General features: G+C 58.0%; 50 protein-coding genes and 1 riboswitch (1 of these 51 running past the window's edge). Of the genes, 7 read left to right on the top strand and 43 right to left on the bottom strand.

What is annotated here, in order from left to right:
• From ACFSR7_RS24650 to urtA, 14 genes are all read right to left on the bottom strand, one after another.
• Nucleotides 1-4,535: the 5' portion of an S-layer homology domain-containing protein gene (locus ACFSR7_RS24650; protein ID WP_378166194.1), read on the bottom strand. 3,094 nt of this gene lie to the left of the window's left edge; only the first 4,535 of its 7,629 coding nucleotides appear in the window; its start codon is at nucleotides 4,533-4,535; its stop codon lies beyond the left edge, outside the window.
• A gap of 99 nt (nucleotides 4,536-4,634) precedes the next feature.
• Nucleotides 4,635-9,989 carry a hypothetical protein gene (locus ACFSR7_RS24645; RefSeq protein WP_378166192.1) on the bottom strand — a complete coding sequence of 1,785 codons (5,355 nt, stop codon included), beginning with the start codon at nucleotides 9,987-9,989 and terminating at the stop codon, nucleotides 4,635-4,637.
• A gap of 510 nt (nucleotides 9,990-10,499) precedes the next feature.
• Nucleotides 10,500-11,360: an urease accessory protein UreD gene (locus ACFSR7_RS24640; RefSeq protein ID WP_378166190.1), complete on the bottom strand. Its 861-nt coding sequence runs from the start codon at nucleotides 11,358-11,360 to the stop codon at nucleotides 10,500-10,502.
• Complete coding sequence (ureG, locus tag ACFSR7_RS24635; RefSeq protein ID WP_378166188.1) at nucleotides 11,335-12,021, bottom strand: urease accessory protein UreG; 687 nt, start codon at nucleotides 12,019-12,021, stop codon at nucleotides 11,335-11,337. The genes ACFSR7_RS24640 and ureG overlap by 26 nt, the downstream gene beginning before the upstream one ends.
• A gap of 41 nt (nucleotides 12,022-12,062) precedes the next feature.
• Nucleotides 12,063-12,746, bottom strand: coding sequence for an urease accessory protein UreF (locus ACFSR7_RS24630; protein WP_378166186.1), 684 nt, complete (start codon nucleotides 12,744-12,746; stop codon nucleotides 12,063-12,065).
• 22 nt (nucleotides 12,747-12,768) lie between these two features.
• Nucleotides 12,769-14,481, bottom strand: coding sequence for an urease subunit alpha (ureC, locus tag ACFSR7_RS24625; RefSeq protein ID WP_378166184.1), 1,713 nt, complete (start codon nucleotides 14,479-14,481; stop codon nucleotides 12,769-12,771).
• Entirely contained in the window at nucleotides 14,474-14,851 is a 378-nt protein-coding gene (gene ureB / locus ACFSR7_RS24620; protein ID WP_378166182.1) for an urease subunit beta, read from the bottom strand. Before ureB ends, ureC begins: the two co-directional genes overlap by 8 nt.
• A 61-nt stretch (nucleotides 14,852-14,912) precedes the next feature.
• Nucleotides 14,913-15,215 (bottom strand): urease subunit gamma, encoded by a 303-nt coding sequence (locus ACFSR7_RS24615; RefSeq protein ID WP_217597025.1) that lies wholly within the window; start codon nucleotides 15,213-15,215, stop codon nucleotides 14,913-14,915.
• On the bottom strand, nucleotides 15,196-16,176 hold the full coding sequence (locus ACFSR7_RS24610; RefSeq protein WP_378166180.1) for a HoxN/HupN/NixA family nickel/cobalt transporter: 981 nt from the start codon (nucleotides 16,174-16,176) through the stop codon (nucleotides 15,196-15,198). Before ACFSR7_RS24610 ends, ACFSR7_RS24615 begins: the two co-directional genes overlap by 20 nt.
• Nucleotides 16,177-16,194: 18 nt before the next feature.
• Nucleotides 16,195-16,902, bottom strand: a complete 708-nt coding sequence (gene urtE / locus ACFSR7_RS24605; RefSeq protein ID WP_378166178.1) for an urea ABC transporter ATP-binding subunit UrtE — start codon at nucleotides 16,900-16,902, stop codon at nucleotides 16,195-16,197.
• Nucleotides 16,889-17,665, bottom strand: a complete 777-nt coding sequence (urtD, locus tag ACFSR7_RS24600) for an urea ABC transporter ATP-binding protein UrtD (protein ID WP_378166176.1) — start codon at nucleotides 17,663-17,665, stop codon at nucleotides 16,889-16,891. The genes urtE and urtD overlap by 14 nt, the downstream gene beginning before the upstream one ends.
• Entirely contained in the window at nucleotides 17,616-18,728 is a 1,113-nt protein-coding gene (gene urtC, locus ACFSR7_RS24595) for an urea ABC transporter permease subunit UrtC (protein ID WP_378166174.1), read from the bottom strand. The genes urtD and urtC overlap by 50 nt, the downstream gene beginning before the upstream one ends.
• Before the next feature lie 51 nt (nucleotides 18,729-18,779).
• A complete protein-coding gene (gene urtB, locus ACFSR7_RS24590) occupies nucleotides 18,780-19,685 on the bottom strand; it encodes an urea ABC transporter permease subunit UrtB (RefSeq protein WP_378166172.1) in 906 nt (301 codons plus the stop codon).
• A 110-nt stretch (nucleotides 19,686-19,795) separates the two neighbouring features.
• The gene (gene urtA, locus ACFSR7_RS24585) at nucleotides 19,796-21,064 is read right to left on the bottom strand and encodes an urea ABC transporter substrate-binding protein (protein ID WP_378166170.1); all 1,269 of its coding nucleotides are present in this window, start codon (nucleotides 21,062-21,064) and stop codon (nucleotides 19,796-19,798) included.
• A 458-nt stretch (nucleotides 21,065-21,522) separates the two neighbouring features.
• Here urtA and ACFSR7_RS24580 point away from each other — a divergent pair, with 458 nt between their 5' ends.
• The 4 genes from ACFSR7_RS24580 (at nucleotide 21,523) to ACFSR7_RS24565 (ending at nucleotide 25,496) form a co-directional block, all read left to right on the top strand.
• Nucleotides 21,523-23,154: a plastocyanin/azurin family copper-binding protein gene (locus tag ACFSR7_RS24580; RefSeq protein WP_378166168.1), complete on the top strand. Its 1,632-nt coding sequence runs from the start codon at nucleotides 21,523-21,525 to the stop codon at nucleotides 23,152-23,154.
• Nucleotides 23,155-23,167: 13 nt separating this feature from the next.
• Nucleotides 23,168-23,998 (top strand): plastocyanin/azurin family copper-binding protein, encoded by an 831-nt coding sequence (locus ACFSR7_RS24575; protein WP_378166167.1) that lies wholly within the window; start codon nucleotides 23,168-23,170, stop codon nucleotides 23,996-23,998.
• Between the two features lie 140 nt (nucleotides 23,999-24,138).
• Nucleotides 24,139-24,705: an RNA polymerase sigma factor gene (locus tag ACFSR7_RS24570; protein WP_378166165.1), complete on the top strand. Its 567-nt coding sequence runs from the start codon at nucleotides 24,139-24,141 to the stop codon at nucleotides 24,703-24,705.
• Between the two features lie 5 nt (nucleotides 24,706-24,710).
• Nucleotides 24,711-25,496, top strand: coding sequence for an anti-sigma factor domain-containing protein (locus ACFSR7_RS24565; protein ID WP_378166163.1), 786 nt, complete (start codon nucleotides 24,711-24,713; stop codon nucleotides 25,494-25,496).
• 440 nt (nucleotides 25,497-25,936) lie between these two features.
• On the opposite strand, the gene ACFSR7_RS24560 is transcribed toward ACFSR7_RS24565, so the two are convergent.
• From ACFSR7_RS24560 to pth, 4 genes are all read right to left on the bottom strand, one after another.
• The gene (locus ACFSR7_RS24560; RefSeq protein ID WP_378166161.1) at nucleotides 25,937-27,103 is read right to left on the bottom strand and encodes a peptidylprolyl isomerase; all 1,167 of its coding nucleotides are present in this window, start codon (nucleotides 27,101-27,103) and stop codon (nucleotides 25,937-25,939) included.
• A complete protein-coding gene (mfd, locus tag ACFSR7_RS24555; protein WP_378166159.1) occupies nucleotides 27,090-30,614 on the bottom strand; it encodes a transcription-repair coupling factor in 3,525 nt (1,174 codons plus the stop codon). Before mfd ends, ACFSR7_RS24560 begins: the two co-directional genes overlap by 14 nt.
• A gap of 108 nt (nucleotides 30,615-30,722) precedes the next feature.
• Complete coding sequence (locus ACFSR7_RS24550; protein ID WP_090117844.1) at nucleotides 30,723-30,953, bottom strand: anti-sigma-F factor Fin family protein; 231 nt, start codon at nucleotides 30,951-30,953, stop codon at nucleotides 30,723-30,725.
• A 181-nt stretch (nucleotides 30,954-31,134) separates the two neighbouring features.
• Complete coding sequence (pth, locus tag ACFSR7_RS24545) at nucleotides 31,135-31,701, bottom strand: aminoacyl-tRNA hydrolase (protein ID WP_378166157.1); 567 nt, start codon at nucleotides 31,699-31,701, stop codon at nucleotides 31,135-31,137.
• Between the two features lie 108 nt (nucleotides 31,702-31,809).
• Between pth and ACFSR7_RS24540 the strand changes: the two genes are divergently transcribed.
• On the top strand, nucleotides 31,810-32,013 hold the full coding sequence (locus ACFSR7_RS24540; RefSeq protein WP_378121809.1) for a hypothetical protein: 204 nt from the start codon (nucleotides 31,810-31,812) through the stop codon (nucleotides 32,011-32,013).
• A 709-nt stretch (nucleotides 32,014-32,722) separates the two neighbouring features.
• On the opposite strand, the gene ACFSR7_RS24535 is transcribed toward ACFSR7_RS24540, so the two are convergent.
• The 14 genes from ACFSR7_RS24535 to ACFSR7_RS24470 form a co-directional block, all read right to left on the bottom strand.
• Nucleotides 32,723-33,370: a 50S ribosomal protein L25 gene (locus ACFSR7_RS24535; protein WP_378166156.1), complete on the bottom strand. Its 648-nt coding sequence runs from the start codon at nucleotides 33,368-33,370 to the stop codon at nucleotides 32,723-32,725.
• 171 nt (nucleotides 33,371-33,541) lie between these two features.
• Nucleotides 33,542-34,498 (bottom strand): ribose-phosphate diphosphokinase, encoded by a 957-nt coding sequence (locus tag ACFSR7_RS24530; protein ID WP_378166154.1) that lies wholly within the window; start codon nucleotides 34,496-34,498, stop codon nucleotides 33,542-33,544.
• An 85-nt stretch (nucleotides 34,499-34,583) separates the two neighbouring features.
• Nucleotides 34,584-36,008 (bottom strand): bifunctional UDP-N-acetylglucosamine diphosphorylase/glucosamine-1-phosphate N-acetyltransferase GlmU, encoded by a 1,425-nt coding sequence (gene glmU / locus ACFSR7_RS24525; RefSeq protein ID WP_378166153.1) that lies wholly within the window; start codon nucleotides 36,006-36,008, stop codon nucleotides 34,584-34,586.
• Between the two features lie 160 nt (nucleotides 36,009-36,168).
• On the bottom strand, nucleotides 36,169-36,456 hold the full coding sequence (spoVG, locus tag ACFSR7_RS24520) for a septation regulator SpoVG (RefSeq protein WP_067781204.1): 288 nt from the start codon (nucleotides 36,454-36,456) through the stop codon (nucleotides 36,169-36,171).
• A gap of 330 nt (nucleotides 36,457-36,786) precedes the next feature.
• Nucleotides 36,787-37,614: a pur operon repressor gene (gene purR, locus ACFSR7_RS24515; RefSeq protein ID WP_378166151.1), complete on the bottom strand. Its 828-nt coding sequence runs from the start codon at nucleotides 37,612-37,614 to the stop codon at nucleotides 36,787-36,789.
• Nucleotides 37,615-37,740: 126 nt separating this feature from the next.
• Nucleotides 37,741-38,598, bottom strand: a complete 858-nt coding sequence (ispE, locus tag ACFSR7_RS24510; protein WP_378166150.1) for a 4-(cytidine 5'-diphospho)-2-C-methyl-D-erythritol kinase — start codon at nucleotides 38,596-38,598, stop codon at nucleotides 37,741-37,743.
• 199 nt (nucleotides 38,599-38,797) lie between these two features.
• Entirely contained in the window at nucleotides 38,798-38,980 is a 183-nt protein-coding gene (locus ACFSR7_RS24505) for a small, acid-soluble spore protein, alpha/beta type (protein ID WP_378121794.1), read from the bottom strand.
• Between the two features lie 144 nt (nucleotides 38,981-39,124).
• A complete protein-coding gene (gene veg, locus ACFSR7_RS24500) occupies nucleotides 39,125-39,397 on the bottom strand; it encodes a biofilm formation stimulator Veg (RefSeq protein WP_277529852.1) in 273 nt (90 codons plus the stop codon).
• 152 nt (nucleotides 39,398-39,549) lie between these two features.
• Nucleotides 39,550-40,434 (bottom strand): sporulation peptidase YabG, encoded by an 885-nt coding sequence (gene yabG, locus ACFSR7_RS24495; RefSeq protein ID WP_378166148.1) that lies wholly within the window; start codon nucleotides 40,432-40,434, stop codon nucleotides 39,550-39,552.
• 104 nt (nucleotides 40,435-40,538) lie between these two features.
• Nucleotides 40,539-41,423 carry a 16S rRNA (adenine(1518)-N(6)/adenine(1519)-N(6))-dimethyltransferase RsmA gene (gene rsmA / locus ACFSR7_RS24490; RefSeq protein ID WP_378166282.1) on the bottom strand — a complete coding sequence of 295 codons (885 nt, stop codon included), beginning with the start codon at nucleotides 41,421-41,423 and terminating at the stop codon, nucleotides 40,539-40,541.
• A 26-nt stretch (nucleotides 41,424-41,449) separates the two neighbouring features.
• Nucleotides 41,450-42,169, bottom strand: coding sequence for a ribonuclease M5 (gene rnmV, locus ACFSR7_RS24485; protein WP_378166146.1), 720 nt, complete (start codon nucleotides 42,167-42,169; stop codon nucleotides 41,450-41,452).
• 207 nt (nucleotides 42,170-42,376) lie between these two features.
• Entirely contained in the window at nucleotides 42,377-43,528 is a 1,152-nt protein-coding gene (locus tag ACFSR7_RS24480) for a resuscitation-promoting factor (protein WP_378166144.1), read from the bottom strand.
• Nucleotides 43,529-43,839: 311 nt separating this feature from the next.
• A riboswitch (cyclic di-AMP (ydaO/yuaA leader) is annotated at nucleotides 43,840-44,052 on the bottom strand.
• A gap of 154 nt (nucleotides 44,053-44,206) precedes the next feature.
• On the bottom strand, nucleotides 44,207-45,004 hold the full coding sequence (locus ACFSR7_RS24475) for a TatD family hydrolase (protein ID WP_378166142.1): 798 nt from the start codon (nucleotides 45,002-45,004) through the stop codon (nucleotides 44,207-44,209).
• A 42-nt stretch (nucleotides 45,005-45,046) separates the two neighbouring features.
• A complete protein-coding gene (locus ACFSR7_RS24470; RefSeq protein WP_378166140.1) occupies nucleotides 45,047-46,339 on the bottom strand; it encodes an HD domain-containing protein in 1,293 nt (430 codons plus the stop codon).
• 318 nt (nucleotides 46,340-46,657) lie between these two features.
• On the opposite strand from ACFSR7_RS24470, the gene ACFSR7_RS24465 reads away from it, so the two are divergent.
• Nucleotides 46,658-46,906: an AbrB/MazE/SpoVT family DNA-binding domain-containing protein gene (locus tag ACFSR7_RS24465; protein ID WP_067781230.1), complete on the top strand. Its 249-nt coding sequence runs from the start codon at nucleotides 46,658-46,660 to the stop codon at nucleotides 46,904-46,906.
• 91 nt (nucleotides 46,907-46,997) lie between these two features.
• Here the strand turns inward: ACFSR7_RS24465 and rsmI are convergent, their stop codons facing one another.
• The 11 genes from rsmI to ACFSR7_RS24410 all read right to left on the bottom strand — a co-directional run bounded on the left by rsmI (nucleotide 46,998) and on the right by ACFSR7_RS24410 (nucleotide 56,428).
• Nucleotides 46,998-48,059, bottom strand: a complete 1,062-nt coding sequence (rsmI, locus tag ACFSR7_RS24460; RefSeq protein WP_378166138.1) for a 16S rRNA (cytidine(1402)-2'-O)-methyltransferase — start codon at nucleotides 48,057-48,059, stop codon at nucleotides 46,998-47,000.
• A 3-nt stretch (nucleotides 48,060-48,062) separates the two neighbouring features.
• Entirely contained in the window at nucleotides 48,063-48,854 is a 792-nt protein-coding gene (locus tag ACFSR7_RS24455; protein ID WP_378166280.1) for a tRNA1(Val) (adenine(37)-N6)-methyltransferase, read from the bottom strand.
• 237 nt (nucleotides 48,855-49,091) lie between these two features.
• A complete protein-coding gene (locus ACFSR7_RS24450) occupies nucleotides 49,092-49,475 on the bottom strand; it encodes an initiation-control protein YabA (RefSeq protein WP_378166136.1) in 384 nt (127 codons plus the stop codon).
• Between the two features lie 55 nt (nucleotides 49,476-49,530).
• The gene (locus ACFSR7_RS24445) at nucleotides 49,531-50,331 is read right to left on the bottom strand and encodes a PSP1 domain-containing protein (protein WP_282912072.1); all 801 of its coding nucleotides are present in this window, start codon (nucleotides 50,329-50,331) and stop codon (nucleotides 49,531-49,533) included.
• A 41-nt stretch (nucleotides 50,332-50,372) separates the two neighbouring features.
• Nucleotides 50,373-51,356: a DNA polymerase III subunit delta' gene (holB, locus tag ACFSR7_RS24440; protein WP_378166135.1), complete on the bottom strand. Its 984-nt coding sequence runs from the start codon at nucleotides 51,354-51,356 to the stop codon at nucleotides 50,373-50,375.
• A 56-nt stretch (nucleotides 51,357-51,412) separates the two neighbouring features.
• Nucleotides 51,413-51,856 carry a YaaR family protein gene (locus ACFSR7_RS24435; RefSeq protein WP_378166133.1) on the bottom strand — a complete coding sequence of 148 codons (444 nt, stop codon included), beginning with the start codon at nucleotides 51,854-51,856 and terminating at the stop codon, nucleotides 51,413-51,415.
• 24 nt (nucleotides 51,857-51,880) lie between these two features.
• Nucleotides 51,881-52,210, bottom strand: a complete 330-nt coding sequence (locus ACFSR7_RS24430) for a cyclic-di-AMP receptor (protein WP_067781248.1) — start codon at nucleotides 52,208-52,210, stop codon at nucleotides 51,881-51,883.
• A 142-nt stretch (nucleotides 52,211-52,352) separates the two neighbouring features.
• Entirely contained in the window at nucleotides 52,353-52,991 is a 639-nt protein-coding gene (gene tmk, locus ACFSR7_RS24425; RefSeq protein WP_378166131.1) for a dTMP kinase, read from the bottom strand.
• A 47-nt stretch (nucleotides 52,992-53,038) separates the two neighbouring features.
• Nucleotides 53,039-54,634, bottom strand: a complete 1,596-nt coding sequence (wsfD, locus tag ACFSR7_RS24420; RefSeq protein ID WP_378166129.1) for a glycan biosynthesis hexose transferase WsfD — start codon at nucleotides 54,632-54,634, stop codon at nucleotides 53,039-53,041.
• Nucleotides 54,631-56,094: an aminotransferase class I/II-fold pyridoxal phosphate-dependent enzyme gene (locus ACFSR7_RS24415; RefSeq protein WP_378166127.1), complete on the bottom strand. Its 1,464-nt coding sequence runs from the start codon at nucleotides 56,092-56,094 to the stop codon at nucleotides 54,631-54,633. Before ACFSR7_RS24415 ends, wsfD begins: the two co-directional genes overlap by 4 nt.
• A 148-nt stretch (nucleotides 56,095-56,242) precedes the next feature.
• Nucleotides 56,243-56,428, bottom strand: a complete 186-nt coding sequence (locus ACFSR7_RS24410; RefSeq protein WP_378166125.1) for a sigma factor G inhibitor Gin — start codon at nucleotides 56,426-56,428, stop codon at nucleotides 56,243-56,245.
• A gap of 156 nt (nucleotides 56,429-56,584) precedes the next feature.
• Here ACFSR7_RS24410 and ACFSR7_RS24405 point away from each other — a divergent pair, with 156 nt between their 5' ends.
• A complete protein-coding gene (locus ACFSR7_RS24405) occupies nucleotides 56,585-57,112 on the top strand; it encodes a transposase (RefSeq protein ID WP_378166123.1) in 528 nt (175 codons plus the stop codon).
• The last annotated feature ends 559 nt before the right edge of the window (nucleotides 57,113-57,671 follow it).

Genomic DNA, 57,671 nt, shown 5'->3' with positions numbered 1-57,671 from the left:
GGCAGGTCCTTAGCAATTAATAGACCCGGGTCGCCTGCTGCCAGCACTTGCTTGCCTTCTACCTCGACAGTACCGCTGCCGACTGCGTCCTGCGTCAGATACAGGTTGACCGTATCGCCTGCCTTGGCGTTCGATACGTTCCACGTGGCGTTGAACTTGTTCGGGTCGCTGTTGCTCACAGCCAGGTTAACCTGATTCAGCTGCGGCAGTACAGGTACGTTCAGCAGTTTGGTATCGACACCCGATTCGGCTGTCAGCGTCCATGTGCCGCCCTTCTTGGCTTCCGCCTCCGGCACGATGATATACGCTCTGCGGATATCGACTTTTTCTGTGTTGCCTTCGTCGTTTGCCAGAATGATCTGCGAGAAGGCGTTGGCTTTCGGATTGGTATTCGAGTTGTCGAATACGATCGGATAATCCTTTTTGCTTGCATCCTTCAAGACGAGCTTCGGCAGCGTCTTGTAGTCGTAATCGACTTCGATGATGGCGTTGCCCGAAATATCATTCATCGGGATAGAATGCTCGCGGCCGTTGTTCTTGGTCACGATACCGCCTACGCCGAGATTCATCGCGTCGCTTTCCATCAATTGCACGCCTTTGGCTACATCGCGATAAACGATTTCTTGGCTGCCCTGCTCCGTGTCCTTCCACGAAGTGGCGACCGTCTCCACGCCTTGGCCGATGACCAGCATGCGCGGTCCCTTTTCGGGATCGTTGACGACCATATGAATGAGACCGTCCGGCAGCTCCTCGCTGGAGGTACCGAATTCCACGCCGCCGCCCCAGTAGTAGGTTACGCCGAGCGTGATGAGCAGAATGCCTACGCTGCCCCAGATTTTGTCGTTGTTGACGCCGAAGAACACGCTGGCGAGCGGCATGCCCCCGACGACCGGTACGCTGTTCGGGATTTGCAGCCTGGATCCGATGTAGCCTTCAAAATCGATTCGGTTTTTCTCCAGGTTTTGCCCGACGAAAACGCCTGCCTTGCCGACGATGACATCCCATCCGCCGATGTCGACTTCCGTCTGAACACGCACGAACCAAGGCGTGACCCATTGCGCTTCCAGCAGCGCCTTGGTCAGCATCGGAAGCGTATCGTCTCCGTCCGGATCCGTCGAGAAGTCCAGCTTGCCCTCGATCTTGAGACCGGTACGCTTCACGGTCAGGTCGGCTTGGCCGAAGAAGTAAGCCGGCGCGATGCCGAAGCGCATGCCGACGCCCGCCTGCACGACGAGCGGGAACGGATCCTTGCCCGTGCCTGCGATCGTATCCGCCAGCTCGCGCACTGCGCCGCGGATATCGGTGAGGTAGGTCGCGCCGGTAATCAGAATGCCCGGCTTCGGAAGCCCTGCGCCGAAGCCGATGACATCGGGCAGAATACGTCCGTCCTGTACTTTCTTGAACGCCAGCTCGATCTGTACGCTCATCATGCCTTTCAGATCGGCTTCGAATTTCATGCCGTACTTGCTTGGCTTGTATTCGCCGTTGATCTGCTGGACATAATGGGAAATAAAGATTTCCCCGCTCGGGCCTTCGCTTTTCTTGTCTTCGCCGTCCATTGGACCGAACAAGCCGAGGTTCTTGTTCAGACCGAACTTCAGCGCTGCGTCGATGCCGACGAAGCCCTTGTTATTGAAAATAACGTTGTTGATCTCCGCGTCGATGATCTTCATCGAGATCATGCCGCCAAACGAGATTCCGCCTTCTCTCAAAATGAAGTCGTTGAAAGACAAGCCGAAACCGGAAATGTTGAACGACGGTACCGAGAACAACGATTGCCGGTTAAAGTAGACGTTCGACACCATCAGCTGGCGGAGCGGGTTAAGCCGGTCTCCGATGAGTCCCGATGCCCACTTCAGGCTGCCGTTAAGCGACGTGTCTTCCGGATTGTCGTCGTTGTCGGCTTGCTCCGCAGGAGACAGCGGACCGCTGCCGAGCCGCTTGTTGAAGCCGTTGAAAAAGTCCAGCGTCCACTCCCCGCTGTGGAATACGAATCCGCTGCCGGCCACGCTCAGCGTGCCGTCGCCCTTGACGAACGTCGAGGCGAACAGCGGATTGTTGGAGAAGCCCGGCACAAGCTTCTGGACACCGAATACGTCCAGCTGACCCCGGACGATGACGAGGTCCTTGCCCTTATAAGCAACCGCATCATTAATGATAGCGGGCTCGGTCTTGGTATCGACGATGACTTGGGCGTCCTTGCCCTTGCCCACCGTCTTGATCATCCCTTTAATGACGACAAGTACCGAGCGGCTCTTGTCTTCCTTTTGGAATTCCTGCAGCTCGGCTTCGGAGCTGAACGTCTTGTAGCTGTAGATCGGAACGGCTTCAAGGCTGTCGTCCTCGAGGAACGCATCGAGCTTGAAGGTCGGATCGACCGTCTTGCTCGCGATGCCGATCGCTTTTTTAGCCGATTTGAAGTTGTCGATCGTGCTCTTGAGCTGATCTTTGTTAGCGAACGGAGCGGTTGCGAACATCCCGTTCAGCTCGGCCATATCCTCCATCGTCTGACCGATCGAAGCGCCCTTCAGGTCGAAGGCCTGCTTGTAGACGGCCAGAATGTGCGCCTCGCGCACCCGGGTCTCGTCGTTGTCGGTCACCATGATCGTCTGAGGAGCGGTAATGTCGTACAGGGATGCTTCTTCTTCGTCCCCGCCCGTATCTCCCTTGTAGTCGATCTGGATCTGATACTCGCCCAAAGGCATTTCGGGACCGGTATCTGCCGTCAGCACGTTGCCGTTGGCGTCCACGCGATCACCGGTGTTGTAAGTGATGCGCATGTCGCCGGAAGCGCCGTCGTCGGTCGGCTGGAGCAGCACGGAGCTCTGCACCGGCACCTTGTATCGGTCTCCGGTCACCTTGTTGCGGAAATAAAGATCGAAGTTCGGCGCGGTGTTCGCGTCCCCGGTGTTGTAAGCTTCGATGTTGGACAGATTGACGGTGACGTACTTCGTATCGGTGCTGTACAGCTCCTTCGGCGATACGCCGTACACGTAAGTCGGCAGCGCTTCGCCGACGGCGGGCAGCAGGATGAAGTTCGCCTTGCTCGACTCGTATTGGGCTTTGATGCCCTCGTCGGTCACGCCGTCAAGCTTTGCCTGCGTTTCCGGGCTTTTAGCCGTCAACATATACTCGCGCGTGGTCGGCCAGGCTTTGCCTTTGGCCTTGACCTTAAACGAGACGGTGACGGTGTCGCCCGGCTTGTACTTCGGCTGAATGCCAAGCTCGGCTTCTGCGGGCGTTGCTTCCTTTTTATACGCAAGAATTTTACTTTGGAACGTTTCCGTTAGCGCTTTGCCGGAAGAATCGCGGATGATATTGCCCTGATCGTCCAGCTTAACGAAGCTCAATCCGCTCTGCAGCGTCAGCTCCAGATCGATTTTGGATTGCTCCATATTGTACTGCGCCAGATTTTCGACTTCCGCCGTGATATCGAAGATGCCTTCGTTCACATAATCGCTGTCGTCGGGCAAGGTTGCCAACGTCTGGATCGGATCCAGGTAGCGAATGGAGAAAACGTGGTCCGGTTGCGTCAGTTCGCCAAGGCCGTATACCGTTTCAAACGACTGGAAGCCCTTGGCCGGAATCTTGTCCGGATTCCAGTAGTAAGCCACGGCGGAGTCGGAAGAACCGTAATCGTTGGTGTCCCGGGTAAAGTCGAGGTTAGGGTTCGGGGTATAATCCCACTTCGTATTGGCCATGCCGGCCCAGTGTCCGACGATCATCTCGTCGACGATGTTGATGTTCTGCTCGGCATAGTTATTGAAGCCGTAAGCGACGACGTTCGTCGCAAGCGGGTTGTCGAAGTCGAGCTTGTCGCGCATGACCCAGTAAGCAGGCAGCTTGTAAAACGCAACGTCTGCCTTTGGAATGCCGATCGCCTCGGGATCGTGCACGAGCTTGCGCTCAACCGACAGCGGCGCCTTGTAGGCCGTGCCGATCTGGAACGCGGGGCCGTCGTTGGATCCGACCATCGTATCCAGCAGAATGCGGCTGCCTACGGCGACCGTGGCGTTGCCGAGGTTGTTCACTTCGTAACGGATATTGATATTGCCGGAGTTGATCTTGTCGGCGCTATCTCTGTAGAGCATCAGTATCTGCTTGATTTGTACGTTCTTGATGCTCCAGACCGTCTCGATCTGCTGCGTCCCGTTCGGATTGTCGACGACCTTGGCCGGTACGACCGAGGATTGCGTGCCGTCGTCCAGCTTGTAGCGATTGCCGAAAATGAAATCCGTGCCGTCGATTCTGAACGTCGTAAACGAGGTTTCAGGCTCGTCGCCGCCGTACAGCAGGTTGACGTTCTGGTCCTTTTTGCGAATCGGCTGGCCCTCTACCGTACGAATGCCGTAACGTCCGCTGTTTTTGTCGACGGTGACCTTGATGAAATCGTTCTGGATCGCGACCGAACTGGTGCTGTTCAGGGTCTCGGCGAGCGATCGCAAAATTTCTGAAGAAGATAAAAATATGAATATGAATGAGAGCAAAGCGGCTGTCGTTCTCTGCCAAAGCTTCACTTGCTTCCCCCCGATCATAATTAGCCCCTCTTGCCGCCGCCGTGGCGAAGAGCCTTCGCCCGTTTACGCCCGGGATCCGGTCTCTTCGCTTCACTACGGCGCGGTTTTTAGTGCGTATTAGTTCGTACTGCCGATGAAGAAGGATGCGAATTCGCGATCCCGCTCCTGCGTTCTGACGATAACGGTATACCAGCCCGCTTTCGGGAAAGTAACCTTGAACTCGCCCTTCACCAAATCATCGTAGGTGACCTTGGTGGCGATCGCCTTCATTTGACCTTCGCGGTACAGACCCGGCTGGTAATACAGATCGTAGGTCGCCCATTCGTTGGTCAGGTCCTTGCCGCCTACCTTGATCAGGTTGTAGCCCGAGATGCGGAAGGTCAGCTTATTCGTATCGAACAGCGCCGTCTCTCCGGAATTGGCCGAGATCAGGGTGTTGTTGCCGAAGATGAGCAGTCCGCCGTTCTTGACGACGATGACGCTCTGCGTCGCAACCGTCTTGTTGCCGACTTCGTCAACGGCCGTATAGGTCACTTGCTGGCGGCCGAGCTTGGTCAGATCCAACCCGCTGACGGACACCTTGATCTTGCCTACGGCGGATATATTGTCGCTCACGGTGTAGCCGCCCAGGTCCTTGGCAAAGTCGAAGTCCGCCTTGTTCTGCACGATGCCTACGGATGTCTGATTCAGCGTCAGCGCCGGTCCGGTGCTGTCGATGCCTTGAATCGTCACCGGCACGCGGGTCATATGGCCGAGCAGGTCGGACAAGCCGACTTGGGTAGCGCCGTTAGTCTCGTAGACGCGCGAGTAGATGAACTTGCCGGTAGCATCGCTGATCTTGTTAAGATAAGCGCCGGTCGTTTCGTCCACCGCAGGTGCCGTACCGGAAAATACTGCGTTAGCTGCCGGATTCTTGCCCGTAATCGTCACCTTGATTTTGCCGCTCGCATACTTCTTGCCGTCGATTGTGACGATCTTGTCGTCCGGTACGTCCTTGCCTTCGCTGTCCACGAAGGTATACGCGATCTTCTCGGCCGTCGGGCCGGAAGTGACCAGGTTGTCGACCGTCTCCTTGACGATCGTCGTGTTGCCGTATTCGTCCGCGACCGTGAAGGATACGGTGCCGTTATCGCTTACCGATCTTGGATTGCTGCCGTCGGTGACGAAGATCGGCTTGGCCGGGCTGTCTCCGCTTTGGACTTCCAACGCCACGCCAGCGGTGTAGAGTACGTTCCCGCTGCCATCCGTGATCGTCGGGAACGTCTTGTTGCCGTTCGCGTAGGAACGCACGATCTTGACGCTCGGGGCACTCTTGCGGATATTGCCTACAGTTGCCGTTGCGGTAGCCGTATTGCCCGCTTGATCCCTGAATTCAAAGGTGAAAGAACCGTTTTCCTTAAACGTATAGACGTTGCTGCCGCCGTTATTCGTCACGATGATCGGCTCCGAAGCCGACAGCTTGGCTACGACGTTGGCGTTGGTCGGCGCCGTTCCCCCGAACTCAATAGATCCGATCGGCGCCGTACCGTCGACGTTTTTGACCACGATATACAAATCGTCTTTCCGGCTAGGATCGTTCAGATCGATCACTTCAAAGGCATAGTAGCCGTTCTCAGGCACGTTAAACGAATTGCCGGTACGCACGAGCTTCGCCGGATTCACCGCCGCAGGAACGACCTTAAGGCCGGCCGGCACTTGAATGTCGATGTTCGCGCCGACGGTCGGAAGCACCATGCTGGTGCCGCTGACCGCAGCCAGCGCATAGATCGGCTTCTCGTCGAGCGACGCGTTCGAGCTGTCAAGCGGGAATGCCTCGCTGATCGCGCCGCCCGGCGTCCGGTACTTGACCATGACCTGAAGCTTGGACGGGTCTCCGCTCGGTACAGGCAGCGAGACAAAATTCGTATACGGCTTCCATCTGGTCCAGCTCTCTCCTTGGTCAGGAGATACGGAGTATTCATAACCCGCCTTGTTCTCCGTATCCAGATTCAGCTTGAGGATGGCGGTGTAGCCGTCCTTCGCGTCGCCATACAGATAGATCAAGTCGGACTCGGTATCCGCCGGGGGCACCGTCTCGTCCCCGGTATGCGTAACCTTGAACAGATCGGAAGTTCCGACGATCGAGATATTGCCCGCGCCGTCCCTATTCCGTACGTACAGGCGGAAGTTCGCGATCTCTCCGGCAGGCAGCACGTCCTTGCCTTTAATGGAGACCGATCCGCCTTGCGGCAGCTCCGTCCACCCATCCGGTGCGTCTGTAGGCGCAATCTCGGGGATGCCTTCGTCGACCCGTACCCATTGGTACTGCGAGATCATGTTTTTCTTGCTGTAAAGCTCGTTGATGCTAACCGTCGTCTCCTGAACGTCCAGCGGATAAGGCACGCCGTTCTTGCTGAACGTAATCTCCGACGGCGAGTTGTCCCAATAGTAGGCCTTCGCGTAGTAATAGTTCTGGCCGTCCTTCTTCACCAGCACGTGGACATACTGAATGCCGCTGTGCGTGGTATCCTCCGGAATCAGGTAGGACAGGGACACCTCTGGCGTCGGCGTATCCGTCGGTGTGTCCGTCGGTGTATCGGTCGGTGTATCGGTCGGTGTGTCCGTCGGCGTGTCCGTCGGCGTGTCCGAAGGTGTGTCCGAAGGTGTATCCGACGGTGTATCCGACGGCGTCGGTTCGGCCGCCAGTGCCGCAAACGCATCATCCGCCGGGTGAATCGAGCTCGAACTGATGGCATACCCGACATAATCCGGCTCGGTGCCGTTTATCGTAAAGGTCACTTGTTGACTCTTCACATAATTGCTGTCCGCTTCGGGCGAGAAGGTGCCCGGAAGCGATGTGCCCGAGCCGACAACGGCCGGCAAGTCTACCTTTTGCACGGACTCGTTGCCGGCAAGGTCTGTCATTCTAAGATAGAGCCAAAAGGTGCCGTACTCGAACACTTCGTTCAGCGTCGATTCTTTCACCTTGCCGTTGTCTACGACGGTCGGAACCCAGTTGATGTCCGACGGCGAATCGCCGTCCTTTACCCATTGATAATCGACCCTGTCGACGCCGCTATGCGGGTCCAGCACGAGCGCGCTTACCTGAACATCGCCCGTGTTGCTTCCGTAGACGTTGTCGGCTACCGAAGTCGGTCCCTGATTGTCCAGCTTCAGCACGCCGACGCTGTGCGTCCAGTTGGAATCGTCATGCTTGAAGTCGTCCAGACTCCATACGCTCAGATCTCCGTATTGTCCGACCGCGACAAGCGCTTTGTTGTCGGCATAAAACGTCTTGTCCGCTTCGGAGCCCGGCGCCTCCGCGATCCAGGCTGCATACTGCTCCTCGTGCGTCCGTACGTATTCCTTCATTTTGTCGTACTGCATCAGCTCCCGGGCAGAATCCCAGGTCATATCCGCAGTCCACGTATGCAGGTACCACTCGCCGCTGTTCTCCGGCAGATATGCTTCGGCAGGCGGCACGATCAAATTGGTCTTGTTGTTAGCGACCGACAGCTTAACGCCTGCAAATCCGGTGGGATATAGATCCTCGGACGGCTGCTTGGCCGATAGCGCATAACGCTTCAAGGCGGCATAATTGTCCCCTACCTGGGCAGCGAACGGATCCGTCGCGCTCTTGCTCCACCAGTAGTACACCAGACCGACCGCAGGCGAAGCTTCGCCGGTCATATTGGTCGGGCGGTAGATGCCTTTGCTCGGATGGGCTACGCCGCGTTCGGCGACATCCGGATCGAGCATCGGCACCTTGATCGCCGGATCGTTGGCATCGATCGTGATTTTGCCTACCTTTTTGTAGGTCGTGTTGTCCGCGCCGCCCAGATCGAAGTGATAGCTGACCAATGGCTTCGTGTTGTCGATGGACAGGTTTGCCCAGTCGATCTTGGAGTTGACCAGCGACTTGTCACCGTCTTCGTGTACGCCGTCGAAGTTAGCGGGCTGGAACAGCAGATTGCCGGCATAGTCGGAGATGACATTGGTGTCGGAGTTGTCGCCTTTGCCGTCATTGGTCAACGCGATAACCTTGAGCAGCGGCGTCTCCAACTGCACGCCGTCGTCGACAGTCGCCCTGAAGATCAGATTTTTGCTGCTGCTGCCTTTGAGGTAGTACGCCCTCATACCGTTGTTAAAGTAGAGAAACGTTTTCCCTTCAATTAAAGCTTTATTGCCGATGCCTTCTTCCGTCAACTGCACGTTAAAGTCGATGATATCCCCTCTGTTAAGGGTGACGCCGGTCAAGATCTCCGGTTGAATGCCGTTGCCTGTCTTGGAATACTTGGGCCGTACCGCATCGACGATGACGCGGAAGCCCTTATTCTTGTAGTCGAACGGATTGCCGACCTTGCCGCCGTTTTGTAACAGATAGGGCAGGCTGCCGTTACCAGCCTTGACGGATGCCAGGTTAGGCTGCAGTACGTTGCCAGCGCCGTCTGCGAACACGGCCGCATCCATTTTCTCTTGAAGCGTTTGATCGATGGGCGCATTGCCGGGCGTCGTGCCGGTAATAAGCGGTTCGAGCGGCAGATTGCCGCTGTTATGATAGCGGACGCCGGTGTAGTTATAAGTCAAACTGCTATTGTAGGTTTTCAGGTTGGAGCTGCTGTAGGTTGTGTTTTGCATGTACTGCTGCTCGCCGTTGGCCGGAAGTCCCGTACCGGCCGGATTGACGAACAGCGGATGCCGGAGAAAGAAATCGCTGTTGGACGAAGTCAGCGCCGTTGGCCGGATCGGCTCGCTGAAGTTGTAGGATAGCGTGATGTTCTCATTTTCTTTGGCGTAAAGCTCTTCCTGATTAATATTGGGATTCGTACGTTCATTGCCGTTGCCCGTGAACGTATAGCTGTCGATGACGGGACGCTGCTTGTCCTGGAACTTCAGGTAGAAGCCGCGTACGCCGGCGCCCTCGCCGTCGTCCTCGCCCTGTCCCCATATACTAATGTCAATGACTGAATTGGGCTTGATGAGCTTGGTCGCTTGTTTGTTATAGACTTGGCTGCCGCCGGTTCTATAGTTCATGAGTTCTTGGCCGTCGACGTAAATCTTGATCTCTGAACGACGAACCCAAATGAACCCGCTATGCCGGCGAAGGACGGCAAAGCCCGTGATCATCTCCGCCTGCCCGCCAAGCGCCATTTCGCGCAAGATCGGGTTGTCTGCGACTCTGACCTGTAATGTGACATAGGACGATTTGTCGTTTGTACCGGCGAATACGTCGCCGCCCGCCCAGTCGACGGTAGCGTTGCCGTCTTTCCGTGTCGTATAGAACCCAGGAACCTGGTTGTTGTAGAAGTTGAGGAACGTATTGTCCGCATTATAGGTCGCATTGCCTACATGCGCGCCAGTACTGAACATAACTTCAAGATCCTGCGTCGCTGCCGTTGCCTTTCCGTTCAAGGAACTTGGAACCAGCGACAGCAACAAGCAGATCACCAGACCGACCGCTGTAATTCGTTTCGCATAGCTGCCTTTTCGCAACGCGATCCCCCCGCCTTTGTTCTGTTTGAATGTAAGCTTTCCTAATATAAAATCGTCCGCCTTACCTGCGCCCGGAAGCCGATCGCCTCGATCGCAGGGGCTAAGACGTCATACGCAGCCGACGCTGTCGAAAACTAGCCATTGCCCGTCGCAGAAATCCGTTAGAACAAACCGTCATTTAGCCGTCGTCCGGACTATCCGAGTCACCTTCGAGCCGTCAAAATAAAAATCCCCCATTCGCTATAGGCATAAAGACATAATCGGATGGGGATCCGCGATTCTGAAGCCCCAGATGTAAAAAACCATCCCGACTCATGTCAGAAATTGTAGAATCAACGCGAGCAGTATACATTCTAGCAGGTACCTCTAAACAAGCTCTGAACATTTCCATAAATAAGGGCTTGAAATCAAAAAAGCCCGCAAAAAAATGCGGGCAATCCAGAAATGCCATCTCAAACGGCCTATATTTTATTTCAGAACCTTCATCGAGAATTCATCGAGATGCTCGCTTCAATCGAGAGGCCGACGGCTCGGTGACTTTCCGAACAGCGACCTCTTCATCGCGTCTTGTATAGCGCGTACCCACAATTGCAGCTTCCATGCCGAATCGGAGGCGGCGACGGCCGCCAGGCCGTGACGGTAGGTAAGCGACGCGCCGGCGTAGATTCCAAGCTCCAGCATCCGCTCTTCCTCCAACGTCGCCCGGACAATCTCCAGCAGTGCGGGCGTCACGCGATCCGAAAATACGTAAAACGAGCCCAGATGGCTGTATTTTTCCCAGGCGCCCTTCGCGACCATCCGATGCGCGCTCGGACGGATCAGCTGACGCTGATGATGGATCAGCTCGCCTTCGTAATTTACGGACAAGCGGTTGTCCAGCGTTTCGTATAGAAAGGCCTCTCCGCGTAGCGTCCTGCCCGGGCATAAGACCTCTCCTTGCATCCACACGGCGCCCGGCGCCAGATCGACGACGGTTCGGTTCTCGTAGACGGCGTCCCGATAGAGCATGAGCGGCTGCATCATCGTCTCCACGCATGCGCCCGGCCCGATCCGATAACGGGTCTCCGTCGAAGCGGATTTCCCCGGCCCGCACGGGTGAACCTTGGTGAAGCCTTGATTCGTCAGGATAAGGCGCGTGCCGCTTCCCGCCTCCCAGTTCAGCTCGTATCGATCGCCTGCCAGCATACCGGGCGAGGCATCCATAAGCATGACGCGGAGAGAGTGGCCTTCTGAAAATGTCTTGGCAATCTTGATCGGCGACGTGCAATAACGACGGTCCAGGATCGTCGCGTCTCCCCGCAGCGAGGCGGACGCCTCGAGCACGGCGACGCGGGCCTTGCGCCGGTCAGCGGTGACTGTGCTCGATGCCATGGGCATGCTCGTATTCATGCGCGAGCCAGGCGACGATCTCTTCCACGCCTTCTCCGTCCCGCAGATTGGAAAATACGTAAGGCCGATTGCCGCGCATCCGCTTGGTATCCGCCTCCATGACCGCGAGACTCGCGCCGACATGCGGGGCAAGATCGGTCTTGTTGATGATCAGCAGATCCGAACGCATGATGCCCGGACCGCCCTTTCGAGGGATTTTCTCTCCCTGAGCTACATCGATGATATAAATAAACCGGTCGGCCAGCTCAGGGCTGAACGCGGCCGCCAGATTATCCCCGCCGCTCTCGATCAGGATGATTTGCAGCTCCGGGAATCTTTCCTCCAGCTCGGAGACGGCCTCGAAGTTCATCGAGGCATCCTCCCGGACGGCCGTGTGCGGGCAACCGCCGGTCTCTACGCCAATGACGCGCTCTTCCGGCAACACGCCCGTCGCAAGGAGAATGCGCGCGTCTTCTTTCGTGTAGATATCGTTCGTAATAACGCCGAGGCTAAAGCGCGACTGAAGCGCGCGAGCGATATTTTCCAGCAGCGCGGTCTTCCCGGAACCGACGGGTCCACCGATGCCGATACGCATGGGTCGCGAGCCTTCGAAGACCGGCTGCGACCATTCCGGGTGATGATGATGTCCTTTGCCTTGGCACATTTTGCATTCCTCCAATCTTGTAATGGCAGGACTTGCGTCATTCATGACATAAACAGGCGGGAATAAAGCGTCTCGTGACGGATCGCGCCGATCTCGGATAAAGGCGCGTTCGTATAGGCATCTTCCGGAACCAGGTTCCGCGCGATGCGCCAACCTTCGTCGATCGCCGGGCCGAGCCTGGCGATAAGTGCCTGGCACTCGGTCTGCCCGACGGGCAGCAGCCGCAAGGCGCCGCTCGTCGCGGTGACGACGCAGGCATACAGGTAGCCCTGCACCGCTTGCTCGAGCGGAAGGCCGAGACGCCAGCAGACGAAGCCGTGCACCAGCGGATGCGAGGCGAGGCAATCTCCCGCCTCATATGCTCCGAGCAGCGGCGACCAATCGAGCGCCGGGTGGATCGACGACGCCAACTGGAGCAGGCGTCGTCCCATCTTCTCCGCGCCGGCACGCGATTCGGCGCCGGCGCGCTGCAGATGAACGAGCCGCTCCACGCACCATAGCCGCGCCCAATCTCCGCTGCCGCCGCACTCGTACACCGCCTTGACGGCCATCGCGTCCGCCGTCGACCAGCTCTGCGCGAGCATCGTGCGCAAATACTGCTCGAGCGCTCGCATATCGGCGATGAGGCCGTCTTGCACAGCGGCCTCGAGGCCGAACGAGTGCGCGAAGCCGCCGATGGGCAGCGCGGAATCGAGCAGCTGCTGCGCCGCGAGCCATCGGATCATAGGCGCTTCTCTCCTCCCGACGCTAAAATAAGAAGTACCGCTGCGCCATCGGCAGCCGCTCCGCCGGCTCGCAGACGGCCGGCACGCCGTCTACCGTCACCGCGTACGTCTCCGGATCCACCTGGATATCCGGCGTCGCGTCGTTCAAGATCATGTCAGCCTTGGTGACGCCCCGGCAGTTGCGGACGGGCTCGATCCGCTTGCGCAGCCCAAGCTTCTGCGCCAGGCCGCTGTCGTAGGCCGCTTGCGAGACGAACGTAATCGCGCACTGCTCCACCGCCCTGCCGTAGGACGCGAACATCGGCCTGCCCATGACCGGCTGCGGCGTAGGGATCGATGCGCCCGGATCGCCCATCTGCGCGTACGCGATGCTCCCGCCCTTCAGCACGAGGTCCGGCTTCACGCCGAAAAAAGCGGGCGACCAAATGGCGAGATCCGCGAACTTGCCTCGCTCGATCGAGCCTACGAGGTGCGAGACGCCGTGCGTAATCGCGGGATTGATCGTATATTTCGCGATATAGCGCTTGATTCGGAAGTTGTCGCTGTCCGCATCCGGTCCAAGCGGCCCCCGCTGCCGCTTCATCTTGTCCGCCGTCTGCCAGGTGCGCAGGATTACCTCGCCAACGCGCCCCATCGCCTGTGAATCGGAGCTGATCATGCTGAACACGCCCAGGTCGTGAAGAATGTCCTCCGCGGCGATCGTCTCGGGCCTGATGCGGGAGTCCGCGAAGGCGACGTCCTCGGGAATGCGGCTGTCGAGGTGATGGCAGACCATCAGCATGTCCAGGTGCTCTTCGATCGTGTTGACCGTAAAAGGCCGTGTCGGGTTGGTGGAGGAGGGCAATACGTTGGGATGCGAAGCCGCCCGGATGATATCGGGCGCATGGCCGCCGCCCGCTCCTTCCGTATGGTAGGTATGGATCGTCCTGCCGCCGATGGCGGCCAGCGTATCCTCCAGGAATCCCGCCTCGTTCAGTGTGTCGGTATGGATCGCGACCTGCACGTCGTATTGGTCCGCCACACGCAGGCAGGTATCGATCGCCCGCGGCGTCGTGCCCCAATCCTCGTGCAGCTTGAGCCCGATCGCGCCAGCTTCGATCTGTTCGGCGAGCGGCGCAGCGAACGAAGCGTTGCCTTTTCCCGTAAATCCCATATTCATCGGAAAAGCTTCCGCCGCCTCCAGCATCCGTCTCAGGTGCCAGGCACCCGGCGTGCACGTCGTGGCGTTGGTCCCGGTCGCCGGTCCCGTCCCGCCGCCGATCATCGTCGTTACGCCGGACGACAGCGCCGTCTCGATCTGCTGCGGACAGATAAAGTGAATGTGCGCGTCGATGCCCCCCGCCGTCACGATCCGGCCTTCGCCGGCGATGACCTCGGTGCTTGCGCCAATGACCATATCCGCGTCTACGCCGTCCATCACATCCGGATTGCCGCCCTTGCCGATTCCGACGATCAAGCCGTCCTTAATGCCGATATCCGCCTTCACGATGCCCCAGTGGTCGATGATGACGGCATTCGTGACGATCGTGTCGAGCACGCCGGCGTCCCGGCTCGCATGGGCGGACTGCCCCATCCCGTCGCGAATGACCTTGCCGCCGCCAAACTTGCATTCATCGCCATAGACAGTGTAGTCCCGCTCAATCTCTGCCCACAGCTCCGTATCCGCCAGCCGAACCGCATCGCCGGCCGTCGGCCCGAACATGCCCGCATAATCCTCGCGCGTCATTTTAGCCATATTCCGCCTCCCGGCTCTCCCAGCTCGCAAGACGACGCGCCGCCGCCTCGGGCAACGCCTCGCAATCGGCCGTACCCTCGGTCAGGCCGTTCAGCCCGTACACCATTCTCGCGCCGCCGATCGCGGTCAGCTTCACGGGCTTCTCCTCGCCGGGCTCGAATCGTACGGCAGTGCCTGCCGGAATGTCCAGCCGCATGCCGAACGTCCGCTCCCGGTCGAAGCGCAGCCGTTTGTTGACCTCGAAAAAAGGATAGTGCGACCCGATCTGGACGGGACGATCGCCCAGGTTGGCCACCAACACCTCGATCGTCCTGCGTCCTTCGTTCAGTTCGATCTCTCCCGCCCGCAGGCGGTATTCGCCCGGTATCATCCTGTCTTCACCCCGTTTGGCATGCCAAGATAGAATCCGCTCCTTCAAGCGTCCAGACGCGTCATCCGATCGGCTGATGCACGGTCACCAGCTTCGTCCCGTCCGGAAATGTCGCCTCGACCTGCACCTCGTGAATCATCTGCGGGATGCCCTCCATCACCTGCTCGGCGGTCAAAATCTGCCGTCCGTAGGCCATGAGCTCCGCCACGCTCCGCCCGTCCCGCGCGCCTTCCATAATTTCCGATGTGATCAAGGCGACGCTCTCCGGATAGTTGAGCTTGACGCCTCGCTTCATTCGATCTCTCGCCAGATTGGCCGCTACCGTGATCAGCAGCTTTTCTTTCTCACGCTCCGTCCACTGCATGACCGCTTCTCATTCCTTTCCTGGCGATCGCGAACCCGATCCATGTCAAAGCGAACAGCCCGACCAGGCCGTATCCGAGATAAACGAAGTCAATGCGGTCCGTCCATGCGACCCACGCCTGCGGCAACCGACTCTCGAGCAGGTGCGACAGCTGCAAGAGACCGACGAACAAGGCGGAGACGACGGAGACGCCCGTCACGACGAGGTTGTAAGCGAGCCGCTTGCCCGGCGAGACGGAAGACCAGCTGTACGCCCGGCTCATCAGCACGCCGTCGAGCGTATCCAGGAGCGTCATGCCCGAGGCGAACAGGAGCGGCAGCGACAGAATGCCGATCAGCGACGCCGATTGACTCGCGGCACCCGCCGACAAGGCCAGCAGGCCGATCTCGGTGGCGGTGTCGAAGCCGAGCCCGAACAGAAAGCCCACAGGGTACATATGCCAGCTGCGGCTGACAAGGCGCAGCACCGGACGCAGCAGCGCGGCGAGCGGACCCGAAGGGCGCGGCACGCTGCCTTCGTCGCGCCATCCGTTCCTGCGCGCGCCCGACAGCCCCTTGAGCAGGACGACCAGATTCACCAAGCCGATCGCGACCAGGAAAAAGCCGGAGACGGATGTCCCGATCAACGAACCCATCTCGCGCAGCGCAGCATTGTCGAAAATGTAGGTGTCCGCCGTAAGGCCGATGGCCAGCACCATCAGCAGCACGACCGTGGAATGTCCGAGGGAAAAGAACAAGCCGACGCCGTTCGAATCCGAACGCGCCGCAACGAGCTTGCGGACGGCATTGTCGATGGCTGCGATATGGTCGGCGTCGAATGCGTGCCGCAAGCCGAACGAGTAAGCCAGCAGTCCGAGGCCCCAGAAGGCCGGTTCCCGAAGAGAAGCGTAAACAAAGCCGATGAGGCCGATGGCATGGAGCAGGCTCACAACCTGCCAGTGCGTTCGTCCGGATAGTATCATTGGGTCCGCTTCCTCTCTCTAAATCGTCAGATACCGCATAACGGCCGGATCGTCCAGCTCCTCCTTGCAGCCGGACCATACAATCGTTCCTTTCTCCATGATGTAAAAAGCGTCGCCGACGCTGCGCACGAAGTCCAGGCTCTGCTCGATGAGCAGGATCGACGTTCTGCCTTCGTCCGCGATGCCGCGGATGACTTCCTGGATCGCCTGCACGATGGAAGGCTGTATGCCCTCCGCCGGCTCGTCGAGCACCAGCAGCTCCGGCTCCGATACGAGCGCGCGGGCAAAGGCAAGCTGCTGCTGCTGCCCGCCGCTCAGATCGCCGCCGCGGCGTCCGTACATCGAAGGCAGCACCGGAAACTTGGCGATTGCAGCTTCGGGAATCTCTCCCGACCGGCGCCGCTTAAGGTCCCGGCTCGCCTCCAGCCCGATACGCAGATTGTCCAGCACGCTCAGCTGGCCGAAAATCTCGCGTCCCTGCGGCACGTAACCGATACCGAACCTCGCTCTTTCCCCGGAGGCCGCGCGCGTCATATTCCGGCCTTTAAAGGAGATGCTGCCCCGTCTCGCCCGCAAGACGCCCATGATGCTCTTGGCGAGCGTCGACTTGCCTACGCCGTTGCGGCCCATCAGACAGACGACCTGGCCGGGCTCCACTTTAAGGCTGACGTCGCGTAGTATGACGCTCTCGCCGTAGCCCGCTTCAAGCGCCTCAACCGACAGCATGCGCATCCCGCCTTTTGCCCAGATAGACCTCGGCGACCCGGTCGTCGCTCTGGACCTCGTCCATCGTTCCGTCCTTCAGCAGCTTGCCCTCGTGCATCACCGTCACCTTGCTGGCGAAGTTGCGCACGAACTCCATATCATGCTCGACGACGACGACCGTCCGCCGCTTGACGATCTCGCGCAGCAGCTCGCCCGTCTTGTCGGTCTCCCGGTCCGTCATGCCGGCCACCGGCTCGTCGAGCAGCAGAATCTCGGGCTCCTGCATCAGCATCATGCCGATCTCGAGCCACTGCTTCTGCCCGTGCGACAGCAGTCCCGCCCGCGTATGCCGTTGGTCGCCGAGACTGATGAGCGTCAGCTCTTCCTCGATGCGCTCGCGCTCCCGCCCCGTGAGCGAAGCCCGCAGGGTCGCCCATACGCTCCGATTTTGCGACATGGCGATCTCCAGATTCTCTATAACCGACAGGCCTGAAAATATAGAAGGCGTCTGGAACTTGCGTCCGATGCCGAGCTCCGCGATCTTATGCTCCTTGCGCTTGGTGATATCGACGACGCCCGATCGGCTATGGAACGAGACGGAGCCCGATACCGGCTTCACCTTGCCACATATGACGTCCAGCATCGTCGTCTTCCCTGCGCCATTGGGCCCGATCAGGAAGCGCAGCTCCCCCGGCTTAAGCGACAAGCTCATGCCCTGCACGGCTTTGAACCCGTCAAACGCTACGGTTACTTCCTCGCAGGACAGGATGGACGCCTGACTCATGTTCGTTCCCCCTCCCTGTTTTTTTGCGTACGCGCGCTGCGCCCGAACGGATCAGACTGACGATGCCGCCCGGCAGGAATACCGTCACGACGATGAAGAGCGCCCCCAGGAATATCGTCCAGATCTCCGGGTAAGCCTCCGATAATCCACTTTTGGCGTAGTTCAGGGCCAGCGTGCCGATCAGCGCGCCCACAAGCGTGCCTCTCCCGCCGATTGCGACCCACAGGATCATCTCGATGGACGGCACGATCCCCATCATCGAAGGCGAGATAATGCCGACGTGCAGCACGAACAGCATGCCCGCAAGGCCCGCCAGCGCGCCGGACACGGCGAACGTGGCCATCTGGTAGACGGCCGGATCGTAGCCAAGAAAGCGAACGCGGTTCTCTCCGTCGCGGATCGCGCGCAGCACCTTGCCCATCCGGCTCTTCGTAAGGTAACGGCAGAGCGCATAGGCGGCAATGAGCGCGACGACCGTCGCAAGATAAAGGGCCGTCTTCATGCTGTCCGAGCGCAGCGGGCTGCCCAGCAGCTTCGTGAATCCGGTCAGGCCGTTCGTCCCTCCGGTATAGGCTTGTTGGCCGACGAACAGCGTCGTCACGATAATAACCAGCGCCTGCGTCAGGATCGTGAAGTAGACGCCTTTGATCCGGTTGCGGAACGTGAAGAAGCCGAGGAACAGCGCGAGCAGCGCTGGGACGAGAATACCGAGCAGCGCCGCGGCGGGAAACGACTTGAACGGCTGCCAGAACCACGGCAGACGCGTCAGTCCGCTCCAATCCATGAAGTCCGGGAGTCTGCCGCCGCTCGATGCAAGCTTCAGGTGCATCCCCATCGCATAGGCGCCAAGACCGAAAAAGACGCCGTGGCCGAGGCTGAGCACGCCTGTATAGCCCCACAGCAGGTCCAGGCCGAGCGCCACGATCGCGAAGGCCAAAAACTTGGCGAGCAGGTTCAGGCGAAAATCGCTTAAATAGAGCGGTGCGGCGAATAGCGCCGCCGCCGCGGCCGCATAGCCGAGCAGCAGCCACAGCCGCTTGCGGTCCGACCATAATCCGGTCATATCGGTCTCACCTTCTTTTCGCGGAAAGTGGATGTCGCGGTTCTCTTCTTGTCAATCCAGCTGCCGCGTCCGAACGGCGAACAGCCCCTTCGGCTTCCATTGAAGAAATGCGACGATGCACAGAAATACGAACACCTTGCCGAGCGACGCGGTCGACCACCATTCGAACATCGTGTTGAGTACGCCGATGCCGAGCGCGCCGAGCACCGTTCCGACGAGCTTGCCCACGCCGCCGAGCACCACGACCATGAAGGCATCGACGATGTAGTACGTGCCGATATTCGGCCCGATCGGTCCGATCAGCGTCAGGGCGCAGCCGGCGATGCCGGCGATGCCCGAGCCGATCGCGAACGTCATCCCGTCCACGCGGCGCGTCGAGATGCCAAGACACGCGGCCATCTCTCTATTCTGCATAACTGCCCGCATGCGTCTGCCGGAGTGGCTCCGGTTAATGTACGCGTACATGGCAGCCAGACAGACCGCGACCAGCGCGAGGATGAACAACCGTTTGTAGGGGAGATCGATCCCTTCTATTACGTGCAGACCGCCGTTCAGCCAGGAGGGGCTGTTCACGGCCACGTTGGGCGCCCCGAAAATCGAACGGGCGATCTGCTGCAGCACGAGTCCGACGCCCCAAGTCGCCAGAAGACTGTCCAGCGGCCGACCGTACAAATGGCGGATCAACAAAATCTCCAGCAGATATCCGATTGCGAAGGCCACGATAAAGCTCGCTGCGAGCGCTACGAGGAAATACGCGTCGAACATGCTCTTGGGCAACAGCGACTTGAAGGCATTCTGCGTCAGATATGCCGCATAGCTGCCGATCATGATGAACTCGCCGTGCGCCATGTTGATGATGCCCATCAGTCCGAAGGTAATCGAGAGCCCGAGCGCGATCAGCAAGAGAATGGAGCTCACGCTTAACCCGTTGAACATCTGGGTGATCCACATCTCCAAGAAAACCGCCTCCTTCTTCTCGTTATACGAGACCGTGCGGGGCGGACCCGGAGATGAATCATCCCCGGGCACCGCTCCCGCCGCCGCATCCGTCCGACGTCAAGCCGTCGTCACGAGCCGGCGCTTAGATCCTTGGCCCAATCGTAGCCTTTGAGGTACGGATCCGGCTTCACGGGGCTGCCGGAGTTCCACAGTTCCTTAATCATCCCGTCCGGCTGGATTTCTCCGATGCGTACCGTCTTGTAAATATGCTGGTTGTCGCCGTCGATGGTCACCTTGCCTTCGGGCGCATTCCATTCGATGCCCTTGGCGGCTTCCTTGACTTTGTCGACGTCGAAGGAGCCTGCCTTCTCTACCGCCGCTGCCCATAGATAGACCGCCGTATAGCCCGCTTCCATCGGATCGCTCGTTACGCTGTCCGCGCCGTACTTCGCCTTGAAGTTTTCGACAAAAGTCTTGTTCTCCGGCGTGTCGGTCGTCTGATAGTAGTTCCAGGCGACGAGATGGCCGGCCAGGAAGTCCGGCCCGATGCCTTTGACTTCTTCTTCCGCAATGCTGACGGACAACGTTGTCAGATCAGCCGCGGAGATGTTGGCATCCTTCAGTTGCTTGAAAAAAGCGACGTTGCTGTCGCCGTTCAGCGTGTTATAAACCACGTCCGGCTTGGCTTCCTTGATCTTGGCGATGATCGTCGTGTAATCGGTGTGACCGAGCGGGGTATATTCTTCGGCGACGGTCTCTCCGCCCTTGGCGGCGAGCTGCGCCTTGATGATCTTGTTGGCCGTGCGGGGGAAAACGTAGTCCGAGCCGAGCAGGAAAAACTTCTTTTTGCCTTGCTCCAGCAAGTAATCGACCGAAGGCACGATCTGTTGATTTGTCGTCGCGCCGGTGTAGAAGATGTTCGGGGACGATTCAAGCCCTTCGTACTGAACGGGATACCACAGCAGGCCGTTCAATTCCTCGAATACGGGCAGCATCGCCTTCCGGCTCGCCGACGTCCACCCGCCGAATACGGTGGCGACTTTGTCCTCGGACAGCAGCTTGCGCGCTTTTTCCGCGAAGGTCGGCCAATCGGAGGCACCGTCCTCGATGACGGGCTCGATCTTTTTGCCCAGCACGCCTCCCTTGGCATTGATCTCGTCGATCGCCATCGACTCCGAATTTTTAACCGTCACTTCGCTAATCGACATCGTCCCGCTGAGGGAGTGCAAAATGCCAACCTTCACGGTATCCCCGCCGCCGGAGGCAGCCGTGGAACTCGAGGCCGACGAAGCCGGCGCAGAGGAAGCATTGTTCTCGTTATTGCCGCCGCACCCTGCCAGCGCAAGGCTTAATGACAAGGCCAATCCTGCACTTTTAAACCATTCGATTTTTTTCATAAACCCACTCCCTTTTCGTGTTTTTATCTCAAAACCGAACGTTATGTAATTATTTTCTAATTACCGTTCGCGATTCATATTATAGAATCGGACTAATTTATGTGTCAATATAATTTACATAAAATTAATTTTATTGGTAATTCCTTTGCTGAATAAGATATTATTATGAAATATGCCATCAATTATGTTAGATTAACTCACATATAACTGGTCTTTTTGAAAACTAAATCTAGAATTTCGTTTAGAAAAGCGTGCATATGCCAACATCTCTTAAATCCGGCATTTACTTTTTTGAAAATGTCGATCCTTGACGAATGTTCGTATTCTATTTTCACTATGTAAATTGGTACGCCGTCTCAATAGGACTTTCGCACGTTATTTAAGTGCCCTTCAAACCGCTCTTTCCTTCCGTTCGTTACCTCTTACATAACCGGAACGATCATGAGGAGGTCACGAGAATGAACGGGTTCGTGAAAATGATTGCATCGCTCTCCATGTGCGCGATGATGCTGATGCCGTCGGTTGTATCGGCGCAGGAGCCTCAGGCGGCAACAGTTCAGCCCGGCGGAGCGGCGGTCAAGACCGACGGGCAGACGGCTGCCGAATTGGGCTTGCTGATCGGCGAAGGCGAGGGCGTCACCGCCGAGTACTTGGCCAAGGGCACGACGCGCATCCAGGCCGCCATTATATCGCTCAGACTGCAGGGCAAGCTGGAAGCGGCCAAGGCATATACGGGTACCGACAGTTTCGCCGACGCGAATCTCGCCGGCGCCGGCAACCGGCCGATTCTGGCCTTCCTGCACGGCAATCCCGCATACGGCTGGACGGGCGAGGGCGCGAACCGCTTCAACCCGCTCGCCCCCGTAAGCTCGCAGCAGCTGTACAAGGTGCTGCTCGAGACGCTCGGCTATCGTTCGAACGCGGACTTTGTCTATAAGGATACGGAAGCGTTCGCTTCCGGCAAGGGACTGGTCTCGATCGCCGGCACGCCTTCCCTTACTAATGCGCTTATGGCCTCCGCGCTGGTCGAATCGCTGTCGGCGCAGACGGCAATGGGACATTCGCTTTTCGATATGCTGCAAATGGAAGGCGTCCTGCCGGCCACCGCTGCGCTGCCCGCCGGCGAACGTATCACGCTTCGCCGGGACGTCAAAGGCGTTTCCTATTTAGCAGACGGACAAGGCCGTACGTTGTACTTTTTCTCGAACGATGCGAACGATCTGGACGCTTGCCAAGGCCCATGCATCGACAATTGGCCGTTGCTGACTGCAGACGAGCTGCGGATACCGGCAGGACTCGATGCAGCGGATTTCACGGTCGTTACGCATGCGAACGGCGTTAAACAGTGGATGTACAAAGGCTGGCCGCTCTATCGGTTCGTCAAGGACGTCAAGGCGGGTGACACGCTGGGCGAAGGCGTCGGGGGCGTATGGTTCGAAGCGAAGCCGGATTATCGCGTCATGATCGGCAAAAGCGCGACGCTTGGCAACTACTTGACCGACAGCGAGGGACGCACGCTTTACTATTTTGACAAGGATACGCCGCAGACGAGCGCCTGTACGGAGAACTGCCTGGCCAACTGGCCGGCTTATGGAGCGACTGCAGGAGAGGTGCCGTCCGTCTTGAACGCAGCTGACTTTGGCACGATCATCCGTCCGGACGGCAGCAAGCAGGCGGCCTTCAAGGGCTATCCGCTCTATTATTTCGTGAAGGACGCGAAGCATGGCGACGCTACCGGTCAGAACGTCAACCAAGTCTGGTTCGTGGTGGATCCGGCGAAATTTTCGGGTACGTCCGCAGGCCAAGCGGCACCGGCTGCTCCTGCCGAACAGACCGGCAAGACGTATCGTGTCGACATTAAGGACTATTCGTTCGGGTCCGGCCCGCTTACGGTCGAAGCCGGATCGACGATTATTTTCACGAATTTCGACGATATGAAGCATAACGCGGTAGCGGTGAACGGCAGCTTTGCAGGTCCGCTGCTGGCCAAGGGCGAGTCCTTCACGATTGAGCTGGATAAGCCCGGAACGTACGATTATTACTGTCAGCCGCACAAATCGTTCATGACCGGCCAAATTATCGTAAAATGAGAGGTGCAGGCGAATGAGAAGCTTCCTCGCGGCGCTCCTGGTCGCAGTCATGCTGACGCTGTCCGCATGCGGCGCTTCCTCGAATAACGCGGCAGAGTCGGATGAAGGACATGCCGCCCATTCGGCAAGCGACGCAGCAGAGACGCAGACGGCCGAAGCCACCGCATCGGCGGACGACCCATCGCAGGCAACAGCAAGCACGCAAACGCCGGAGCAGACGCAGACAGCTGACAGCACGCCCAAAGCGACGACGGAACCTGCAAGCGCAACACCGAAGCCGACTGCTACGCCGCACGCGCAGCATTCCTCCGGAGCCGACGAAAACGGCGGTCACTCCGGCGGAGCCGACGACAACGGCGGCCACGCAGTCGGAACAGACGATGGCGGCGGTCATGCTGCCGCCTCCCACAAGCCGTCTCCTTCGGCGGAACCGGCCAAGACAGCCAGCCCGCGCCCGTCTTCGGGCACGAAGGGGACCCCGTCGTCTTCGGCGAAACCTTCCTCCTCGGCGAAGCCGTCTCCATCCGCTTCGGCACAGGATGACAAGCACGGCGGTAAAGGAGGCCAGGACGATGGGAAGCAGGCTGCCAAGACGTATACCGTCGAGATTGCAGACTTTAACTTCACCGTGGAAAAGCTGGAGATTCGTCCAGGAGACTCGGTCAAATTCGTGAACCGCGATAAGATCAAGCATACGGCCACCGCGGACGACGGCTCCTTCGACACCGGACTGCTGGGTCAGGATGAATCGAAGACGGTCGTCTTTAAAAAAGAAGGCGAATTCGGCTACTATTGTACGCCCCATCCGGGCATGAGGGCGACGATCGTCGTCAAGGCCGATTGAGCGCCCGTGCGCAAATGCCGGAGCAGGGAGACCGCCATAGCGGTCCCCCTGCTTTTGCCGTGTCGCCCGCTGCAATCAACCGGACGGAACGCCGCAAGCGAGAAGGCGTTTCCCAAGCCGATCTTGGAGGCTGCGTCCCTATGCATCAGTTGACCGATTATGAATTAATGCTGTTCGTCAAGCTCAAGCGGCAAGAAGCGTTGTCCGTCCTGTACGACCGCTTCGCAAGTCTCGTCTATTCTTATGCGTTCAGGGCCGTCCGGGACGAGCAGGCCGCGCGGGAAATCGTGCAGTCGGTATTCGTGCGGCTGTGGACGACCGACTCCGATTACAGCGAGGATAAGGGAAAGTATACGAACTGGCTCATTACCATAACCCGCAATATAACGATCGACTGGCTGCGCAAGCAGCGCAGGCAGTCGGAAGGCATCGTTCCAATTACGGCCGAGCAAATGGCGCGTATTCCCGACGACGAAGGCGATTCTCCGGAAGCGAGCATCGAGCGCGAATCGATCAAAGGACAAATTCGCGTCGCTTACCGTTATTTATCCGGCCCTCAGATCGAGCTGCTGGAGCACTTTTACTGGCAGGGCTTCACGCTCAGGGAGCTGGCAGCCCGTTACGGGGAGCCGCTCGGCACCGTAAAGAACAGGCTGCATCAGGCTTTGAAAATATTGCGCAGGCATCTGGCCTTGGAAGGAGAGTGACGACGATGAACGACAAGCAAAATCCGCTATGCGACCTGTGTCTGTCCGTAGTGACAGGCGCGTGCAGCGACGAAGAGCGGATCGCTTTTGAGCGTCATCTTCCGGGCTGCGAAGCCTGCCGGGCCGAATGGGACGATCTGCAGATCGCATGGGGGGCGCTGTACGCGGATATGGAGAAAATCGAACCGCCTGAGGATTTGAAGCGCCAAGTGATGGATGCCGCGCTGGCCGCGGATCTGGCCGTGGTAGAAGAGGCGGATGTCAAAAGAGTGGAGAAGGCTCCGGGCAGGCGGGCAAGCGGACGGAGCGGAAGAAGCCGCTGGCTCGCGGTCTCCGCATCTGTCCTGCTGATCCTGCTGGCGGTCAGCTCCGTCTGGAACTACAAGCTTGCCCGGGAGAACGGGGCCGGTCCGCTGCCGATCGAACGCGCGCTGTCCGTTCCGGCTTCGCAAGTGAAGCTTGCCGTCCCGCTGCAGGCGGAAGCGTCCGAAGCTTCCCATGCATTCGGCATCGCCTGCATCGTCGACAACGGCAAGAGCCGCCAATTCGTCGTCTACGTCTACGGCGCATCGCCGACCAGTGGCGAAGAAGCTTACCAGGTTTGGCTGCTCAAGGACGGCGTCCGCAAGAGCGCCGGCACCTTCCGCGTAGCCGATAACGATGAGGGTCTGGGCGTACTGGCCATGCCGATCGAGGCGGACAACTTGGACTTCGACAAGATCGGCATCACGCTTGAGCCCGACGACCAAGGAAGTCAGCCACGCGGAGAAAAGATGTTCGGCTCCATTTGAGTTACCTGTACATCTGCATTTGTTTCATCGCACGTAGCTGCTCGCCAGAAATGCGTTGATTCATCCGACAGTCGTTCCGATGGACCTGCGTATCGTCGCCCGCGCCGTTCTTTCGCCGCATTGCCTGCAAATTTACATCTATTTTTGCCGATGTCGAACCTGCCGGTGAGAAAAGATGCAAATGCGCAGGTATTTTCCTTCATCAGCCCGATTTCTGGCTTATGCTTTGCATTTACCTGTATATTATATTTGCAGGCATTTCACCAAGTGCCGCGAGTCGGTAGAAAATACATGCATAGATGCAGGTTTTCTATCAACGAATCTCCGCCGCACGAATCAGATGAAAAGCAAGGCCGCTTTCCGAATCTTACGATAAGTTCATCAATGTTCAAAAAAGCACCCGGCTGTTTACGCAGCCGGGTGCTTTTACGCGTTCTTTATTATTTGCTCGATGCCGAAGCCGATGCGGACGGCGAAGCCGGCTCGCTAGCGGAAGCCGATGCGCTGGCCGAAGCGGACGCCGATGCGCCAGCCTCAGGCGATGGAGAAGGCTCGGCCGGCAGCGTTACCTTAATCTTCAGCTTGTCCGTTTCTTCCTGAATGTACGTCTGCATCTTCGGGTCGACGAGCGAAGTGACGATCGCGTCCTTGTCCGTCTGGGACAGCTTGTCGTAGGCCGCGACTTCGCGAGCTTCGACCTTCATCACGTGATAGCCGTATTCCGTCTTCACGGGATCGCCGATGACGCCGATCGCCTGCGTATTCGCCGCGTTCTTGAACTCTTCCACCCAACCCTTGGCCTGTGTCTTGTCATACAGACCGCCATTGTCCTTCGAGCCGGTGTCGTCGGAGTATTCCTTGGCCAGCGCGGTCCAGTCTCCGCCGTCCTCAAGCTTCTTCTTCACTTCTTGCGCGCGCTTCAGCGCATCCGCGTCGGAGCGCTCCTTGTTCGTGGCCGGATCCGTGAAGGAGACGAGGATGTGGCGGACCGTGTCGACGTTGTAGTCGGCAGGCGCCTTGTCGAATTCGGCTTTGATGTCGGCGTCCTTGATCGTCGCCTTGATTTCGTTTTCCTTGGCGGTGCTGATCTCGCCGCCCGTCGCCAGCGTGACGACCAGGTCGAACATTTCATCCTCGGTGATGTTGTTGGTTTTCATCGATTCTTTGATCGTTGCGCCGTTCGTTTCGTCCTTTAGCGCTGTTTCGAGCTGCTTCTTGAACTCGTCGGCTTGCGCTTTGCCGGATTTTTTCTGTTCGTCGGTGGCACGCTCTGCGAACACCTTCTGCAGGATGTATTGCTTGACGATCTCTTCCTTGTATTGCGGGATCGACAGATACATCGCCATTTGCGGGTTGGTCACGTTCATGAATGCTTCGTACTTGCCGAATTCGGCTTGCTTCAGCTCGCCGCCCTCCCAGGTGGCAAGCACAGTGTCAGGATCTATGCTAGCGGTCGGGCTGGCCGAAGCAGTCGAGCTGGCCGAGGCGGACGCGCCGGAGTTTTCGTTTTTACCTTTGCCGCAGGCGGTGGCCATCGCGGCGAGCAGAACGAGAGCCGCCAGCATGAATGCGAACCGGCGATACGTTCCGCGTTTATTGTACAGCATTTTGCAATTCCTCCTTGGATTTTGTCGCTTCTTTATATTGTAACAGAAACTCTTCTACGAGCGCCAACATGGAATCGTCGTCGAGTCCCTTGACCCGGATCCGCACGAGCGGAGCCGGCGTCTGCTGCACGAGCTGCACGCGTCCCTGATACCGGCTCTCGAGCGCCTTGAATTTCTTGGCGTCGAGCTCCGCGCTGCGCCGTTCCTCGAACTTGATCGTCAGGTCGTCGTTGCGATTGACGATCGATTCGATACCGTAGATCCGCGCGAGCGCCTTGATCCGAGCCACGCTCAAGAGGCTCAGCACCGGCTTCGGCGGATCTCCGAACCGGTCGACCAGCTCCTCGAGCAGATCGCTGACGTCGTCTCCCGAAGCAGCGGCGGCCACCTTTTTGTAAATCTCGATTTTCTGAATGCTGTCGTAAATATATTCGGGCGGCACATAAGCGTCCACGCCAAGGTCGAGCTGCGTGTTGACCGGCGGAGGCGGCGGGGCCTTCTCGCCGTGCCATTCGGCCTTGCGCGCGTTGACCTCCTCGGCCAGCATCTGCGAGTACAGGTCGAAGCCGACGGACGCGATGAACCCGTGCTGCTCCGCGCCGAGCAGGTTGCCCGCGCCGCGGATGGACAGGTCGCGCATCGCAATCTTGAAGCCCGAGCCGAGCTCGGTGAACTCCTTGATCGACTGCAGCCGCTTTTCCGCCACTTCGTTAAGCACTTTGTCCCGCTGGTAGCCGAAGTACGCGTAGGCGATCCGATTGGACCGCCCGACGCGGCCGCGCAGCTGATAAAGCTGGGACAGCCCCATCTTGTCCGCATCGTGCACGATCAGCGTATTGACGTTCGGAATGTCCACGCCCGTCTCGATGATGCTCGTGCTTACGAGCACGTCGTATTCGCCGTCGAGGAAGTCGAGGATCGTCCGCTCGAGCTCCTGCTCGGACATCTGGCCGTGCGCGACCGCGATCTTGGCGTCGGGGACGAGCGCAGAGATCTGCTCGGCCATCTGGTAGATGCCCTGCACGCGGTTGAACAGGAAATACACCTGTCCGTCCCGCGCCAGCTCCCGCTCGATCGCCTCCCGGACGAGCGTCGGGCTGTATTCGACCACGTAGGTCTGCACGGGAAAACGGTTCTCGGGCGGCGTCTCGATGACCGACAGATCGCGCACGCCGAGCATCGACATGTGCAGCGTCCGCGGGATCGGGGTCGCGGTCAGCGTCAGCACGTCGACGCTTGTCTTCAGCCGCTTGAGCTTCTCCTTGTGGGAGACGCCGAAGCGCTGCTCCTCGTCCACGATGAGGAGGCCGAGGTCCTTGAACACGACGTCCTGCGACAGCAGCCGGTGCGTGCCGATCAGTACGTCGACGGTGCCCGCCTTGACGCCCTTGATCGTCTCCGTCTGCTCCTTGCGCGTCCGGAACCGGCTCAGCACCTTGATGTTGAACGGATAGCCGGAGAAGCGCTCGCGGAACGTCTCGTAGTGCTGCTGCGCGAGAATTGTCGTCGGCACGAGCACCGCCACCTGCTTGCCCTCGATGGCGGCCTTGAACGCCGCACGGATCGCAACCTCCGTCTTGCCGTAGCCGACATCGCCGCAGAGCAGCCGGTCCATCGGCCGCGGCTTGCGCATGTCGGTCTTGATCTCCTCGATCGCGCGCAGCTGGTCCGTCGTCTCGTCGTAAGGGAACATCGCCTCGAACTCTTGCTGGTACGGCGTATCTTCGCCGAAGCCGTAGCCCGGCGTCGACTGGCGATCCGCGTACAGCTTGATCAGATCGTCGGCGATATCCTTGACCGAGGAGCGCACCTTGGATTTGACCCGGGTCCATTCCGCGCCCCCAAGCTTGCTTACCTTCGGTTCCTTTTCGTCCGAGCCGACGTACTTCTGGATCAGATCGAACTGCTCGACCGGGATAGACAGCTTGTCGCCGCCCGCGTAAATCACGTGCAGGTAGTCCTTGTGAATGCCGCCTACCTCAAGCGTGCCGATGCCCATATATTTGCCGATGCCGTGGTTCTGATGGACGACGTAATCGCCGACCTTCAGTTCCGTGTAGCTCTTGATGCGCTCGGCGTTGTCCATGCGGCGGTCGACGCGGCGCGCCTTGCGCTGCTTCTGGGTGAACATCTCGCCCTCGGTGATGACGACGAGCCGGACCGAAGGCATCTCGAACCCGCTCTGCAGGTTGCCCTCTACGATCTCCGGCGTCTCGATCTGATAGTCGTCGAGCACGCGGCGCATCCGCTCGGCCCGCTCCGCGCTGCCTGCCAGCATAACGATATGCGCACCGCCCTTGCGCCAGCGCTCCATCTCCGCCTTGAGCAGGTTCATTTGCCCGTGGAAGCTCTGCATCGAGCGGCAGACGAAGTTCACGATGTTCTGCGGCTGCGTATGCGGAATCTGACGCACGAAAAGCGACAGGTACACCGTCTGGAAGGTCCTCGGGTACAGCGCCTGCTCCGCAGGTACGGCCAGCGTGAAGCCGGGCAGCGACTTGCCCTGCTGCAACAGGTGCGTCGACCACTCGGTCTCGTCCCGCTCCAGCTGGCGAGCCGTCTCGGAAAGCCGGTTCGGCTCGTCCATGATGAGCAGCGTGTCCTTGGGCATATAGTCGAACAACGTCTGTCTCTCGGGATAAAGCAGCGATATATATTTATAGATTTCGGAAAAATACATATTTTGGCGCAGGTCGTCGATTTCGCGGGTAATCTCGGATTGCAGGCGCTCCTTGGCCTGGCGGTCCGCCATCTTCTCCAGCTGGCGTTCGAGCAGCTCGAAGGCATGCTGCGCCGCGTTCGCGAAGCGCCGCTCGTCGGCGATGATCTCGCGGCAGGGACGCACGGTATAGCTGTCCAGCTTTTCGATCGAGCGCTGGTCCGCCGGATCGAACGTGCGGATCGAGTCGATCTCGTCGTCGAACCATTCGACACGCACGGCGCTGGCGCTCGTCAGCGGGAAAAAGTCCGCGATGCCGCCGCGCACGCTAAGATGCCCCTTCTGCTCGACGCGGTCTACGCGCTCGTAGCCGAGCCCGATCATACGCCTTAAAAATTCGTCCATCGGCAGCGTATCTCCCGCCTTCAGGGTGACGAAGGCGCTTGCCATCGTATCCTTGCTCGGCTGGAAGCGGCGCACGCCGGAGAACGGCACGACAATAACCCCGCGGAAGCCTTCCGCGAGTTGCAGCAATACATCCATGCGCCTGGCCGACGTCTCCGGACTCGAGATGGCCGTCTCCGCCGCGATCAGCTCGTTGGCCGGATAGAGCAGCACTTCCTCCGCGGTCAAGCATTCCTGCAGGTCCTCCGCCATCTTCTGCGCGGCGAACATATTGTGCGTGACGACGAGCACGGGTCTCCCCAGCTCCCGGACGGTGGCGGCAATCATGACCTGCCTGGCCGAACCGGACAGCCCCGCCACCAGCTGCTCCCGCATGCTGCCCCGAAGGCCCGCGAGGACGGACTGGAAGTCGGGGTCGGTAGCTAACGTATTCATTAGCGGCTTCATCGCTTTTCCCCTTATACGTACAATCTACGTTCACGTTCATTCAAAAAGAAGCCTGGGCGCAAAGCCGAGGCCTCTTATATCGTTCGTTTGTCGCAGCGGACGACGGCGCTATTGAAGCGGATTGCTAAGCAGCGCCAGTTCGGGGTGATGGTCAAGCGCCTGGCTGCAATAATCGCAGACCACCTGCACCGTCACATCTCCGTTAGAATTATACGCTATTATACGCTTTCGCTCTTCGGGGGTCAAGAAATGCAAGCCCAGCCTGTATTCGGATACATCGGCCCCCTCGAATCGGCCAAGCGGCGTGCGGCAGTGCCGGCAAACGTAGTTCACAGCCATATGGGTATGCCTCCTGAAGGCAGATTATGCAGCCATGGACAAGTCAAGATCAAGCCATGGAACCGCGCTCCCTTCAGTATGCCCGGCCGGCGGCGATTTTAAGCGCAAATGGATGGCGCATCCTGCGAATGGCCGCTACTCCTCGTTCTATGCACGCGCTCATGGCCCTTCTTTCACCGTGTTACTTACCGTTGTACTTCGCCATTGTCTCTTCGAACGGGTGACCGAGCGCGAACTCGATTGCATCGCACGCGTCCGCGACCATCGTCCGCAGCGCCTCCTGCTCGCTCTTGGGGAACGCGCCAAGCACGTAGTCGACGATCTTCATGCCGCCCACAGGACGCGAGATGCCCATGCGCACCCGGTTGAATACCTGAGTGCCCGTATGCGCAATGATCGACTTAATGCCGTTGTGACCGCCCGCGCTTCCCTGGTAGCGTAGCCGTATCTTGCCCGTCTCCGTATCGAGATCGTCATAGACGATGATGCCGTCCTCAAGCGGAGTTTTATAAAAATCCATCAGCGCCCGCACGGACTCCCCCGACAGATTCATATACGTCATCGGCTTCAGCAGCGCGACCTTGAGACCTTGGACGCGCGCCTCCCCGTACATGCCCTTGAGCTTCTTCTGATGCTCCAGTTGCGTGCCCCAGCGCCTGGCCAGCTCGTCCACGACCATGAAGCCCGCATTGTGCCGCGTCGCCGCGTATTCCGGCCCCGGATTCCCGAGGCCTACGATCCATTTCATCGGTTATTCAGCTCCGTTTCAATTATTTTAAGGGCAAGCTGCAACGAATTGGCCTGCAGCCGTGTCATCTAAATTACATAGCAAAAACGTCAGGGGTGATGATGAACAATGATGTACCTCAACGGCCAGACCTTGTCTCATGACAGGCATTTCGCTGATCATATCGTAGCAGAGGTGCCCGTCCAAATCTACAGAGACAAGCAGCACAGCGATATCGGTTTCATCGAGCGTTACGGCAAGGAATTCGTCAAAGTCAACAACCACGTGTATTGCCGCAAGGAATTCACCTTCGTATCAAGGCCAGGTTACTGAAGCGGATTAGCCCGACCGACCCGGCGCCGCACATCCGCGCGTTACTTCCGGCGCCTCGCCCGCATTCCCCGCTGTTCAATTCCTCTTAGACCTTACATAAGCTTTATCCGCAGAAATATGCCAAATCCGCAATAGGCAATTCCCCTCATCCCGGATACGCTTAGGAGAGGGGGATTGTCTTACGGTTGCGGACGAAAAGCCGCACCTTGCGGCATAAGAAAAACGTCCGGGCAGATGTCCCTGACGGTTGTTTTGCGTTGAGTGGATATCCGAAACGGGAGTCGCGCGGAACGCCTGTCCATGGCGCATCCGCCAGCCGTTCCAATAGGGTGACCGATCGTCGCCCGTGTTGTCCTTTTGCCGCAAAGCCTGCTAATACATTTATTTCTGTCGATATCCGCCCTATTAAACAGCATAGATGCAAAAGCGCAGTATTTTTCTCCATCAGTCGGAATTCCGACTTGCACTTTGCATCTACCTGCACACTTGCAGGTCCTTTCGTCGGGTACCGTTGGCCGGCAGAAAATACATGTATAAATGCAGGTTTTGGACCTGAAAAATGGTTCGCTCGAATATCCACAATTCATAAACAGGCATGTCGTTATGTAGCGATTGAATAGGACAATAAACCTATACACATGAACAACCGCCAGACTTATCCACAGTCTGGCGGAGTTTATACACATATGTGGATAACGTTGTGCAAATCTTAAGCGTCGGTCTCCACAGCTTTTGCTGCATCCGAATGCTTCGCGTTCTCCTCGGCAGCATCTGCCGCCGCATCCGCTTCGTCCTCGGTGATCTCCTTCTGCGGCGCAAGCACGGCGATGACAACCGTATCCTCGTCTTGTACCGGCTTGACGCCGGACGGGAACGCGAGTTGGCCGATCGTCAGGTTCTCGCCGAAGCCGAGTGCCGAGATATCCGCAGACACGGACTCAGGCAGATCCCGGGCGACGCATTCCACTTCGATCTCGTGAAGCACGACGGTCAGCAGGCCGCCTTCCTTCTCGCCGGGACTCGTACCCGTCACTTCTATGCGGACCGGGGCTTTGATCTTCTCATTCAGATTAATCTGGTGGAAATCGACATGAAGCACCTGACCGCTCAGCTTGTCGCGCTGGATATCCGTCAGCAGCACGGACTGGTTGCCGCTGCCCGGCACCTCCAGCTGCAATACCGCATGCGCGTGACCGCGCAGCAGGCTGGAAAGCTCCTTGCCATCGAGCGCGATGGCGCTCGGCGCCTGCAAGCCCTTGCCGTATACTACGCCGGGTACCTGCCCTTGTATCCGAAGCTGCCTAAGCGCACCTTTCGTGGAACGCTGGCGCGATTCCGCACGCAATGTCGTCGTCATACCGATTCCTCCCGATTGCTGCAAGATTTGAAGACATGCATTTATTTTACCCTTCGGGAGGGGGCGTTAAACAAAAAAGGGAACCGCAGCGGGCCATGCCATGTCAAAGCCGCAGCGGTACCGCAAAGAAGGCCGCGTAATCTCCATGGAGACGACGCGGCCTTCAAACGGTCAAGCGTGCGGTTCAAAAAGCTTGCTGATGGACTGCTGCTCGTGAATGCGCACGATCGCTTCGCCGAGCAGCGGAGCGACCGACAGCACGCGCATCTTGGTCGAGGCGCCAGGCGTGCGGAGCGGGATGGTATCGGTCACCGTCACCTCGGTGATCGGCGATGCCTCCAGCCGTTCCATAGCTTGTCCGGACAGCACGGCATGGGTACAGCAGGCGTAGATCTCTCTTGCTCCAGCCTCCTTAAGCGCCTGGGCTGCCAAGCAGATCGTGCCGGCCGTGTCGATAATGTCGTCGATCAGGATCGCGGTGCGCCCGGAGACGTCGCCGATGATGTTCATGACCTCGACGACGTTGGGCTCCGGACGGCGCTTGTCGATGATGGCAAGCGGCGCCTGGAGCTCGTCCGCCAGCCGACGCGCCCGCACCACGCCGCCGTGGTCGGGAGACACGACGACAGGAGCGATCAGGCCCTTGCTCTGGAAGTAATCGCCGAGGATCGGGACGCCCAACAGATGATCGACCGGAATGTCGAAAAAGCCCTGGATCTGCATGGCGTGCAGGTCCATGGCGATCACGCGGTGCGCGCCTGCCGTCTCGACCAGATTGGCGACCAGCTTGGCCGTGATCGGGTCGCGCGACCGGGCCTTGCGGTCCTGGCGGCCGTATCCATAATAAGGAATGACGACGTTGATCGTCTTGGCGGAGGCGCGCTTGAGCGCGTCTACCATGACGAGTAGCTCCATCAGATGCTCGTTGACCGGCCAGGAGGTCGACTGGACGACGAATACGTCCGCGCCGCGCACGCTCTCGTTCAGCCGGATGTGAATCTCTCCGTCGCTGAAGCGGGTGACCTTCACGTCGCCGAGCGGCACGCTGATATGCCTGGCGATCGCTTCCGCCAGGCGAGGATTCGAGCTGCAGGAAAATAGCTTCAAGGTATTGTCAGGGTAGCTCATAAGCGCCTCGCTTTCGATGAGGGCGATGGCGAGCCCCGCGCCTGTGCGGGGCGGCCGCGAATCGCCGTCCGTTTAAATCTTTTCGCTATTCGCGGGAGTCTTCGCCGTCTTTGCGCTTTGCTGCCGCTTCCTTCTTTGACTTGGCTCTACCGCGAAGTTTGTCCGCATAGCCTTCCTTGTTCACCTGGCGCGCGCGCGCGATCGCAACGCTGCCGTCCGCCACGTCATGCGTGACGGTGGAGCCGGCGACCACGTAGGCGCCGTTGCCGATAGTCACCGGGGCGATCAGGTTGGAGTTGCTGCCGATGAAGGCATCGTCGCCGATGACGGTCTTCGATTTATTATACCCGTCGTAGTTGGCGGTAATCGTCCCGCAGCCGATGTTGGTGCCGCTGCCGACGACCGCGTCGCCTACGTAACTCAGATGCGGAACCTTGCTGCCGGCGCCGATCTCGGCGTTCTTGATCTCGACGAAGTCGCCGATCTTGACGTTGTCCGCAAGCTTCGTGCCCGGCCGCAGGTAAGCGAACGGACCTACGGCGCATCCGCTGCCCAGCTGCGCCGACTCCGCCACCGATTGGCGGATCGTCGAGCCGTCTCCGACGGCCGTATCGGTTAGATCCGCACCCGGACCGATGACGCAGTCCTCGCCGATGACCGTGCCGCCTCGCAGGACCGTGCCCGGGTACAGCACCGTGTCGGCGCCGATCTGAACGCCGGCTTCGATGTAGGTGCCGGCCGGATCCACGATCGTCACGCCGTTCGTCTGGTGGCGCCGCGCGATGCGCTCCCGCATGAGCCGCTCCGCCTCGGAGAGCGCGATGCGGTCGTTGACGCCGATCGACTCGGCCGAATCCGCCGCGACCGAAGCGGAGATGCGCTCGCCGCGCGCCTGGAGAATGCCGATCACGTCGGTGAGATAGTACTCGCCCTGGGCGTTGTCGTTCGTAACGGCGGCGAGCGCCTCGAACAACTTCAGGTTGTCGAAGCAATACGTGCCCGTGTTGATCTCCCGGATTGCCGCCTGCTCCGGCGTGCAGTCCTTCTGCTCCACGATGCGCAGCACGCTGCCGTCTTCGCCGCGGACGATGCGTCCGTAGCCTGCCGGCTGCGCAAGCTCTGCGGTCAAAATCGTGGCGGCTGCGCCTTCGGACGCATGCAGGGAGATGAGCGCTTCGAGCGTCTCCGAGCTTACGAGCGGCGTATCGCCGCAGACGACGAGCGTCAAGCCGTCCGTGCCGCCGATTGCGGATGCGGCTTGGAGCACCGCGTGTCCGGTCCCAAGCTGCTGCTGCTGGAGTGCGTATTCAACCGAATCGCCCAGCATCTGCTGCACGGCCTCGGCACCGTGGCCTACAACGACGACGGCACGCTCGCAGCCGATGCCGCGGACCGCGTCCAGCACGTGCCCGACCATAGGCTTACCGCATACGGGATGCAGCACTTTATATAATTTGGATTTCATCCGCTTGCCTTGTCCGGCAGCCAGAATCACAGCCATTCTCGTCATATCGGGCAGATGCCTCCTTTTCCCGCTTCCCGCGCGCACGGTATTTTTCACTTGTGATCATAGCTTATTACAAAGCAAATGAAAAGAGAGCCGTCGCCGGCTCTCGTCGATGCTACTTCATATTCTCGGCGCATACCGCCGTTAAGCGCGAACACAAGCACTACGCACCTTCGACCAGCACCTCTTCTTCCTCCACGGCTGCGCGCTCGTACTCGGCGAGTACGGCGGACTGGATCTTCTCGCGCGTGCCCGAAGAAATGGGATGAGCGATATCTCGGAATTCTCCGTCGGGCGTACGCTTGCTCGGCATAGCAACGAACATGCCGTTGTTGCCGTCGATCACGCGAATATCATGGACGACGAACTCGTTGTCGATCGTGATAGACGCGATTGCCTTCATTCGCCCCTCGGAATTAACGCGGCGGAGTCTAACATCTGTAATTTGCACTTGTGTTCACCACCTTTGCCCCATCAGAAGACTTGGTGTAATATTCCACAAAATCGTGCCGATTCCTTCTTAAATCTGGTAAAACTAGTCCATTATTTTAAATATTTTTTCAATACCGGATAATGTCGACATTGTACGCCCACATTGGCTTTATTTCGACAAAAACTCCCTTTTCGCGCGGCTTCCGATCGGCGCAAAACGGCGTTTCGGAATGGCATTTTTTGCAGTCTATGAACGCATCCTCCAATTCCCTGAAGCGCAAAAAAACCGCTAACCAAAATTGAGGTCGGCGGTTGAAGTTCGCGATCGATTCCCCCATCCCTTGCTTAATCAAGGCTGAAAGAAGTTGCCTGGCTGAACGGCGATATGCTTCGTCTTCAGATCGACTTCGGTGAGCCGCGCCAGGGAAATATAATCGTGGAGCAGACGCTCCTCGTTGTCCACCTCGCCCGATTCAACCAGGACGCCGACGCCGGCCACGATCGCCCGGAATTCGCTAAGCAGGTCGACCATGCCTTGGATCGTACCGCCGGCCTTCATGAAGTCGTCGATGATGAGCACGCGGCTCTGCTCCTTAAGCGCGCGACGTGCCAGCGACATCGTCTGAATCCGCTTATTGGAACCGGAGACATAATTGATGCTGACGACGGAGCCCTCTGTCACCTTGTGGTCGCGTCTGACGATGACGACGGGAACGTTCAGGTACTGAGACGCGGCATGCGCCAGCGGAATGCCCTTCGTCTCCACCGTCATGATCACATCGATGTCCCGGTCCGCGAAGGCGGTGGCGAACATGCGTCCGAGATCCTGCAGCAGCCCAGGCTGGCCCAGCAGGTCGGTCATATATAGATATCCGCCCGGCAGCAGACGATCCGGCTGCTCCAGCATGCTGCATACTTCTTCGATCTTGCGCAGCGCTTGGTCCTTGCGGCACTTCGGAATGAAGCGTACGCCGCCGGCTGCGCCCGCCAACGTGTGAAGCTCGCCGATCCCTTCGTCCTCGAATACTTCCTTGATGATCGCGAGATCCTCGCTAATCGAGGACTTGGCGGACTGGTAACGCTCGGCGAATGCTGTCAACGATATTAACGTGTGGGGACGATCCAGCAGATATTGCGTCATTTCAACGAGCCGCGCACTGCGCTTTAACTTTTTCATCCAACCCACCCCGTCCAAAACCGAATATTATAACGATATAATAACACTTTTATCCGGTTTTGAGCAAGGCGTCAAAAGCCCCATGGCACCCTTTCTTACACCCGATGGAACTGGCTTATAGAATGATTAGGTGAGCATGCGTACAACGTAAACCTCTTTGCAAAATCCGCGCAGACCATTGTAGATGCGAGCCAGCTTCGACTCCTTGGATACGAGACCGAATACGGTCGGCCCGCTCCCGGACATGAGCACGCCATCCGCGCCGAGCCGCGTCATCACTTCCTTGATCTGCCTGACCTCCGGATAATGGGCCAGCGTTACCTTTTCCAGCACGTTCCCCAACGCGCCGCACATCCGGTCGAAGGACCCTTCGCGGAGCGCCGCCAGCATGTCCGGCACGGACGGATGCTTCCCGACCTCGCTCACGCGGAAACGCCCGTACACGTCCGCTGTCGACACGTTGATGGGTGGCTTGGCCAACACGACCCAACACTGCGGCGGGCTCGCAAGACTCTCCAGCCGCTCGCCGCGCCCCGTCGCCAGCGCCGTGCCCCCGCGCACGCAGAAGGGTACGTCGGAGCCCAGTTCGGCGCCCAGCGCCTCCAGCTCCGGCAAGCCGAGGTTCAGATCCCAGAGGCGATTGAGCCCGCGCAGTGCGGCGGCGGCATCGCTGCTCCCTCCTGCGAGCCCGGCAGCCACGGGGATCTGTTTGTCCAGGTAAATATAGACGCCTTTCTTGACGCCATAACGCTGCTTGAGCAGCTTGGCAGCCTGAAAGGCTAAATTCTTCTCGTCAAGCGGGATAAAGCCGGCTTGGCTGGCCAGCACGATCTGATCGCGCTGCAGCTCCTCGAGCGTGAGACGATCGGCGAGATCCACCATCGTCATGACCATTTCCACTTCATGATAGCCGTCTTCCCGCTTGCGCAGCACGTCGAGCACCAGATTGATTTTCGCCGGCGCTTTCTCATATATTTTCGTCATATGTCCACCTGCCAGACCTTCTGCTTCGCCTGATTCCTGTCGCTCCAAAGCTTAACATATTATAACAAACCCCTGCCCGAATTGCGATTTGACAGGAATGGACTTCTATATGTAAAAGCCGGGGATGCCCCCGGCGGCTTCTTCTGCCCCTCAATGCGCCCGACCTGTACCGCAGCCGGGCACTAGCCCCGCCGGCACGTCAGTCCTGCTTGCGCGCTAGCGACTGCTCGGCGAGCTGGATCGCCCGCTTGACCATATTGCCCGCGTCCTTCGTGCTGATAGCGCCCCAGCCTTCGCTCTCGACCTTCCCGTAGAAGCCGAGATCCTTGGCGAGCTCCGTCTTGAACGATTCGGTCATCGTCCGTCCTCTGCGCCTGCTCATGCGAATCCCTCCCGTGGCTGTGATGAGGCTTCGCGCAATGAAGCAGCGCGGCCGTCAACCGTTAGGGTGCCCCCGAGCCGCCCCCAAAATGCAAAACAGGCAGTCGTGCCTGTAAGGGCGCGACTGCCTTAACGATCCAAAAGCTCAGTGCTGCAAATCGATGCGGACCTGACCTTGTTCATTGCACAGCATGACTTCGACGGACTCGGTGAGAATGTCAGCATAGCTGTACGAGACACGCTTGAACGCATTCTGCTCCTGGTCCAACTTGACGATGAACACCGACGGGTAAATTTCTTCGAGAACTCCCGTGCGTTCGATGGTTTTACGGCGGCCACCGTTGGCGCGGAGCATGATCTTGGATCCGATATGCGGCTCCAAGCTTCGTTTGATATCCAGAAGCGCGTTCTTGGACATGTCCACTACCACCTCTTTCCCTGTAAATTATACCTAAATCCAGGGGAGGTGTCAAGTGGTTAAATATTATAGCAGCGGACAAGAAATATTGTCAATAATGTTTTTCTAATATCATTTTAATTTTAATCAAAATGAGTCTGAGGAAATAGAATTTAGCCAAATTCCGCGGCCGTGAGCGTCGGGACGATGTTGGTGGGCTTGATATTCGGGAGTCCGATCCGGTATTTGCCCAGCGACTCGACCCCGCCGACGCCCCGCATGCCGCTGATCGTATTCGAGATGACGTCCGGCAAGTCGATCGTCTCCCTGAACGGCGTAAAGGCTGCGCGGACGGCGACATATACCGGATCTAGCGCATGGATCATAATGCGCGCTGGCGAGCTGGCGAAGTTGGCGCCGGCGGACATCAGCGCCTCGAAGTGAGACTGGCAAGCACCCGCGACGACAATCAGGGAGTCCTTGCTCTTATCGTAACTGCGCGCGGTTCGGACGGCCTGGATGAAGTTGCCCGTGTTTTTATAGCTCGACAGCTGCTCGTAGTCGGTTCTGTTCTTATAGACGCCGTCGTGGCCGGTAATCACCACGATATCGGGCATCACCTTCGGCAACAGGTCGGCTACTGCGGCCGCCATCTGCGATTCGTGACAGTGAACGCCTTCGGCGGGCATGCGCAGCTGCCTGTATACGGCCATGCTCTTTTTCAAGTAATTGACGTCGCCGTCCAGATGGAGCACCTTGCCCGGCATCTCAAAGTACGGTTTGCGCTGCCCGGACGAGGCCGCTTCCTCGATCCCCTCCTGGACATGGGCGCGCTCCGCCTGCATCCGTCTCACCGATTCGCCGGCCTGCACGCGTGCCGTCCGGGGGCCGCGCAGCTCGTCCGGGTTCCGTACCTGCTCGAGGTCCCCTACAGGCGCGTCCGCGAGCAGCCGATAATCCGTTCCCCGCAGCACCGCCGTATTCTGCAGCAGGGCCGCGATTCGGAACAATACATCGCCGCCGTATGATTTGCGGACGACCAAGTCCCCTAGCTTCATGGGCGAATCACCTCTTCGTCTATCCTATGGGGAGGGGCGCCCAATGGTGCACGCATTAACGCAAGCGAGGGTCCCCGTCGTCGACAAGACAGGGACCCTCGGTTCTATGCGATCATGCCGGCAGCAGCCAACGCTTCGGCCAGCGTCGCGAACTCCTGAAGCGACAGCGTCTCGCCGCGCCGCTCCGGCTTCACGCCGCTTGCCTCAAGCAGGCTGGCGAGCTCGGCCTTGCGCTCTTTGCCGACGAGCGCAGCCAGGTTGTTGTGCAGCGTCTTGCGCCGCTGCGTGAAAGCCGCGTGCACGACGCGAAAAAATCGCGCCTCGTCGGATACGTCGACCGGCGGCGCCTCGCGCCTGGTCAGTCGGATGACGGCCGAATCGACGTTCGGCGCAGGAATGAAGGCGCCGGACGGCACCACGCAGACGATATCCGCTACGCAGTAGTATTGGACAGCGATGCTGAGGGTGCCGTAATCCTTGCCGCCGGGCTTGGCCGCCATCCGCTCGGCCACTTCCTTCTGGACCATGACGACGATTCGGTCGAGCGGCAGCTTCTGCTCCAGCAGCGTCATGACGATCGGTGTCGTCACGTAGTACGGCAGGTTCGCGACGACGCTGACCTCGCTGCAGCCGGCGAACCGCTCCGACCACAGCTTCGCCAGGTCGGTCTTCAGCACGTCTCCGTGCACGACGGATACATGCGGATAGGGCGAGAGTACTTCTTCGAGGATCGGGATCAGCCGATTGTCGATCTCGACTGCGGCGACCTTGCCGGCTTCCTGTGCGAGTCGCTCCGTCAACGCGCCGATGCCCGGGCCGATCTCCAGTGCGCCCTTGTCCTTGTTGAGCGCTGCAGCATCCACGATTTTGTCCAATATATTTTTGTCGATCAGAAAGTTCTGACCCAGACTTTTCTTGAAGGTAAAGCCGTGCTTGCGGATAATATCCTTGGTCCGCGTCGGCGTCGCGATATCCATGGCACCCGCCATACCGCTTACGCCTCCCGCATGCTTCGTCATTCGCCTACTCCCTCTCTCGTCAGCTGCTTGAGCGCCTCTGCGAACTCCGTCCGCGTAATGCGAAACATCCCGAGCCGCTTGTAGAACTGCTTGCCGTTGGCATATCCGATGCCCAGCAGCTCGCCCATGCGCTCCCTGCGGCTTGCGGCGGCCGGATGTACGATCAGCCCCGCATCGATCAGATCCGGCCAGGCGATCTCCGGCTCGCCGTCTCCCGCGCTTGGGCCAGCTTCCGCGCCTGCGCCGGCCATCGCTGCCCGGTCCGCGCCTGCCAGCGCCGCCTCGGACGCAGACGCCGATGAAGCCCCGTCGCCGCGCTGCGCCGCGAGCGCTCCATCGGCGACGGCAACTGCGCCGCCCCCTGCCGATGGCCGCACGCGTGCCAGCGCCGCGCGTATCGCCTCCGGGCTCGCGTGCTCGACGCCGATGCCGTCCTTGCCGCGCGCATCGGCCTTCGCCAAGAACGCGTGGCTGCATCCCGGCACCCTCGCCTCGATAATCTTGCGTATTTTCTCGCCCGGCACGTCCGGATCCGTAAAGATAATGACACCGCGCCGTGCGCGGGCCAGCTCGATGCGTCGCAGCACCTTTTCGTCGATCGCCGAACCGCCCGTCTCAATCGTGTCCGCGTCGACCGCCCTTCGGATCGCCACGGTATCCTCCTTGCCTTCCACAACGATGATCTCTGCTATCTTAGCCAGGCCGATACCGTTCACCCCGCTCGCTCCGTTCGTTCCCCTATCCGTTCGTATTGCTTCGTATGCCCTATTATAGCCGACATCCCGCAAATGACAAAGGGAAGAGGCACAGGCCTCTTCCCAGGATGCAGCGACCCGACCAGGCCGCCGCCAAAAAAACTTGACCGCTCCGACATAAAACAGACACAAACTCAATAATAGCGGGTAATAAAAATTAAGAACCTATCAGGCGGCCGATGGCTTAACCGGTCCGATCACGTACACAGTGTTGCCGCGTTTCTTGCCGAACTTATTCGCATACCGCTCGCTGTCGTAGTACACGTCGATCTTCTTGCCTTTGATCGCACTGCCCGTATCTTCCGCGCGGCGGAAGCCGATGCCCTCGATGTAGACCCACCAGCCCAAAGGCACGACATCCGGATCGACGGCAATCGTACGACCCTCGGATACCGTGGTACCGGAAGCGGTGATGCCGTAGCCCGCGTCGCCTACGTCTTTGCCCGTCGAAGCCGGACCCGCGGAATACGCGGTTAACGTGACGCCGGATAAAACGCTCTTTACCTTCACGGATTTGCCGTTCAATTGGAGTGTCTTAACTTCGTCTGCGGCTTTGTTGTAGGCAAGCGACACGACGGCCGCTTTTTTCTTCGCGCCGACGGCTACGACTTGCTGCACGATCGGCTGATCAAGCGATTTGTAGATGAGCTGTTCGTTAACGAGCTTGCCGTCTTCGTAGACGCGCTCGAATTTTTTCACCAGTAAGCCTTGCTTGCCCGTCTGCATGACCTTCGTCTTGCCGACCAGCAAGTTCTGATCCGCTGTCTTGACAACTTTGTACGCCATCGGATGCTCGGTCGTGACGACCTCGCGTGTGACGCGGACGACCTTCACCTGCAGTCCCTCGTCGATCTTTGACGTGAGTGCCGGCGTAACTTTGTCTTCTGCGGAGAGCGTGATGCCTTCATTTTGCAGCAGATCACCCACCGTCTTGACTGTTGTATATTTGGTCTCTTTCTTCCCGTCTGCGACGAGCTGAACGCTCATAGCCCGATCGATGACGACTCGCGTGCCGTCCTCTACCGAGGACGTGAGCGCTGCCGACAACCGATCGTTTGGACCGACCGTGATGCCAATCTCCTTAAGCAAGGCGGAGACATCGGAAGTGCGGGTTTGGATGACGGTAGATTTCCCGCCGTCCACGACGGTCACGCTCTTGGCGGACGCGCCGTGCAGCAGCATGATGAGACAGATGGTAAGAGCAAAGGACAAGATTGCGCTCAAGAGAATCAAACGCAGATGCTCATGCAACCATCGCGCTGCGGTAAGCTTGCCGGTCGGTCGTGGATCATGGGTCCCTTGAAGGGGGATTGCACCCATTTTCTCGTTCCTCCTTCATAGCCTCGCCGTCGACTGTTTTACATGATATTCGTCTGACGCGACTATCCATTTGTGATAACGGCGCTGGAAGCTTAGTGTGGAGCGGCTTGCACACTAGCGAATTGCGCCGCCTTGCCCAGCTATGGAGGCATGTCATGCGCCTGCCATTCATCCCGTGGGTGCTTCCGTGGAGCGGTCTTAGCGGCTATCGGCACCGAACGCGTAAATTCGGGCACAAAAAAAGCCTGCGACAGAGGGCCTGGTCGTGGCTTCCGCTCAACTGGACGAGGGACGATGGGGCGGCACGAGGTTACCTCTCTCTACTACGCTTGCGAGGTTAGCTGTCGGGTTCGGGCGTCGAGAGTCTGCCCTAAGCGATCAAGCGGTCTGCCGTCAGCCGGACGGCGCCCGTCGTTCGCTACTCACCCCAAGATTGCTCGGACCGCTGGGACATCGGCAAGCGCCGATATCGTCCGCGTCGGGTCCCCCGCTCTCCCCGCTGGGAGATTAAGCGCACTGGAAAAGGAATGTCATATTCGGACTTCTGGATTAGATAATAACCCGCACGCCCCAAAGGTGTAAAGAACGTGCAAAGAGCGAATTTCAGCGTTTTAAGGCAAATTTCAGCCATATTTTTAGGATTTCGAAGGCAAAAGCTAGTTTTTTCTTAGAAAATATTTATTTTTCTGCGTTTGTTGGCGCTTTTTCTTCGAGTCGAAAACAGACACGTGCATTTCGATCCGTAATTTCTTCTATTTTTTCCCTAGAAAGGCCTGTGATTTCCGCGGCGGAATCAGCTACAAACTGCACATAAGACGACTCGTTTCGCTTGCCACGATAGGGGTGGGGGGTAAGGTACGGAGCATCGGTTTCGATCAACAATCGGTCCAGGGGGACACGGGCCAATACCTCTTTGGGAACGCGCGCGTTTTTGAAGGTGACCGGCCCGCCGAAGGAGATATAGAAGTTCATATCCAAGCATTGCTTGGCCGTCTCCCAGCTGCCGGAGTAGCAGTGCATGATGCCCCCGATCTCGGCTGCTCCTTCTTCGCGAAGAATACGGACGACGTCCTCATGAGCATCCCGATTGTGAATGATGATCGGCTTGCCGATCCGCTTCGCGAGCCGGATCTGTTCGCGGAATACGAGCTGCTGGACGTCCTTGGGCGAAGTGTCCCAATAATAATCGAGCCCGATCTCGCCGATCGCCACGACTTTGGGGTGACTGCATAGTGATTCGATCCAGCCCAGGTCATCCTCCAATCGCATGTCGACGGCATCCGTCGGGTGCCAGCCTACGGCCGCATAGATAAAATCGTACTTTTCGGCTAATGCAATGGTCGTCGGGATCGTCTCCCGGTTGAAGCCGATATTGACAATCGTACCGACGCCCGCTTCCTTGGCCCGCGCAATCACTTCTTCTCTATCGTCGTCAAACTTTGGTGAGTCCAGATGGGCGTGCGTATCGAACAGCATGTCGTGAACGCCTCCTTTGGTCAAATCAATTTGGTATAAGATCTATAAACCCAGCAGTTCGCGAATCTCGGGTTTAAGATCATGGACATGCGGGAGCACCAGGTCTTCGGGATAATAGATATAATACTTCCCGGTATGAAGTCCCGCGATCGACCGGACGATATCGCTTTTTAAAGATATCTCGGTCAATCGATCTTTTTCGTCCAGCACGAGGACGGGGGTCTTTTCTTTGGGCTCGGGATCCGGAGATCCTGGCTTGTACACGTCGTAGGGAAGGTTCGTCGGCGTGTCCATCTGAAGGTGGTAATCAGGGTGCAGACCGATCCTTTCCCATTGCTCCCGCAGCTCCGCCTCCAGTGTTTCGTGCGGACTGTCGAGGGGTACATACTTGTACAATCGGCGGTTTAAGAACCGTTTACATAAGTCCGCCAATATCTCGTCTTCTTCGTCCGCCCATTGGCCGAACGCAGTCTGTACCATCGCTTCATCCAGCGCCAGATAGTCCCGCAGTCCGATCGTGCCGTTCAACAACTGCGCTAGCGGCGGCAGCAGGAATTTGAACGCATGGCCCCCGCGGAACAACTCGCGCGCCCTCATGAAAATTTGCCTCAGTACGATATCCGAACTGCGCGTCACGGGATGAAAGTAGATCTGCCAATACATTTGATATCTCGACATCAAATAATCTTCTACTGCATGCATCCCGCTCTCCTTCACCACGATTCGCCCCTTATAAGGACGCAGCACGCGCAAGATCCGATCGAGGTCGAAGGTACCGTAGTTCACGCCCGTGAAGTACGCATCCCTGAGCAAATAATCCATTCGGTCCGCGTCCATCTGGCTGGACACGAGGCTCACGACGATCGGCTTGTCGTACGTCTTGCAGATGACGGCGGCAACCTTTTGCGGGAAATCCTCGCTTACTTCCTTTAATACCCGATTGATCTCGGTATCTCCCAATATAATCGCGCACGACCACTCCTCATGATCCGTATCGAACACTTGTTCGATGGCGTGGGAAAAAGGACCGTGTCCGACATCGTGCAGCAAAGAAGCGCATAAACTGACCATTTTTTCCTCTTGCGGCCAGTCCTGGTATCCGTTACGCTCAAATTGACTGATAATTCTTCGCGTGATATCGTATACGCCCAGCGAATGGGAGAATCGGCTGTGCTCTGCCCCATGGAAGGTCAGGTACGAAGTCCCCAACTGCCGTATGCGCCTCAATCGTTGGAACTCGGCGGTGTTGATAAGCTTCCAGATCGTCGCTTCCTGTACGTAGATGGACTGATGAACGGGGTCCTTGAATACTTTTTCCTCCCGAAGACGGTACATGTTTCGATCACCTCGTAGGTTTGGGCTTCACATTCGACAAACGATTATGATTTTGTCGAATGGTGTCATCCGCTAATTTTAAGAATTAATCCCGTTTTTTACCTAATATATTGGTGAATTGGTGCTAAACTGTGGAAGTTAGCGGGTATTCAGCTAAATTTCAGCTAAAGAAGCCACTATTTCTGGTTGACTTATTTGGGAATCGTTGGTACGATAGAGTACGGAAAAGAAAGAATTTTGTCGAATGATGGCGAATATGCGGAGGTTCTCCGACATTTCGTTTAATCTTATTTTACGCGAATGAGGGAGGATTTCCAAATGTTGAAGTCGACGGGCATTGTACGGAAAGTGGATGAACTGGGTCGTGTGGTCATTCCGATCGAGCTGCGCAGAACGCTGGGTATCGGGGAAAAGGATGCGCTGGAAATCTATGTGGACGGCGAGCGCATCATGCTGAAGAAATACGAACCGGCTTGCATCTTCTGCGGCAATGCGGACAACGTTATTTATTTTAAGGGAAAAATCGTTTGCAGAGAATGCTTGAAGGATTTACCTGCAACCGTGTGACAAATTAGAGAAATTCGTTTATAATGGAAGAAGCACTTACCAACATCGTTATTTCTAACCTTTTTATATCTCCTTGCCACCCCTCCCGGACTTAGTCCGCGGAGGGGTCTTTTTCTTCTTCGAGCAACATTTGGTACACTTCCCGGCGGGACAAGCCTAGATCGCGCGCCGCCAACCGCATCGCTTCCTTGCGATTTTCGCCGTTCTGCGCTTCGTATCTGGCGACATGCTCGGCCGTTGTCAGCTCGAACCACCAGGCCTCGCTAGGATCGGCCGACAAAGCCGCTGACGGATCCGCGCCTTCGATGACCAGACAGCATTCACCCAGGGGCGGATGGGCTTCTATATATTGCAGGCAAGCTTCGGCTGTGCCCCGTACAATCTCTTCATGCCTTTTCGTCAGCTCCCGCACGACCGCGATCCGTCGGCCGCTCCACCGCTCGGCGACCGCCTCCACGGTCTTTTTGAGCCGATGCGGAGATTCGTACAACAGGAGCGTGGCTTCTTCCCGATCCAGACGGGCGAGGAAGGATTCTATTCCCTTGCGGTCCCGGGGCGGGAAGCCTGCGAACAGGAACCGTTCCGTCGGCAAGCCGGATACGATGAGCGAGGAAAGCGCGGCATTTGCGCCCGGAATGGGAACGACCGGTATGCCTTGCTCGGCGGCCGCAGCCGCGAGATCGGCGCCCGGATCGGAGATGGCCGGCATGCCGGCGTCGCTCACCAGGGCGATTGTCGTGCCTTCGGCCAACAGCCGGACAAGCTCCGGTCCGCTCGCTCTCTTATTATGCTCGTGGTAGCTGACCAGACGCGTAGAGATATCGAAGTGCGTGAGCAGCTTGCGCGTCTGGCGCGTATCCTCGGCTGCGATGAGGTCGGCTTCCTTTAGCGTACGAATGGCCCTGAACGTCATATCCTCCAGGTTGCCGATCGGCGTCGCGACGAGATAGAGCGTGCCCGGTCCGCCTGACTCGCGAGCGCCAAAGCTTTTTTGAACCTGTGCAGCTGCTTGCAGAGGCAGCTGTGTCTGAGCAGCCGACGTGCGATCGGTGTTCCGCTCGCGGGCTTGTCCGCGGCCTTCCGGCAGTTCGGCGCGCTCTAATGCGCCATGCGGACTCCTTCCTCGCCCGCTGCGATCCCGTTTCTCCTTCATCGCTCAATCCTCCGCCCCTTCACTCGTGTCCGTGTCGTTCAGTTCCTTTTTGCGCCCGTAAAATACGTCCAGCAGTTCGCCTGTATACGTGCGGCCTTCTCCTTCGTATACGATTAGTGGCGGGAGCAAGCGAAGTTCCGGCCTTCCGCCCAAGCTGGCCTCGATAAGCACCATATTCGCTTCGGCTCCCGCCCGTGAGTGCACGAAGCGCATCCGCTTCGGTTCGAGCCGATGCCTCTGCATAGCGGCCATAATCTCCGCCAGCCTGGACGGACGATGCACCATGGAGACGCGCCCGCCCTCACGGACGCTTCTCGCGCAGGCCGCCACGACATCCTCCAGCGTGCATCCGATCTCATGGCGCGCGAGCGCTTGATGCAGATTTTCCTTGTGCTCTCCGGAACCGACGGGTTTGTAGGGCGGGTTCACCGTTACGGCCTCGTACGCCTCGCTGCCCTGCAGCGCGGGCAGTGTCTTCAGGTCCGCTTCCCGAATGCGGATCCGCGATTGTAACTCGTTGTAAGCGACGCTCCGCTTGGCCATGTCCGCGAGCCGAGGCTGCAGCTCCACGCCTTCGATAGATGCATCGGTCCTTGTTGCGAGCAGCAGCGGGATGACGCCGTTCCCCGTGCACAGATCGAGAATCCTCCCTTTCTTCGGAATGTCGGCGAACCTGGCTAGTAGAACGGCATCCAACGAGAAGCTGAAAACCTCTTTGCTCTGTATAATTTTATACGCATGCGTCAACAGGTCGTCCAACCGCTCGCCATCCAGCAATTGGGGCTTCCCGAGCATGATGTTATCGTCTTCATTCAACGCCCAACGCACCGTCCCGAATTTTTTTCTTCTATTATATATGCGTCATTTCGTACCACTTTTTTATACCGGTTTTTGATGCCGGCATCACGTTTCTAAGCTTACTCGATTTGCCTGCTCAATGCCAGCAACGCACCGTGTCCCATCCCGTTTCTTCTGCAAAAAAAAGCCGGCTCCCCCGGATTGGAGAGTCGGCTGTGCGCGGTTAAACTACACTTAAGGCTTGCTCAGAAACGAGAGGCAGAACAAGCAATCGCCTTCCATTCGCAGATGCCCGTAATATACATTGCAAATATGGAAGCCTTCGTGGTACAACCGGGCCAGGTTGTCGTAGCCTTCGCCAATAGAAGACCCGGCCGCAGTCTCGGCTTGCTCCTGCTGACGGGTATCGGCCGGTTCCTCCGATACGTCGACCGCAGGTTCTGCCACGAATTCGATTGTCTCGCGCTTGAAGATCTTGCGCAGCTGCTGGTTCTCGATGCGCAGCCGCTGGTTTTCTTCGACCAATTCCTTAATCTTGAGCTTCAGCGAGCCGAATTCCGTATGGAGGCCGCCTAGCTTCGTCTCAAGTTCATCCACGCCTAAGTATATATCCTTCATGGGCAAGCTCCACCTTAAAGCCAGGTTGTGTCGGTGACGATAGGCGCTGCTGGAATTACTTTACGACGACTTCTTCAAAAGGAAGTTCTTTGACCTTGCCGACCTCGAACAACTGTACGTGGACGCTGCGGCTGCCCGCATTGAGCCCGACGACCTTGCCGTCCCCGAACGAGGTGACGACGATCTTGCCTACGGCCGGCATCTCTTCCTTGGCGCTCTCGTAGTTGTCATGCTCGAACTTGAGACAACACATGAGGCGACCGCACAAGCCGGAGATCTTGGTCGGATTCAGCGACAGGTTCTGGTCCTTCGCCATCTTGATCGAGACCGGCTCGAAGTCCCCCAGCCAGGAAGAGCAGCAGAGCACACGGCCGCAGGGGCCGATGCCGCCCAGCATTTTGGCCTCGTCCCGCACCCCGATCTGACGGAGCTCGATACGGGTGCGGAATACGCCGGCCAGGTCCTTCACCAACTCGCGAAAGTCGACGCGGCCTTCGGCCGTGAAGTAGAAAATAATCTTGTTGCGGTCAAACGTGTATTCGACGTCCACCAGCTTCATTCGGAGCTGATGGTCCTTAATTTTCTGCAATCCGATGGTAAAAGCGTTTTTCGCCGCATTCCGGTTTTCCTCGACTGCATGCGCATCGCTGTCAGCAGCGACACGTATAACCCTCTTGAGCGGAAGGACGACGTCGGCCTCGCCGACGGTCTTCGGTCCGATGACGACCGTGCCGTATTCGACGCCTCGCGCAGTCTCGACGATGACATGCTGGTCCTTGGCTACCGGATGTTCGGCCGGGTCAAAGTAATAGACCTTGCCCGCCTTCTTGAAGCGGACGCCGACAACCTCGTACAAAACTACCCCTCCCGTACGCCGATGCAGACGCTCCGATGCGGTTAACCCGCCGTCTGTGCGGACGTCACTAGAAATTGCTCGAAAGCGAGCTGCGGCTGCACGTTCGCCTTGATACGGCGAACGGCGGACAGCGCCGCTTCCATGGACCGGGTCCACGCGTGGACGCTTCGGGTCCAGGCCTGCTTGGAGAGCCATTCCGCTTGATCGGGAAAGACGAGCCTCTCCTCGCGGCCGGTCATGACGTAAATCATATCTCTATACCATAAAGCAAACAGTTGCAGCAAAATGTCGGTATGCTCGGCCAGATCCGTCTTAAACACCTGGGTCTGCGCAGTTAGCAGCACACCAGGGAACCGGGACGGGATCTCCCTGCCTAATTGTATCACTACGTTTCTTATTTCTGCAAACCAATTCTCGGCCGCCAGCGCTCGCGCAGCTTCGAACCCGGCGGTGAGATGAACGACCGACTTGGCGATCAGTGGCGGCGTGCCCTCGCGAACGAGCAATGCCTCCGTCGCCTTCGGATCGCCAGGCGTGAACGGCACGAGCTGCGTCCGCGATACGATCGTCGGCAGCATCGCCTGCTCGCTCGGCGCGATCAGGATCGCCACGACGGGCGACGGCGGCTCCTCCAGAAACTTCAGCAGGCTGTTGGCCGCTTGAACCGTCATCGTCTCCGCCGCCTCGATCACGTAAATCTTGCGCTGCGAGCCGGCGCTGCGATAAGACAGCTCCCGCTGCAACTCGCGGATCTGATCGATCTTCACCGTCTGACCGTCCGGAACGACCCGGTGCAGGTCGGGATGGTTGCCGTGCTGGACCTTGCGGCATGTCAGACATTCGCCGCAAGCGTCGTCGCCCCCGCGTTCGCACAGCAGCGTCATCGCAAAGGCTAGCGCCATCGCGCTTCTCCCCGACCCCTGCGGACCCGCGAACAGGTAGGCGTGCGCAACCTTGCCGCTGCGGAGCATGCCTTGCAGCAGTCTTTTGGCCCGATCCTGCCCCGGTACCGATGCGATCGTCATTGCATTGAACCTTCTCTCGTTGATGGACTGAATGTATGGCAACGACTGGTGCGCCGTTAGAATACCAGGTTGATCAGAAGTCCCCGAATCTCGCCGACCTTTTGCAGTAGCTCCAACCGGCCTTCTTCGCTGCCCAGGAGCTCCTCGCCCATGGCCACGAGCATCGAATCGACTTCCTCCAATATTTTGTACCGCTTGCCGCGTCCGCGCCGATCCCAGCCCTTTGTCTCCTTCAGGGCAATGCCGCGCTTCAACGTGTCTTCGAGGAATCCCTTGACCATCATCCGGTACAGCTTCAGCTCGCGCACCGTCATGGAGCGCATGAGACGATCGCCCTGCTGGCGGATGTCCTCCAGCTTGCGCTGCAGCTCTTCCTGGGTGCGTCCTTCTTCGTTCTGCTGCATCAGATCGCCGAAGTTAGGCATCTCCCTCGGCCTGGAGTTGGCATCCGTACGTTGAATCTTATTGTTTGGGGGAAAATAACCCGGCTGGATCTTCATCCCGCTTCACATCCCGCCTGATAATTAGAAGTGTTCAAATCGTTCGACCGGGACCACGAAGACGGCTGCGCCGCCCACCTGTACCTCGACCGGAAATGGAATATAGGAGTCGGCTGCGCCGCTGACCGGAGAAACAGGGGTAACCAATTGGTCGCGCACTTTGCAGTTGGCACGGATGACGTCGAGCACCTGCTGTACCCGTTCGTCTTCGATGCCGATCAGGAACGTCGTATTCCCGGCCTTGAGAAATCCTCCGGTACTAGCGAGCTTCGTTGCGCGGAACCCTTCTTTGATGAGCGCATTGGAGAGCCTGTTGCTATCCTTGTCCTGTGCTACGGCGATGACCAGCTTCATCCATCATTCCTCCCAATTCAATGTAATATGAGCTTCTCTTTATAAAATTTGACACTGCAGCTTCAAATCCTGCCCCGCGCCGCATTTTTGCAAGCGCTATCCAAGCGCGGGCGCCGCCATTGACGCATTTACCGCTATTATCTTATTCAGCCTGATCCAAAAAGCGATCCAGCACCCCCGCTACCGTCGCGAACACGTTCTCGATAGCTGGATTGGCATCGACGCGTACGATACGATCCGGGAATCGCGCCAACGCCTCCAGATAACCGTCGCGTACGCGGTGGTGGAACGCTAGAGACTCCAGATCCAGACGATTGATCTCCCGGTCTCCATGCGCATGGATCCGCTCGATGCCAATCTCGGGATCGACGTCCAAGTAGATGGTCAGGTCGGGAAGTCCGCCTTCGATCGCAAATGCGTTGATCGACATCACCTCGTCGATGCCAAGTCCTCTGGCGAATCCCTGGTAGGCGAGGCTGCTGTCGATAAAGCGGTCGCATAAGATCGTCTTACCCTGTTCGAGGGTAGGTACAATCTTCTCGACGAAGTGCTGCCTGCGGGCCGCCGCATATAGCAGTGCCTCTGTGCGGCCGTCCATGGCGGTATTTGCGTTGTCGAGCACAATTGCGCGGATCTGCTCCGCGATCGCGATACCGCCGGGTTCGCGCGTCGCCACGACATCCAGGCCCTTCGTTCGCAAGTAATCGAGCATCATCACCGCAATCGTCGATTTTCCCGCGCCTTCGTTGCCTTCTATTGTAATGAAATTACCTTTCTTCATCCTGCGAATGCCCCGATTCTATATAATAGGCAGACGCCCCTTAGCGTCTACTCTTCTCTATTATAGCCTGAAAGCTTCGCAGGTTGAATGATTATCGTCGCCTGCCTGCGATTCCCGCTCCTGGCGGCAAGGGCCCGTATCCCCCACAGCAGCCCATAAACGGCGCCGGCAATCGCGCTTGCTGCCATAATATCGAAGCATACGTTAAACATGAACAGGTGTTTGCCGAGATCCGCTTCCCCGTCCCCCATGAGCGATACAGTCACAGCTACGGCGCCTGCAGCGCCCACGACGGCGAGCGACTCCGCCAACAGCCTGCTACCGGGCCTACCGGCGCTTCTAAGCCACCAACCTGCGAGGAGCCCATAATAGAAGGCGTAGCAAGCAATAAACCAGGCTAGCGAATTCGGCATATGACGATGCTTCCATTCGCTCCATGCGCTGAACGCGTAGGACAGCTTGCTTCGCTCACGATCGGCGGATTGACTATAATTTCCCAGGTAATAGGGTCTGACAGCCGTTCCGTTATTTGCCGCCTTCTCAAGCTTGCTCACGAACCGCTCGGGATGCCGGACATAGTACAAGGCAATATCGCGGTGGGACAGCCGATCCAATACCTCTCGACGAAGCGTAGGGTCGTTCTGGGGGATTATCGTATCCTTTTGAAAAAAGTTCGTGCCCGCCAATCCCGCGTATTTGTCCGGAATGCCCAGTTCGCTCATATCCCGCTGCAGATTCGGCGTATCCTTGAGCGCGCCGAAAAAGATCGATTGATACAGGTTGATATGCCGAAGCTGATCCGGCGCTAGCGCCATCATGAGGATGGCCGATACCGCCAGGATGCCTGCGCCGATTCTTGCGCGCAACCGCCAGCCCCGATCGGGGCGCAGCGCGGCCATACGCCAAGCCAGGATGGCCAGCAGGAACCCGATTGGCGCGTTTTGAATTTTGGAGGTCGCCAGGGCGACGCCAGCGGCCACGAACAGCGCCAGCAACCACGCAGAAGGAGGACGGACGAACGGCCCAGAGTCGTGTTGCGCTGCCGTGCTCCGCTTATCCGGATCAACGCGCGACGCAATCGCGACCGCTGCACCCAAGGCAAGCAAGGTAGCAACCAGGGCATACGGTTCGCCGAAGAATGACTGATAATAAGCGGTATAGCCGACATCACAAAAAATGCCGATGACGATCACCGCTATAAAGACGGCGGCGGTGCCGGTCGTGTATTTGCCCCGCATCGTTGGCGCATAACGCACGAGAAGCCACAAGGCAAAAAGCATGAGGGCCATGTAGCAAAAGCCGAGTACGCGAATATCGAACGTCTGGGGATCGATGAGTCTACCGATCCCTCCGGCGATGGCCACAAGCAGCACATGCGTCGATACATAACCGCCGGAAGTAAAGCCGCCGTACTGATAGAACTGATGGGCATAGCCGAAGTAGCGGTCCGTATAGGATTCCTGCGGGTCTGCATAAGCGATGCCGGCAGCGCCCATGACGCGATTGAAGTCGCCATTGTCCGCTACGCCGATGACCGGCGGTACAAACAACAGATAAATAATAATGGCAGCCGCAGCGCCCAAAGCGATCCACGCAGTGATTATGCGCGGTTCCAGTCTTTTATGCCATGCTTCGCCGTTCATGCATGATCCCCTTCCGTCAGGACTCGAATCGTCGCCAAGGATTCATCCGACGCCCCCTGGAATCGCGCTCCCGCAGCCGCCAAGCGTCTTAGTTCCCCGACTATAGCTTCGCTTATAGGCTCTCCCGGGTAAAGCAGAGGAATGCCCGGCGGATACGGAATGATCCATTCCCCGCAAACATGGCCCGCTGCCGCCTCCAGAGCCACGCTGGACGTAGACACGATTCTCCGCTTGATCGTAACCGGCTCCGAGATTGGAGTCGTTGTGCCCTGATTGCGGGAGGTTTCAGTCTCATCAGCGGTTGCTGAGATATCAGAAGCTTCAGCATTCAACGCTATGGCAATTTGGTTCAGCGCGTGCAGCAAGGCCTCCCCATCCTCTTCTCTCGTACCGGGTCCCAGTGCCAGCACCGTATAGCTTGCATCCGCCATCTCGGCGACACAGCCGCGCTTTTCCAACTCAGCCTGCAGCTCAAAGCCGCTCAGCCTTCCCCGCTTTTCCTTTATCGACAGTTTTAATGGGTCATCCGTATTAAGCGCCTCAAAGGGGAGTTCGGCGAGGGCTTCACGCACAGTCCGGGATACCGCAAGTGCCGTATCGAATAAGGCATGTCCTTGCACCTGGACTTCCCTTCGAGCCAGGTCGAGCGAAGCCATCAACGGATAGGACGGACTTGAGCTCTGAACCATGCGAAGGGCTTGCCGAATCGCCGGCCGTGGTGCAAACTCGTCTTGCATATGAAGCATGGCGCTCATTGTCAGCGAGCCCAGCATCTTATGCGTCGATTGAACGACGACATCCGCTCCAGCTTGGAGCGCGCTAGTGGGAAATGCAGGATGAAGCCCGAAATGGGCACCGTGCGCCTCATCCACCAACACGGGCATCCGCTTGGCATGCGCAGCTTCAACCAAAGGCTTCAAGTCAGCGGTCATTCCATAATAGTTGGGACTGCACAGAATAAGCGCCTTAGCCTCGCCATAAATTTCAACAGCTTCCTCTACAGTTTTGACGCTAGGAGCTATCGCGATACCCGACTGATCGTCTAGCACGGGTGTCAAAAAAACGCATCGAGCGCCTGCGAGCGCCAGGCCGTGAATAATGGATTTATGTACATTGCGTTGTACCAGCACAAGATCGCCCGGATCGCATACGCCGAGAATCATTGCCAAGTTGCCAGCTGTGCTTCCCCCAACAAGAAAACAAGTCTCTTCCGCCCCGAAGCATGCCGCTGCCAGATTGTGCGCCTGCGCGATCGCTCCGCTCGGGTCGTGAAGATCATCCGTATCCGATAGCTCGGTGACATCTATATTCATCAGTATTCCGAAGTCTGCTGCTTCTTCATCATCATTAATGATAGCGCGCTGCTTGTGCCCCGGGACATGGAAAGGAACCAACTGTTTTTGCGCATGACCTACTAGCATATCGAATATCGGTGCTTGTTCGATTCTTGCCGATCGCATTCTCGCTCATTCCTCATTCGGTCTCATAAATTTTTACATAATCACCATTATATCAGACCTTTTGCCGCACCCCAAACAACACAAAAAAGCGCCGTTTCAACCCGGCACTTCTTCGTATTCTGCGTCTCATCCTCTTCACAGTCGGCTGTCAGCCTTCCAAATGGACCCACAATTGCTTTAATTGCTGAACAAAGTACGGATATCGTTGATCCTCTACTTGGGTATTCACCATTTCCGACTCGCACGAATGACAGATAAATGAACTCATGATCCGAATGCCTTCCCGATCGCGTTGTCCGCATACGATGCAGGCTTTGCTATCTTCTTCATTCATGGCATTCCCGCCTTTGGTTGCCTTATTAGGACTAGTATGCCTCATACTCTATGAAAATATACCTCTTGCTAGCGGCTGCAGCCAGAAATTTAACAATATGCGTAATTGGAGCCGATAGTAATTACAGAACCTAAGCGCCGTACAAGGAGATCTTCTATGAAAATGCCCGAGCCTCCGCGCGAGGCCACCGTCTATCATTATAAACTGATACGCAAAATTCCGATGCGTCCGGAAACCAAATATAGTTATATGACCACTGCACTTCTCGGAGCAGGGTTCGTAACGGGATTTTACGCGTGGAAAGGGCTCGAGTGCATGGCGGTTGGCTTGATCGTTATGATACTCATTCATGCCGTCGTCCTGCGCATTACGCTGCGCCGCGTAGATGCCGCTGCCGGCAAACGCTGGAGCTTCCGCATTGACTGGCCGTGGATCGGTCCGTTGCCGATCATGGACACGAGCCTCAGCCTCTTCCGCCGTCTACATTTTCATCTGATGCTGGTCGGCTGCTGCGCCTCCGCGCTCCTTTATCCCTGGGCGCATCCGGCTTTGGTTATATCTCTCGTGTACTGGCACTTCTGGCTGCTCTCACCGCGCCTCACGCTGCTTATGCGCATGCGCAAGGAGCGAGGCAATGGCGTTATCCGCTTATCTGAGACGGAAGTTGCCTACTATCATATTTAAAAAACGAACTCATGGGGTTGCTCCTAATCGGGATCTGCTGCATCCTTTATTTTTGCTCATTTCATTAATTCTGCATGCTTGGCTGGCTTGGGCGCTACTAATAGCGGCGCCTGTGTCCGTCCCTCTCGCACTGACTCGCTCCTCTCATCTTCGCGTCCTCCGCGTCGCTCTTTCGCCGCAATGCCTGCAAATATACATCTATTTTCGCCGATGTCGGCCCTTCTAGGTTGAAAAGATGCAAATGTACATTTATTTTACTTCTCCAGCCCCATTTCCGGCTTGAGCTTTGCATTTACCTGCATATTTGCATCTTTTTTATCCCGTGTCGTTGGTCAGAAGAAAAAACCTGTACAATTGCAGTTATTTCGATCCGTCAAACCATCGAAGAGTCCCAGCATGCCGAATACGCGCATACCTGCTCCTACCATCGCCGTCCAACTGTACGTTCTGTAGAGTAGAGAACTGAAATTTCATCGGAGGGCGCAAGCCCTCCTTTTACTTTCCAGCACCCCCTGCATCAAACCGGACTTGAGGTTTTCCCTCATCCGGCTTTCCGATG

The sequence above is a fragment of the Cohnella sp. GCM10020058 genome (assembly GCF_042683485.1).
Lineage (GTDB): Bacteria > Bacillota > Bacilli > Paenibacillales > Paenibacillaceae > Cohnella.
Note: the sequence above shows the minus strand (reverse complement) of the source record. Positions and strands in the feature narration are given on the sequence as shown.

Coding starts and splice junctions, on each gene's coding strand:
- ureC (WP_378166184.1), bottom strand. CDS start 14,481: ATGGCTAAAATGACGCGCGAGGATTATGCGGGCATGTTCGGGCCGACG.
- ACFSR7_RS24465 (WP_067781230.1), top strand. CDS start 46,658: ATGTTGAAGTCGACGGGCATTGTACGGAAAGTGGATGAACTGGGTCGT.
- ACFSR7_RS24640 (WP_378166190.1), bottom strand. CDS start 11,360: ATGGCATCGAGCACAGTCACCGCTGACCGGCGCAAGGCCCGCGTCGCC.
- ACFSR7_RS24435 (WP_378166133.1), bottom strand. CDS start 51,856: ATGAAGATCCAGCCGGGTTATTTTCCCCCAAACAATAAGATTCAACGT.
- ACFSR7_RS24430 (WP_067781248.1), bottom strand. CDS start 52,210: ATGAAGCTGGTCATCGCCGTAGCACAGGACAAGGATAGCAACAGGCTC.
- tmk (WP_378166131.1), bottom strand. CDS start 52,991: ATGAAGAAAGGTAATTTCATTACAATAGAAGGCAACGAAGGCGCGGGA.
- ACFSR7_RS24630 (WP_378166186.1), bottom strand. CDS start 12,746: ATGATCCGATGGCTCGCGGCGCAGCAGCTGCTCGATTCCGCGCTGCCC.
- ACFSR7_RS24455 (WP_378166280.1), bottom strand. CDS start 48,854: ATGCTCGGGAAGCCCCAATTGCTGGATGGCGAGCGGTTGGACGACCTG.
- ACFSR7_RS24475 (WP_378166142.1), bottom strand. CDS start 45,004: ATGCTGTTCGATACGCACGCCCATCTGGACTCACCAAAGTTTGACGAC.
- holB (WP_378166135.1), bottom strand. CDS start 51,356: ATGACGATCGCATCGGTACCGGGGCAGGATCGGGCCAAAAGACTGCTG.
- ACFSR7_RS24540 (WP_378121809.1), top strand. CDS start 31,810: ATGATGTACCTCAACGGCCAGACCTTGTCTCATGACAGGCATTTCGCT.
- ACFSR7_RS24570 (WP_378166165.1), top strand. CDS start 24,139: ATGCATCAGTTGACCGATTATGAATTAATGCTGTTCGTCAAGCTCAAG.
- rsmI (WP_378166138.1), bottom strand. CDS start 48,059: ATGAAGGAGAAACGGGATCGCAGCGGGCGAGGAAGGAGTCCGCATGGC.
- rsmA (WP_378166282.1), bottom strand. CDS start 41,423: ATGGCGGGTGCCATGGATATCGCGACGCCGACGCGGACCAAGGATATT.
- ureB (WP_378166182.1), bottom strand. CDS start 14,851: ATGATACCGGGCGAATACCGCCTGCGGGCGGGAGAGATCGAACTGAAC.
- mfd (WP_378166159.1), bottom strand. CDS start 30,614: ATGAAGCCGCTAATGAATACGTTAGCTACCGACCCCGACTTCCAGTCC.
- urtC (WP_378166174.1), bottom strand. CDS start 18,728: ATGACCGGATTATGGTCGGACCGCAAGCGGCTGTGGCTGCTGCTCGGC.
- ACFSR7_RS24565 (WP_378166163.1), top strand. CDS start 24,711: ATGAACGACAAGCAAAATCCGCTATGCGACCTGTGTCTGTCCGTAGTG.
- ACFSR7_RS24470 (WP_378166140.1), bottom strand. CDS start 46,339: ATGTACCGTCTTCGGGAGGAAAAAGTATTCAAGGACCCCGTTCATCAG.
- ACFSR7_RS24550 (WP_090117844.1), bottom strand. CDS start 30,953: ATGGCTGTGAACTACGTTTGCCGGCACTGCCGCACGCCGCTTGGCCGA.
- ACFSR7_RS24480 (WP_378166144.1), bottom strand. CDS start 43,528: ATGGGTGCAATCCCCCTTCAAGGGACCCATGATCCACGACCGACCGGC.
- ACFSR7_RS24575 (WP_378166167.1), top strand. CDS start 23,168: ATGAGAAGCTTCCTCGCGGCGCTCCTGGTCGCAGTCATGCTGACGCTG.
- ureG (WP_378166188.1), bottom strand. CDS start 12,021: ATGTGCCAAGGCAAAGGACATCATCATCACCCGGAATGGTCGCAGCCG.
- wsfD (WP_378166129.1), bottom strand. CDS start 54,634: ATGAACGGCGAAGCATGGCATAAAAGACTGGAACCGCGCATAATCACT.
- urtE (WP_378166178.1), bottom strand. CDS start 16,902: ATGCTGTCGGTTGAGGCGCTTGAAGCGGGCTACGGCGAGAGCGTCATA.
- ACFSR7_RS24415 (WP_378166127.1), bottom strand. CDS start 56,094: ATGCGATCGGCAAGAATCGAACAAGCACCGATATTCGATATGCTAGTA.
- ACFSR7_RS24405 (WP_378166123.1), top strand. CDS start 56,585: ATGAAAATGCCCGAGCCTCCGCGCGAGGCCACCGTCTATCATTATAAA.
- ACFSR7_RS24410 (WP_378166125.1), bottom strand. CDS start 56,428: ATGAATGAAGAAGATAGCAAAGCCTGCATCGTATGCGGACAACGCGAT.
- glmU (WP_378166153.1), bottom strand. CDS start 36,008: ATGACGAGAATGGCTGTGATTCTGGCTGCCGGACAAGGCAAGCGGATG.
- ACFSR7_RS24560 (WP_378166161.1), bottom strand. CDS start 27,103: ATGCTGTACAATAAACGCGGAACGTATCGCCGGTTCGCATTCATGCTG.
- ACFSR7_RS24530 (WP_378166154.1), bottom strand. CDS start 34,498: ATGAGCTACCCTGACAATACCTTGAAGCTATTTTCCTGCAGCTCGAAT.
- veg (WP_277529852.1), bottom strand. CDS start 39,397: ATGTCCAAGAACGCGCTTCTGGATATCAAACGAAGCTTGGAGCCGCAT.
- ACFSR7_RS24450 (WP_378166136.1), bottom strand. CDS start 49,475: ATGAAGGATATATACTTAGGCGTGGATGAACTTGAGACGAAGCTAGGC.
- ACFSR7_RS24535 (WP_378166156.1), bottom strand. CDS start 33,370: ATGACGACGACATTGCGTGCGGAATCGCGCCAGCGTTCCACGAAAGGT.
- purR (WP_378166151.1), bottom strand. CDS start 37,614: ATGAAAAAGTTAAAGCGCAGTGCGCGGCTCGTTGAAATGACGCAATAT.
- yabG (WP_378166148.1), bottom strand. CDS start 40,434: ATGAAGCTAGGGGACTTGGTCGTCCGCAAATCATACGGCGGCGATGTA.
- pth (WP_378166157.1), bottom strand. CDS start 31,701: ATGAAATGGATCGTAGGCCTCGGGAATCCGGGGCCGGAATACGCGGCG.
- ACFSR7_RS24505 (WP_378121794.1), bottom strand. CDS start 38,980: ATGAGCAGGCGCAGAGGACGGACGATGACCGAATCGTTCAAGACGGAG.
- urtD (WP_378166176.1), bottom strand. CDS start 17,665: ATGAGTCAGGCGTCCATCCTGTCCTGCGAGGAAGTAACCGTAGCGTTT.
- ACFSR7_RS24610 (WP_378166180.1), bottom strand. CDS start 16,176: ATGATACTATCCGGACGAACGCACTGGCAGGTTGTGAGCCTGCTCCAT.
- urtA (WP_378166170.1), bottom strand. CDS start 21,064: ATGAAAAAAATCGAATGGTTTAAAAGTGCAGGATTGGCCTTGTCATTA.
- ACFSR7_RS24580 (WP_378166168.1), top strand. CDS start 21,523: ATGAACGGGTTCGTGAAAATGATTGCATCGCTCTCCATGTGCGCGATG.
- ACFSR7_RS24615 (WP_217597025.1), bottom strand. CDS start 15,215: ATGCAGTGGACGGAGCGTGAGAAAGAAAAGCTGCTGATCACGGTAGCG.
- ispE (WP_378166150.1), bottom strand. CDS start 38,598: ATGACGAAAATATATGAGAAAGCGCCGGCGAAAATCAATCTGGTGCTC.